This window comes from Streptomyces sp. NBC_00247 (assembly GCF_036188265.1).
Lineage (GTDB): Bacteria > Actinomycetota > Actinomycetes > Streptomycetales > Streptomycetaceae > Streptomyces.
This window is the reverse complement of the sequence record NZ_CP108093.1, coordinates 4,135,294-4,192,361: the sequence shown is the minus strand read 5'-3', so window position 1 is coordinate 4,192,361 and position 57,068 is coordinate 4,135,294. Positions and strand designations below refer to the sequence as shown.

Annotated in this window: 50 protein-coding genes and 1 pseudogene (2 of these 51 only partly in view); 17 read left to right on the top strand and 34 right to left on the bottom strand. The window is 71.3% G+C overall.

Annotation, left to right across the window (positions count from 1 at the left end):
• The 8 genes from OHT52_RS18050 to OHT52_RS18015 form a co-directional block, all read right to left on the bottom strand.
• On the bottom strand, positions 1-420 hold the start of the coding sequence (locus OHT52_RS18050; RefSeq protein WP_328721244.1) for an NADH-quinone oxidoreductase subunit 5 family protein. The gene continues 1,581 nt to the left of window position 1, outside the view; 420 of the gene's 2,001 nt are visible here — the first part of the coding sequence; it begins with the start codon at positions 418-420; the stop codon falls past the left edge of the window.
• On the bottom strand, positions 417-854 hold the full coding sequence (gene nuoK, locus OHT52_RS18045) for an NADH-quinone oxidoreductase subunit NuoK (RefSeq protein WP_328721243.1): 438 nt from the start codon (positions 852-854) through the stop codon (positions 417-419). Before nuoK (OHT52_RS18045) ends, OHT52_RS18050 begins: the two co-directional genes overlap by 4 nt.
• The gene (locus tag OHT52_RS18040; RefSeq protein ID WP_328721242.1) at positions 854-1,627 is read right to left on the bottom strand and encodes an NADH-quinone oxidoreductase subunit J family protein; all 774 of its coding nucleotides are present in this window, start codon (positions 1,625-1,627) and stop codon (positions 854-856) included. The genes nuoK (OHT52_RS18045) and OHT52_RS18040 overlap by 1 nt, the downstream gene beginning before the upstream one ends.
• Positions 1,624-2,232: a NuoI/complex I 23 kDa subunit family protein gene (locus tag OHT52_RS18035; protein WP_328721241.1), complete on the bottom strand. Its 609-nt coding sequence runs from the start codon at positions 2,230-2,232 to the stop codon at positions 1,624-1,626. The genes OHT52_RS18040 and OHT52_RS18035 overlap by 4 nt, the downstream gene beginning before the upstream one ends.
• Positions 2,232-3,200 (bottom strand): complex I subunit 1/NuoH family protein, encoded by a 969-nt coding sequence (locus OHT52_RS18030; protein WP_328721240.1) that lies wholly within the window; start codon positions 3,198-3,200, stop codon positions 2,232-2,234. The genes OHT52_RS18035 and OHT52_RS18030 overlap by 1 nt, the downstream gene beginning before the upstream one ends.
• On the bottom strand, positions 3,197-4,456 hold the full coding sequence (locus OHT52_RS18025; protein WP_328723791.1) for an NADH-quinone oxidoreductase subunit C: 1,260 nt from the start codon (positions 4,454-4,456) through the stop codon (positions 3,197-3,199). Before OHT52_RS18025 ends, OHT52_RS18030 begins: the two co-directional genes overlap by 4 nt.
• An 83-nt stretch (positions 4,457-4,539) precedes the next feature.
• A complete protein-coding gene (locus OHT52_RS18020) occupies positions 4,540-5,196 on the bottom strand; it encodes an NADH-quinone oxidoreductase subunit B (protein WP_328721239.1) in 657 nt (218 codons plus the stop codon).
• Complete coding sequence (locus OHT52_RS18015) at positions 5,187-5,588, bottom strand: NADH-quinone oxidoreductase subunit A (RefSeq protein WP_328723790.1); 402 nt, start codon at positions 5,586-5,588, stop codon at positions 5,187-5,189. Before OHT52_RS18015 ends, OHT52_RS18020 begins: the two co-directional genes overlap by 10 nt.
• Before the next feature lie 224 nt (positions 5,589-5,812).
• Between OHT52_RS18015 and OHT52_RS18010 the strand changes: the two genes are divergently transcribed.
• The 5 genes from OHT52_RS18010 (at position 5,813) to OHT52_RS17990 (ending at position 13,577) form a co-directional block, all read left to right on the top strand.
• Positions 5,813-7,006: a sensor histidine kinase gene (locus tag OHT52_RS18010; RefSeq protein WP_328721238.1), complete on the top strand. Its 1,194-nt coding sequence runs from the start codon at positions 5,813-5,815 to the stop codon at positions 7,004-7,006.
• A gap of 367 nt (positions 7,007-7,373) precedes the next feature.
• The gene (locus OHT52_RS18005) at positions 7,374-8,774 is read left to right on the top strand and encodes a sensor histidine kinase (RefSeq protein ID WP_328721237.1); all 1,401 of its coding nucleotides are present in this window, start codon (positions 7,374-7,376) and stop codon (positions 8,772-8,774) included.
• 718 nt (positions 8,775-9,492) lie between these two features.
• Entirely contained in the window at positions 9,493-10,146 is a 654-nt protein-coding gene (locus OHT52_RS18000) for a response regulator transcription factor (protein ID WP_328723789.1), read from the top strand.
• A 430-nt stretch (positions 10,147-10,576) separates the two neighbouring features.
• Positions 10,577-12,523 carry a 2-oxoacid:acceptor oxidoreductase subunit alpha gene (locus tag OHT52_RS17995; protein ID WP_328721236.1) on the top strand — a complete coding sequence of 649 codons (1,947 nt, stop codon included), beginning with the start codon at positions 10,577-10,579 and terminating at the stop codon, positions 12,521-12,523.
• Positions 12,516-13,577: a 2-oxoacid:ferredoxin oxidoreductase subunit beta gene (locus OHT52_RS17990; protein ID WP_328721235.1), complete on the top strand. Its 1,062-nt coding sequence runs from the start codon at positions 12,516-12,518 to the stop codon at positions 13,575-13,577. The genes OHT52_RS17995 and OHT52_RS17990 overlap by 8 nt, the downstream gene beginning before the upstream one ends.
• Positions 13,578-13,685: 108 nt before the next feature.
• On the opposite strand, the gene OHT52_RS17985 is transcribed toward OHT52_RS17990, so the two are convergent.
• Complete coding sequence (locus tag OHT52_RS17985) at positions 13,686-14,093, bottom strand: winged helix-turn-helix transcriptional regulator (RefSeq protein ID WP_328721234.1); 408 nt, start codon at positions 14,091-14,093, stop codon at positions 13,686-13,688.
• A 135-nt stretch (positions 14,094-14,228) separates the two neighbouring features.
• On the opposite strand from OHT52_RS17985, the gene OHT52_RS17980 reads away from it, so the two are divergent.
• The 5 genes and pseudogenes from OHT52_RS17980 to OHT52_RS17960 all read left to right on the top strand — a co-directional run bounded on the left by OHT52_RS17980 (position 14,229) and on the right by OHT52_RS17960 (position 19,908).
• Positions 14,229-15,089 carry an SDR family oxidoreductase gene (locus tag OHT52_RS17980; RefSeq protein WP_328721233.1) on the top strand — a complete coding sequence of 287 codons (861 nt, stop codon included), beginning with the start codon at positions 14,229-14,231 and terminating at the stop codon, positions 15,087-15,089.
• Positions 15,090-15,261: 172 nt separating this feature from the next.
• A complete protein-coding gene (gene rarD, locus OHT52_RS17975) occupies positions 15,262-16,266 on the top strand; it encodes an EamA family transporter RarD (protein ID WP_328721232.1) in 1,005 nt (334 codons plus the stop codon).
• Positions 16,267-16,334: 68 nt separating this feature from the next.
• Positions 16,335-17,933: an FAD-dependent monooxygenase gene (locus OHT52_RS17970; RefSeq protein ID WP_328721231.1), complete on the top strand. Its 1,599-nt coding sequence runs from the start codon at positions 16,335-16,337 to the stop codon at positions 17,931-17,933.
• 465 nt (positions 17,934-18,398) lie between these two features.
• A complete protein-coding gene (locus OHT52_RS17965) occupies positions 18,399-19,226 on the top strand; it encodes an HAD family hydrolase (RefSeq protein WP_328721230.1) in 828 nt (275 codons plus the stop codon).
• A gap of 101 nt (positions 19,227-19,327) precedes the next feature.
• Positions 19,328-19,908 (top strand): annotated as a pseudogene (locus OHT52_RS17960) (GNAT family N-acetyltransferase).
• 99 nt (positions 19,909-20,007) lie between these two features.
• Here OHT52_RS17960 and OHT52_RS17950 read toward each other — a convergent pair.
• The 3 genes from OHT52_RS17950 to OHT52_RS17940 form a co-directional block, all read right to left on the bottom strand.
• Positions 20,008-20,640: a TetR/AcrR family transcriptional regulator gene (locus OHT52_RS17950; protein WP_328721227.1), complete on the bottom strand. Its 633-nt coding sequence runs from the start codon at positions 20,638-20,640 to the stop codon at positions 20,008-20,010.
• Positions 20,641-20,918: 278 nt separating this feature from the next.
• Positions 20,919-22,181: a LolA family protein gene (locus OHT52_RS17945; protein ID WP_328721226.1), complete on the bottom strand. Its 1,263-nt coding sequence runs from the start codon at positions 22,179-22,181 to the stop codon at positions 20,919-20,921.
• A 235-nt stretch (positions 22,182-22,416) separates the two neighbouring features.
• Positions 22,417-23,427, bottom strand: coding sequence for a polyprenyl synthetase family protein (locus tag OHT52_RS17940; RefSeq protein ID WP_328721225.1), 1,011 nt, complete (start codon positions 23,425-23,427; stop codon positions 22,417-22,419).
• Between the two features lie 219 nt (positions 23,428-23,646).
• Between OHT52_RS17940 and OHT52_RS17935 the strand changes: the two genes are divergently transcribed.
• Complete coding sequence (locus tag OHT52_RS17935; protein ID WP_328721224.1) at positions 23,647-25,641, top strand: CocE/NonD family hydrolase; 1,995 nt, start codon at positions 23,647-23,649, stop codon at positions 25,639-25,641.
• A 148-nt stretch (positions 25,642-25,789) separates the two neighbouring features.
• Entirely contained in the window at positions 25,790-27,031 is a 1,242-nt protein-coding gene (fahA, locus tag OHT52_RS17930; RefSeq protein ID WP_328721223.1) for a fumarylacetoacetase, read from the top strand.
• Between the two features lie 186 nt (positions 27,032-27,217).
• Here the strand turns inward: fahA and recQ are convergent, their stop codons facing one another.
• The 15 genes from recQ to OHT52_RS17855 form a co-directional block, all read right to left on the bottom strand.
• Complete coding sequence (gene recQ / locus OHT52_RS17925; protein ID WP_328721222.1) at positions 27,218-29,266, bottom strand: DNA helicase RecQ; 2,049 nt, start codon at positions 29,264-29,266, stop codon at positions 27,218-27,220.
• 186 nt (positions 29,267-29,452) lie between these two features.
• A complete protein-coding gene (nuoN, locus tag OHT52_RS17920) occupies positions 29,453-31,117 on the bottom strand; it encodes an NADH-quinone oxidoreductase subunit NuoN (protein WP_328721221.1) in 1,665 nt (554 codons plus the stop codon).
• A complete protein-coding gene (locus OHT52_RS17915; protein ID WP_328721220.1) occupies positions 31,114-32,685 on the bottom strand; it encodes an NADH-quinone oxidoreductase subunit M in 1,572 nt (523 codons plus the stop codon). The genes nuoN and OHT52_RS17915 overlap by 4 nt, the downstream gene beginning before the upstream one ends.
• A 4-nt stretch (positions 32,686-32,689) precedes the next feature.
• The gene (gene nuoL / locus OHT52_RS17910) at positions 32,690-34,585 is read right to left on the bottom strand and encodes an NADH-quinone oxidoreductase subunit L (protein ID WP_328721219.1); all 1,896 of its coding nucleotides are present in this window, start codon (positions 34,583-34,585) and stop codon (positions 32,690-32,692) included.
• A gap of 11 nt (positions 34,586-34,596) precedes the next feature.
• Complete coding sequence (gene nuoK, locus OHT52_RS17905; protein ID WP_024493678.1) at positions 34,597-34,896, bottom strand: NADH-quinone oxidoreductase subunit NuoK; 300 nt, start codon at positions 34,894-34,896, stop codon at positions 34,597-34,599.
• Positions 34,893-35,774 carry an NADH-quinone oxidoreductase subunit J gene (locus OHT52_RS17900; protein ID WP_328721218.1) on the bottom strand — a complete coding sequence of 294 codons (882 nt, stop codon included), beginning with the start codon at positions 35,772-35,774 and terminating at the stop codon, positions 34,893-34,895. Before OHT52_RS17900 ends, nuoK (OHT52_RS17905) begins: the two co-directional genes overlap by 4 nt.
• On the bottom strand, positions 35,771-36,397 hold the full coding sequence (nuoI, locus tag OHT52_RS17895) for an NADH-quinone oxidoreductase subunit NuoI (RefSeq protein WP_443046800.1): 627 nt from the start codon (positions 36,395-36,397) through the stop codon (positions 35,771-35,773). Before nuoI ends, OHT52_RS17900 begins: the two co-directional genes overlap by 4 nt.
• Positions 36,398-36,470: 73 nt before the next feature.
• Positions 36,471-37,874, bottom strand: coding sequence for an NADH-quinone oxidoreductase subunit NuoH (nuoH, locus tag OHT52_RS17890; protein ID WP_328721216.1), 1,404 nt, complete (start codon positions 37,872-37,874; stop codon positions 36,471-36,473).
• Positions 37,871-40,378, bottom strand: a complete 2,508-nt coding sequence (locus OHT52_RS17885; protein ID WP_328721215.1) for an NADH-quinone oxidoreductase subunit G — start codon at positions 40,376-40,378, stop codon at positions 37,871-37,873. Before OHT52_RS17885 ends, nuoH begins: the two co-directional genes overlap by 4 nt.
• On the bottom strand, positions 40,375-41,757 hold the full coding sequence (gene nuoF / locus OHT52_RS17880; RefSeq protein ID WP_328721214.1) for an NADH-quinone oxidoreductase subunit NuoF: 1,383 nt from the start codon (positions 41,755-41,757) through the stop codon (positions 40,375-40,377). Before nuoF ends, OHT52_RS17885 begins: the two co-directional genes overlap by 4 nt.
• On the bottom strand, positions 41,757-42,578 hold the full coding sequence (gene nuoE / locus OHT52_RS17875) for an NADH-quinone oxidoreductase subunit NuoE (protein WP_328723788.1): 822 nt from the start codon (positions 42,576-42,578) through the stop codon (positions 41,757-41,759). The genes nuoF and nuoE overlap by 1 nt, the downstream gene beginning before the upstream one ends.
• A gap of 26 nt (positions 42,579-42,604) precedes the next feature.
• On the bottom strand, positions 42,605-43,927 hold the full coding sequence (locus tag OHT52_RS17870) for an NADH-quinone oxidoreductase subunit D (protein ID WP_328721213.1): 1,323 nt from the start codon (positions 43,925-43,927) through the stop codon (positions 42,605-42,607).
• Complete coding sequence (locus OHT52_RS17865; protein ID WP_328723787.1) at positions 43,927-44,643, bottom strand: NADH-quinone oxidoreductase subunit C; 717 nt, start codon at positions 44,641-44,643, stop codon at positions 43,927-43,929. The genes OHT52_RS17870 and OHT52_RS17865 overlap by 1 nt, the downstream gene beginning before the upstream one ends.
• A gap of 68 nt (positions 44,644-44,711) precedes the next feature.
• Entirely contained in the window at positions 44,712-45,266 is a 555-nt protein-coding gene (locus OHT52_RS17860; RefSeq protein WP_014154689.1) for a NuoB/complex I 20 kDa subunit family protein, read from the bottom strand.
• Positions 45,267-45,281: 15 nt separating this feature from the next.
• The gene (locus OHT52_RS17855; RefSeq protein WP_266705409.1) at positions 45,282-45,641 is read right to left on the bottom strand and encodes an NADH-quinone oxidoreductase subunit A; all 360 of its coding nucleotides are present in this window, start codon (positions 45,639-45,641) and stop codon (positions 45,282-45,284) included.
• Positions 45,642-46,657: 1,016 nt separating this feature from the next.
• Here OHT52_RS17855 and OHT52_RS17850 point away from each other — a divergent pair.
• Positions 46,658-47,521, top strand: a complete 864-nt coding sequence (locus OHT52_RS17850; RefSeq protein WP_328721212.1) for a C40 family peptidase — start codon at positions 46,658-46,660, stop codon at positions 47,519-47,521.
• Between the two features lie 230 nt (positions 47,522-47,751).
• Here the strand turns inward: OHT52_RS17850 and OHT52_RS17845 are convergent, their stop codons facing one another.
• The 3 genes from OHT52_RS17845 to OHT52_RS17835 form a co-directional block, all read right to left on the bottom strand.
• Positions 47,752-48,969, bottom strand: coding sequence for a lipase family alpha/beta hydrolase (locus OHT52_RS17845; protein WP_328721211.1), 1,218 nt, complete (start codon positions 48,967-48,969; stop codon positions 47,752-47,754).
• A 296-nt stretch (positions 48,970-49,265) separates the two neighbouring features.
• Complete coding sequence (locus OHT52_RS17840) at positions 49,266-50,198, bottom strand: alpha/beta fold hydrolase (RefSeq protein ID WP_328721210.1); 933 nt, start codon at positions 50,196-50,198, stop codon at positions 49,266-49,268.
• 207 nt (positions 50,199-50,405) lie between these two features.
• Complete coding sequence (locus OHT52_RS17835) at positions 50,406-50,900, bottom strand: ATP-binding protein (RefSeq protein WP_328721209.1); 495 nt, start codon at positions 50,898-50,900, stop codon at positions 50,406-50,408.
• A 252-nt stretch (positions 50,901-51,152) separates the two neighbouring features.
• Between OHT52_RS17835 and OHT52_RS17830 the strand changes: the two genes are divergently transcribed.
• The 3 genes from OHT52_RS17830 to OHT52_RS17820 all read left to right on the top strand — a co-directional run bounded on the left by OHT52_RS17830 (position 51,153) and on the right by OHT52_RS17820 (position 52,940).
• Positions 51,153-52,007 (top strand): helix-turn-helix domain-containing protein, encoded by an 855-nt coding sequence (locus tag OHT52_RS17830; RefSeq protein WP_328721208.1) that lies wholly within the window; start codon positions 51,153-51,155, stop codon positions 52,005-52,007.
• 11 nt (positions 52,008-52,018) lie between these two features.
• Positions 52,019-52,219: a DUF397 domain-containing protein gene (locus tag OHT52_RS17825; protein WP_328721207.1), complete on the top strand. Its 201-nt coding sequence runs from the start codon at positions 52,019-52,021 to the stop codon at positions 52,217-52,219.
• Positions 52,220-52,469: 250 nt separating this feature from the next.
• Entirely contained in the window at positions 52,470-52,940 is a 471-nt protein-coding gene (locus tag OHT52_RS17820; RefSeq protein WP_328721206.1) for a hypothetical protein, read from the top strand.
• Here OHT52_RS17820 and OHT52_RS17815 read toward each other — a convergent pair.
• From OHT52_RS17815 to OHT52_RS17805, 3 genes are all read right to left on the bottom strand, one after another.
• Positions 52,909-53,604, bottom strand: a complete 696-nt coding sequence (locus tag OHT52_RS17815; RefSeq protein WP_328721205.1) for an NUDIX hydrolase — start codon at positions 53,602-53,604, stop codon at positions 52,909-52,911. The two genes, OHT52_RS17820 and OHT52_RS17815, sit on opposite strands and share 32 nt — an antisense overlap.
• 98 nt (positions 53,605-53,702) lie before the next feature.
• A complete protein-coding gene (locus OHT52_RS17810) occupies positions 53,703-54,302 on the bottom strand; it encodes a dihydrofolate reductase family protein (protein WP_328721204.1) in 600 nt (199 codons plus the stop codon).
• Between the two features lie 194 nt (positions 54,303-54,496).
• Complete coding sequence (locus tag OHT52_RS17805) at positions 54,497-55,780, bottom strand: geranylgeranyl reductase family protein (protein ID WP_327176274.1); 1,284 nt, start codon at positions 55,778-55,780, stop codon at positions 54,497-54,499.
• 97 nt (positions 55,781-55,877) lie between these two features.
• On the opposite strand from OHT52_RS17805, the gene OHT52_RS17800 reads away from it, so the two are divergent.
• A complete protein-coding gene (locus OHT52_RS17800) occupies positions 55,878-56,402 on the top strand; it encodes a GNAT family N-acetyltransferase (protein ID WP_328721203.1) in 525 nt (174 codons plus the stop codon).
• 64 nt (positions 56,403-56,466) lie between these two features.
• On the opposite strand, the gene OHT52_RS17795 is transcribed toward OHT52_RS17800, so the two are convergent.
• Positions 56,467-57,068, bottom strand: partial view of a demethylmenaquinone methyltransferase gene (locus OHT52_RS17795; protein ID WP_328721202.1) — the 3' portion only. Its footprint extends 91 nt past the window's final position; the window shows 602 of its 693 coding nt (coding positions 92-693); its start codon lies beyond the right edge, outside the window; its stop codon occupies positions 56,467-56,469.

The window sequence follows — 57,068 nt, the reverse complement described above, 5'->3', positions numbered from 1 at the left end:
GACCAGCAGCACCATCAGGTCGCCGGAGTAGACGACGAGCAGCATCGCGGAGGTGAAGAGGGAGACCAGCGCCGCGTAGGAGGGGTAGCGGGGGTCGTCGCGGAGGTAGGCGAGCGAGTAGACCTGCACGCAGGTCGCGACGAGCCCGACGAGGACGGCGACGAGGGCGGCGAAGCCGTCCAGGTGGAGTGCGAGGTCGATCGGTACCGAACCGGTGGGCGTCAGCCGGGTCGCGGCGTCGATGGCCGGGCCGCCGCCCTGGTCGGCGGCGACGGCCACGGCGAGCACCGCCGCGGCGAGCACCGGGAGGACGGCGAGCGGCCGGACGAACCCGGGCGCGGTGCGGCCGAGCAGCAGTCCCGCAACGGCCCCCAGGAAGGGCAGCAGGGGGACGAGGACGGCGAGGGTCGTGGTGGTCACGCGGTGGCCTCTGTCTTCCGTGCCTTCCCCGCCGGAGCGGCGGCCGGTTCATCGGGGTTACTGCCGGTGCTCCCGTCGGCGGGCCCGCCGTCGCCGGTCCACTCGTCGGGGAGGGTCTCGGCGGCATCGGTCTCGGCGGTGTCGCGGAGGCGGTCGACGTCGGAGGAGCCGCGGTTGCGGTACACGGCGAGCACGATCGCGAGGCCGATGCCGATCTCGGCGGCGGCGATGGCGATCGTGAAGAGGGTGAGGGCCTGGCCGGCGTGGAGCGAGTCGCGGAGCCAGACGTCGAAGGCGACCAGGTTGAGGTTGACGGCGTTGAGCATCAGCTCGACGGACATCAGGACCAGGATCGCGTTGCGGCGGGCGAGCACGCCGTAGACGCCTACGCAGAAGAGGAGGACGGCGAGCACGGCGGGATAGGCGAGGTGCATCAGCTCTTCCCTTCTTCCGGGGTGCCGGGGGCGGGCGGGCCGGGGGTGGTCGCGGGGCCGGACTTGTCGCCGGTCCCGCCGCCGGGCCGGTCACCGGCGCGCGTACGCCCGGGGGCGGTGGCGCGGCGGGCGGTGGTGCGGGTACCGGGACCGCCGAACGTACGGCCGCCGGGTGTACGGCTTCCGGGTGTACGGCGGGTCCCGGGAAGGGCCGCGCGGGTCTCGGGGTCGCGGCGGGACAGCACGATCGCCCCCACCAGGGCGGCGAGCAGCAGCACGGAGAGCGCCTCGAACGGCAGCACCCAGTGGCGGAAGAGGAAGGTGCCGGTGACGGCGGTGGAGCCCTGGACGGGCCCGTCCAGCTCGATCCAGGTGGTCCGGAAGGCGTCCACCACGACCCAGACGAGGGCCGCCGCCGAAGCGACCGCCACACCGAGCGCGGCCCACCGGTTCTCCGAGTCGGCGTCCGGCGACCGGCCGATGGGGGCACGGGTGAGCATCAGGCCGAAGAGAAGGAGGACCACGACCGAACCGACGTAGATCAGTACCTGTACCCAGGCGATGAACTCCGCCGTGAGCAGGAGGTACTCCACCGCGAGGCCGCCGAGGGTGACGACGAGCCAGAGCGCGGCGTGCACCAGCTGACGGGTCGTGACGGTGACGAGGGCCGCGCCGAGGGTCACGAGTCCGACCAGGACGAACGCGATCTCGACGCCGGACGGGGAGAGGAAGCCGGGGTGGGCCGCCACGCTCGCGGCGAGTGCGGGCATCATGCCTGGCCCTTCTCGTCGTGCGGCGGTTCAGCCTGTGTCTGCTCTGCCTGTGCTGCCTGCTCTGCCTGCTCTGCCTGGGCACGCTGGGCTTCGAGTTTCTCCGCCGTCTTGCGGGCGGCGGAGATCTCCTTGGGCTCCTCCGCGCCCGGGTCCAGCGCGGGTGGCTCCGGCACGGTCCACATCCAGTCCCGGAGCTTGTCGCGCTCGTGGGTGAGTTCGTGGATGTCCGTCTCGGCGTACTCGAACTCCGGCGACCAGAAGAGGGCGTCGAAGGGGCAGACCTCGATGCAGATACCGCAGTACATGCAGAGGGAGAAGTCGATGGCGAAGCGGTCGAGGACGTTGCGGGAGCGTTCACGTCCGCCGGGGGCGGCGGGCGGGCTCGTCTCCTTGTGGGAGTCGATGTAGATGCACCAGTCGGGGCACTCGCGGGCGCAGAGCATGCAGACCGTGCAGTTCTCCTCGAACAGCCCGATGACGCCGCGGGAGCGCGGCGGGAGTTCGGGCTGCGCGTCCGGGTACTGCGCGGTGACCGTGCGCCTGGTCATGGTCCGCAGGGTGACGGCGAGGCCCTTGGCCAGGCCGGAGCCGGGGATCGGAGGCACTAGTTGATCGCCACCTTCACGATGCCGGTGAGCGCGATCTGCGCGAGGGCGAGCGGGATGAGTGTGGTCCAGGCGAGCTTCTGGAGCTGGTCCTCGCGCAGGCGCGGGAAGGTCACCCGCAGCCAGATGACGACGAACGCGAGGAGCACCGTCTTCAGCAGGGTCCAGAGCCAACCGAGACCGTCCCCGCCGAACGGGCTGTGCCAGCCGCCGAGGAAGAGCACGGTGGTCAGACCGCACAGGACGACGATTCCGGCGTACTCCGCGAGCAGGAAGAGCGCGAAGCGCAGCCCGGTGTACTCGGTGTACGCGCCGAAGATGATCTCCGAGTCGGCCACCGGCATGTCGAAGGGCGGCCGCTGGAGCTCGGCGAGCCCGGCGACGAAGAAGATCAGGGCGCCGGTGATCTGCCAGGGCAGCCACCACCACTCGAACGCGTCGGCGATCCCGGTCAGCGACACCGTCCCAGCCGCCATCGCCACGGAGGCGGCCGCGAGCAGCATCGGCAGTTCGTACGCCAGGAGCTGGGCGGCGGTACGGAGCCCGCCGAGCAGGGAGAACTTGTTGGCGGACGCCCACCCCGCCATCAGCGAGCCCAGGACGCCGATCCCCATCACGGCGAGCACGAAGAAGATCCCCGCGTCGACGGCCTGGCCGACCGCGCCCTCACCGGGCCCGACCGGGATGGCGAGCACCACCAGGAGGTACGGCAGCAGCGCGACGGCGGGCGCGAGCTGGAAGATGCGGCGGTCGGCGTCGGCCGGGACCACGTCCTCCTTCTGCACGAACTTGACCCCGTCCGCGACGAGCTGCGCCCAGCCGTGGAATCCGCCCGCGTACATGGGGCCGAGGCGGCCCTGCATGTGCGCCATCACCTTGTGCTCGGTCTGGCCGACGACGAGCGGGAAGACCAGGAAGACGACGAAGACGATGAGGAGCCGGAGGGCGACGTCGAGTACGTCGTTCACGCGGTATCGCCTCCGGAGGGACGGTGGTCGGGGTCTTCGGGCACGTCGGGGTCTTCGGGCACGTCGGGGCCTTCGGGCTCTGCGGGCTCTGCGGGTCGCTCGGGTTCGGCGGTTTCCGCGGACCCCTCAGGGGCTGCGGGCCGCTCGGGCTCGGGCGTCACCGGCTGCTCCGGCTCGGGCGTCACCGGCTCGGGCGTCACCGGCTGCGCGGGCTCGGCTTCCGGCTCGGGCTTCGCGGGCTGCTCCGGCTCGCGCTTCGCCTCCGCCGACCCGTCGTCGAACGCCGGGCTGGCGTGGTGCCACGGGGCGTCCGCGCTTCGGGGCGTCCGGGGGGCCGCGGCGCCGGAGTCCGCTGCCGTACCGGTCCGCCCCGAGGCCTCCGGGTCCGTCGCGGGGGTCTGCGTACCGTCCGGGGCACCGCCCTCCGTGCGCTGGCTGGCGGAGCCCGCCGAGACGCTGCGGGACCTCCGGGCGGGACGGGCGGGCGGGGCGCCCTGGCCCGCCCCCGGCGACGGGTCGTCGGGCGCCGGGGGCGCGGTGGCGGGACGCTGTCCCGCCGAGCCCTCGGTGACGCTCCGGGCCCGGCGTACCGGTCGCTCGCCCGCGGCGGCACCGGCAGCGGTACCGGCGGCGCGGGCGCCGCGCGCCGGGCGGGCCGGTGCGGGCGGCAGTTGCCCCTTGAGCGGTCCCCACTCGTTCGGATCGGGTACGCCCGGCGGGAGCATGGCACGCCGCTTGGGCCCGCCGTGGTCGGACTCGCCGGGCTCCTTGGCGCCCGGCCACGCCTTGGCGACCCGGGCGGCGAGGACGAAGTCCTTGCGCAGCGGGTGGCCCTCGAATCCTTCGGGCAGCAGCAGGGGCACCAGGTGCGGGTGGCCCTCGAAGCCGATGCCGAACATCTCGTGGGTCTCGCGCTCGTGCCAGGCGGCACCCGCGTAGACGTCGATCGCGGTGGGCAGCACGGCCGCTCCGTGCGGAACCGTCGTACGGACCAGCAGCCGCCGGACCGTACCCGTGGAGAGGGCGGCCACGTGGGCGCTGACCAGGAAGCCGGTGCCGGGTTCGTCGACGGCGCTCAGCCAGTCGAAGTAGGTGCAGCCGAGCCGGTCGCGCGCGGTCGTGAGCGCGGCGGTCCAGGTGTCGGCGGGTACGTCCACGGTGAGCAGGTCGTACGCGTGGGCGGCGGTCGCCCCCTCGCCGAAGAGCCCGGCGACGGCCTCGGCGACGGCGGCCTCGTCGGCGTCCGCACCGAGCAGCCGGTCGTACAGTTCGGCGGACGTCCCGGCCGTGTTCTCGGCGGAACTCCCGGCCGGCGTCCCGGCCGCGTTCTCGGAGGCGTTCACCGCGACTCCCCCGGCTCGGCGGGCGCGGCGACGAGTCCGCTGCGCAGCGCGGCGGTCGAGGGCCGGGCGGCGGTGCCGGTGGCGTAACGCTCCGCCAGCGACTCGCGGGCGATCCGCTCCTGCAGCTTGAGGATGCCCTGGAGCAGCGCCTCGGGCCGGGGCGGGCAGCCGGGGACGTACACGTCGACGGGGATGATCTGGTCGACCCCCTTGGTGACCGAGTACGAGTCCCAGTACGGCCCACCGCAGTTGGAGCAGGCGCCGAAGGAGATCACGTACTTCGGTTCGGGCATCTGCTCGTACAGCCGCTTCACCGCCGGGGCCATCTTGTCCGTCACCGTGCCGGACACGACCATCAGGTCGGCTTGGCGGGGGCCCGGGGCGAAGGGGATCACACCGAGCCGCATGAAGTCGTGACGGGACATCGAGGCGGCGATGAACTCGATGGCACAGCAGGCGAGTCCGAAGTTGAAGACCCAGAGGCTGTAGCGGCGGCCCCAGTTCAGGACCACCTTCATCGGTTCCGGCGCGAGGCGGGACAGCACGCCGAGCCGTTGGGGCTCGGGCAGCGGGACGGGCCCGGGGCCGTTCACCGCCTCCTGCGTCGCGGCTGCGGGCTGCGGCTCGGGGGTCGAGCGGCTCGTCACGCCCATGTGAGGACGCCCTTCTTCCATGCGTAGAGCAGTCCCACGGCGAGGAAGCCGAGGAAGACGAACATTTCCACCAGGGTGGTCGCGCCGAATCCGGGCGCGGCGAACACGGTCGCCCAGGGGAAGAGGAAGACCGAGTCGACGGCGAAGATCACGTAGAGGAAGGCGTAGACGTAGTAGCGCACCTGCGTGTGCGCCCAGCCCTCCCCCACGGGGTCCACACCGCATTCGTAGGTGAGGAGTTTCTCGGGCGTCGGAGCCACGGGCCTGAGCAGGCGTCCCGCCCCGAAGGCGACGGCGACGAAGAGCACGCCGACGAGGGCGAGCAGTCCGACGACCGAGTAGCTGTGGAAGTAATCCGACGCGAGAGCGGTCGGCTCCGGCAGTTCCGGCACGTCCGCCACGTCCGTTCCTCGCTCCCTCGAACCGCTCGACGATCTGTACGCACGGGAGTCTAGGCCCTGTTAAAGAGACGGTAAGCAGCCGCGTCCCGGGCACGTGCGGGGTGCGGGCGGGTGGGGGCGGGTCGAGAGGTGGGGGTGGGGTGGGGTTATCCCCACTTCCTCGCACCCACGAGCCCCATGGCGTGCGCGGGGGTCGGACCGGCAGGCTTGGACGCATGACGACGAGCCCTCCCGAGAGCCCCTTCGCGCCGGACGACCCCCGGCCGCCCCGACTGCGCCCGGCCCTCGACGTGTGGACGTGGAAGGAGATCGCCCATCTGCTGGCGAACCTGCCGGCCACGATCATCGGCTTCGTCTACGCGGTCGTGCTGGTCAGCGTCGGTGCCGGACTGTCCGTCACGGTGGTCGGACTGCCGCTGCTCGCCCTCGGCATCCAGGGCTCGCGGGGGCTCGGCCGGTTCGAGCGGGCCAGGGCCCGCGTCCTGCTCGGGGTCCACGTCGAGGAGCCCGGTGCGATCGCGCGGACCCGCCGCGAGAAGGGCTTCTTCGCCTGGCTCTGGTCGGGACTCGGCGACCCGGTGGGCTGGCGGGCGTTGCTGTATTCGTTCATCAGACTGCCGTGGGGCGTGGTGACGTTCACCGTGACGCTGGTGGGGTTCTTCACGTTCTGGCCCGTACTCCCCTACGTGGCACGGGCGCTCGCCAACGTGGACCGCGCGATGGTGCGGACGCTGCTGGCGCCCTCGGACGAGCTGGAGCGGCGGATCGCCGAGCTGGAGTCGGACCGGGGTGTGGTCGTGGACACGGCGGCGGCGGACCTGCGCCGGATCGAACGCGATCTGCACGACGGCGCCCAGGCACGGCTGGTGGCGCTCGCCATGGACCTCGGGCTGGCGAAGGAGAAGCTCGGCGCCGATCCGGAGGCGGCCGCCCGCATGGTCGACGAGGCGCACGGCGAGGTGAAGGTCGCCCTCCAGGAGCTCCGCGACCTCGCCCGGGGAATCCATCCGGCCGTCCTCACCGACCGGGGACTGGACGCGGCCCTCTCCTCGATCGCCTCGCGCTGCACCGTGCCCGTGACGGTCGGCGTCGATCTGCCGGGCCGGCCGGCCCAGGCGATCGAGGGCATCGCCTACTTCACCGTCTCCGAGCTGCTCCAGAACGTCAGCAAGCACAGCCGGGCGCGCTCGGCCACCGTGGACGTGTGGCGCGCGGGCGACCGGCTGATGCTCCAGGTGCGCGACGACGGGAAGGGCGGGGCACGGGCGGAGGGCGGCACCGGTCTGGCCGGGCTGTCGGAGCGGCTCGGCGCGGTGGACGGCCTGCTCATCGTGGAGTCGCCCGAGGGCGGCCCCACCTCGGTGACCGCCGAGCTGCCGTGGCGCGACGGCGCGGCCGGACCGGGCTGAGACCGGCGGCGGACCGGACCGGCAGGGATCCGGGGACCCGGAGCAGGGGCACCGGAGCAAGGGGTCGGAAGCGGGGCCGGAAGCAGGGAGGGCCGGGGCGCGTGCGCTCCGGCCCTCCGGCGTGCGCACGGCGCGCACGCCGGGGTGGGGGTAACCCCCCACCGGATACGGAGACCGCCCTCATGGTGCGGAGCACCCGTACGGAAGAGGCTGGAGTCATCGGCCGGCAAGCCGCGCACGGGCCAGGGACGACGTCCCCGGAAACGGCGTGCACGGCCGTCGCGCGCACCGAGCGGCCCGCGACGGGACGGCATACGGAGAACGGCCCACGACGGGCCTCACCGGAGAACGGAAACGGACGGCAGCGATGGCCACGGCATACGGATCGGACGCACGGAACGGGCAGGGCGGCGGCACCGGCTCCTGGGACCGCCCCGACGAGAAGCACTTCTTCCCGGCCGTGCTCCGCGCGCCGGTCGAGGGGCGGACCTGGCGGGAGCTGCTGTACCTCCTGCTGAGCCTGCCGGTCAGCATCGCGCTCTTCACCCTCGTGGTCACCACGGTCTCGCTGAGCGCCGGCCTGATGGTCACCTTCCTCGGCATCCCGGTCCTCGCCGCCGGCCTGGCGGTGTGCCGGGGGTTCGGCGCCCTGGAGCGCCGGCGCGCCCGCGCCCTGCTGGGGCTCGACCTGGCCGATCCGGAGCCCGTGCGGGGCCGGACCGGCGGGGTGTTCTCGTGGGCGGGCGCGGCGCTCCGCAACGGGGCCTCCTGGCGCCACCTGCTCTACGGGTTCCTGCACTTCCCGTGGGCGGTCTTCGCGTTCACCGTCTCGGTGACGGTGGTGACGACCGCGTGGAGCATGTTCACGTACCCGCTGTGGGCCTGGATCTTCCCGGCGTACGTGGGCATCGACGGGCTCCAGCTGTACGGGGACGCCACGCACCGCGTCTATCTGGACTCGGCCTTCGAGCTGACCGCGACCTGTGGTGCGGGTCTGGTCCTCGTGCTCGTGTCGCCGTGGATCGTCCGGGGGCTCGCCTCGGTGGACCGGGTGATGGTCGCCGGGCTGCTCGGCCCCTCCCGGCTGGACTCCCGCGTGGTGGAGCTGGAGTCGGACCGGGGCGTGGTCGTGGACACGGCGGCGGCGGACCTGCGCCGGATCGAACGCGATCTGCACGACGGCGCCCAGGCACGGCTCGCCGCCCTCGCGATGGAGCTCGGGCTGGCGAAGGAGCGGCTCGCCGAGGACCCCGGAGCGGCGGCGCGGCTGATCGACGGGGCGCACGGCGAAGTGAAGGTCACCCTCCAGGAGCTCCGCGACCTCGCCCGGGACATCCACCCCGCCGTCCTCACCGACCGGGGTCTGGACGCCGCCCTCTCCTCCGTGGCCTCCCGCTGCGCGGTCCCGGTCTCCGTGGACGTGGAGCTGCCGGTGCGCCCCGCGCGGGCGATCGAGAACCTCGCGTACGTCACCGTCTCCGAGCTGCTCCGCAACGTCACCCGGCACGCCCGCGCCACCCGGGCGTCGGTCACGGTGCGTCGGACGGCGGACCGGCGGAACCGCTACGACCGCAAGGACGGGCAGCATCGACCCGAGCACCTGGTGATCCGGGTCGACGACGACGGGCGGGGCGGCGCGGACGTGACGGCGGGCGGCCGGCTGGCCGGACTCGCGGAGCGTCTGCGGGCCGTGGACGGCAGCCTCACGGTGGAGTCCCCGGCGGGCGGACCGACGACGGTGACCGCCCGGCTCCCCTGGCGGGACTGACCGGCACGGGCGGCCCCGGGCCCCGCCGACGGCGGAGGCGGGCACCCCGGTGGGCGTCGCACCGCGCGGGCCCCGCACGCCCGAGCCGAGCAGCGGCACCGCACGGGTCCGCAAAAGAGCGGGAAAGGCGGCCTCGGACGCCGGCACGTCCGAGCCCGGTCCGTGGCATCCGGTCCGTGGCATCCGGGTGTTCCGGAAAACGTGAGGGCCGATGTGGCGAACGCGCGTGTGTCGTCGTGGACCCTGCGATTGCGGGTGTGGGCCAGGACGATGATCCGTACCCGACATTCCCGTCTCCGCTCTGCCGGAAAAGGCGGGAACCGGTGCGGAACCGGTGCGGAACCGGTCAATTCCAGGACTGCCGCGGGCGATATGATCATGAACTTCTTCATGGGCGTGTTTCCCCGTTCCCCACCGCCGTTCATATCTTCGCACCGGGGACCGCCCGCAGTCCCCGGTGCATCCCCGCGCGGAATGCACTCCGCCGATTGCGCCCCATACCCTTCTCACCAGCTAATTCCCACGCACAGGTGAATGTTCGCGCCCGACGTTGCCACGCTCTCCCGCGGCGTCCCCCGAAAGCGGGAATCCACCCCGTTCCGCCCGCGGCGCTCCGGGCTGGGATGCTGGGCACGGAAGCGAACCGCCGGGGTGACCGGCGCCGGACGACGACAGCAGTGGGGGAAGCGGCAGCGTGGAGAGCACAGTGCGGGTACGGGTGGTCATCGCCGAGGATTCGGTCCTGTTGCGGGAGGGGCTGACCCGGTTGCTCACCGATCTCGGGCACGAGGTCGTCGCCGGAGTGGGGGACGCGGAGGCGCTGCTCGCCCTCCTGGCGGAGCTGCACGCACGTCAGGAGCTGCCGGACGTGGTGGTCGCGGACGTACGCATGCCGCCGACCCACACCGACGAGGGCGTCCGGGCGGCGGTGCGGCTGCGCAAGGACCACCCGGGCGTCGGGGTGCTGGTGCTGTCGCAGTACGTCGAGGAGCGGTACGCCACCGAGCTGCTGGCCGGCAGCACGCGCGGGGTGGGCTACCTGCTGAAGGACCGGGTCGCCGACGTGCGGGACTTCGTGGACGCCGTGGTCCGGGTGGCCGCGGGCGGGACCGCGCTGGACCCGGAGGTGGTGGCGCAGTTGCTGGGGCGGAGCCGTAAGCAGGACGTGCTGGCGGGGCTCACGCCACGCGAGCGGGAGGTCCTCGGTCTGATGGCGGAGGGGCGGACGAACTCCGCCGTCGCCAGGCAGCTCGTGGTGAGCGACGGCGCGGTGGAGAAGCACGTCAGCAACATCTTCCTCAAGCTCGGTCTCGCGCCCAGCGACGGCGACCACCGGCGGGTGCTCGCGGTGCTGACCTATCTGAACTCGTAGGACCCGCGTCTCCGGGCCGCCCACCCCCGCCCACCTCGGATGCCGCCCCGCGGCCCGGCGGCGGGCCCGGGTTCCCCCGGGCCCGTTTCCCCGGCTTCCGTCCCTTCGGCCTCGTCCCCCCGGGCGCCGTTCCCCTCCGCCCGCGTCTCCGAATTCCGGACGTGGCGCATTCTTGAACGGTTGTCGGCGCGATCAATCCTCACCGGACGGGAAAGGTGCGGCCTACGCCGAAAGGCCGAGACGGCACCGGCCTCCCCTCTGCCACGGAAGGCTGGAAGTCGTGAGGAAAAAGGGAGGGAACCGGCCTCTCTCGCCGACGTTCCCCATATGATCGACGGAGGAAGACGCCCCTTACCGACGTAGTGTGGGCCCCAGGGACCGTCGGCGGGCCGGCTGTTCCGGGGCCGCCGCCCAAGGGAGGTCCAGTTCAGTGACCAGCCAGGTCAGTAGCCAGGCCGATGTGACCGACGAGGCTGTCCTCGGGGAGCAGCGCGCTCCCCGTGCGACGAATGCGGAGGTCGGCGTGAAGGAAATCCGTCGACTGGATCGGGTCATCATTCGATTCGCCGGGGATTCCGGTGACGGTATGCAGTTGACGGGCGACCGTTTCACTTCGGAGACGGCGTCGTTCGGCAATGACCTGTCGACCCTGCCGAACTTCCCGGCCGAGATCCGGGCGCCCGCCGGGACACTGCCGGGTGTCTCGTCCTTCCAGCTGCACTTCGCGGACCACGACATCCTCACGCCCGGTGACGCCCCGAACGTCCTGGTCGCGATGAACCCGGCGGCCCTGCGCGCCAACATCGGGGACGTCCCGCGCGGGGCGGAGCTGATCGTGAACACGGACGAGTTCACGAAGCGCCCGATGGCGAAGGTCGGTTACGACACCTCTCCGCTGGAGGACGGTTCGCTGGAGGCGTTCAACGTCCACCCGGTGCCGTTGACCACGCTGACGATCGAGGCGCTGAAGGAGTTCGGCCTGTCGCGCAAGGAGGCCGAGCGGAGCAAGAACATGTTCGCGCTGGGTCTGCTGTCGTGGATGTACCACCGGCCGACGGAGGGTACGGAGGCGTTCCTGCGGCAGAAGTTCGCGAAGAAGCCGCAGATCGCGGAGGCGAACGTCGCGGCGTTCCGGGCAGGTTGGAACTTCGGTGAGACGACCGAGGACTTCGCGGTGTCCTACGAGGTCGCGCCGGCCTCGAAGGCGTTCCCCACGGGGACGTACCGCAACATCTCCGGGAACCTGGCCCTCTCGTACGGGCTGATCGCCGCGTCCCGGCGGGCGGGGCTGCCGCTCTACCTGGGTTCGTACCCGATCACTCCGGCGTCCGACATCCTGCACGAGCTGTCCCGGCACAAGAACTTCGGTGTGCGGACGTTCCAGGCGGAGGACGAGATCGCGGGGATCGGCGCGGCGCTGGGGGCCGCGTTCGGCGGGTCGCTGGGGGTGACGACGACCTCGGGGCCGGGTGTGGCGCTGAAGTCGGAGACCATCGGCCTGGCCGTCTCGCTCGAACTGCCGCTGCTGATCGTGGACATCCAGCGCGGCGGCCCGTCCACCGGGCTGCCCACCAAGACCGAGCAGGCCGACCTGCTCCAGGCGATGTACGGCCGCAACGGCGAAGCGCCCGTCCCGGTCGTCGCCCCGAAGACCCCGGCGGACTGCTTCGACGCCGCTCTGGAGGCCGCCCGGATCGCCCTCACCTACCGCACCCCGGTCTTCCTGCTCTCCGACGGCTACCTGGCCAACGGCTCCGAGCCCTGGCGCATCCCGGACCCCGAGCAGCTCCCCGACCTCCAGGTCACCTTCACCACCACCCCCAACCACACCCTGGACGACGGCACCGAGGTCTTCTGGCCCTACAAGCGCGACCCCGAGACCCTGGCCCGTCCCTGGGCGGTACCGGGTACGCCGGGCCTGGAGCACCGGATCGGCGGGATCGAGAAGCAGGACGGCACCGGGAACATCTCCTACGACCCGGCCAACCACGACTTCATGGTCCGCACCCGACAGGCGAAGATCGACAACATCGACGTCCCCGACCTGGAGGTCGACGACCCGACCGGCGCCACCACGCTCGTCCTCGGCTGGGGCTCGACCTACGGCCCCATCACCGCCGCCGTACGCCGGCTGCGCGCGGCCGGGGACACCATCGCCCAGGCCCACCTGCGCCACCTGAACCCCTTCCCGCGGAACCTCGGCGAGATCCTGAAGCGGTACGACAAGGTCGTCGTCCCCGAGATGAACCTCGGCCAGCTCGCCACCCTGATCCGCGCGAAGTACCTCGTCGACGCCCACTCCTACAACCAGGTCAACGGCATGCCGTTCAAGGCCGAACAGCTCGCCACCGCCCTGAAGGAGACCATCGATGGCTGACACCGACCACCCGCTCCTCCAGCTCGTCCCCAAGGCCGACGCGCCGCAGTCGATGAAGGACTTCAAGTCCGACCAGGAAGTCCGGTGGTGCCCCGGCTGCGGCGACTACGCCGTCCTGGCGGCCGTCCAGGGCTTCATGCCGGAACTCGGCCTGGCCAAGGAGAACATCGTCTTCGTCTCCGGCATCGGCTGTTCGTCCCGCTTCCCGTACTACATGAACACCTACGGGATGCACTCCATCCACGGCCGTGCCCCCTCGATCGCGACCGGTCTCGCCACCTCCCGCCGCGACCTGTCGGTGTGGGTGGTCACCGGAGACGGCGACGCCCTCTCCATCGGCGGCAACCACCTCATCCACGCCCTGCGCCGGAACGTCAATCTGAAGATCCTGTTGTTCAACAACCGGATCTACGGCCTGACGAAGGGCCAGTACTCCCCGACCTCCGAGGTCGGCAAGATCACCAAGTCGACCCCGATGGGCTCGCTGGACGCGCCCTTCAACCCGGTCTCCCTGGCGCTCGGCGCGGAGGCCTCGTTCGTGGCCCGCACCATCGACTCCGACCGCAAGCACCTCACCGGCGTGCTGCGGGCGGCGGCCGACCACCCCGGCACGGCGCTGGTCGAGATCTACCAGAACTGCAACATCTTCAACGACGGCGCCTTCGAGGCCCTCAAGGACAAGGAACGCGCCCAGGAGGCGGTCATCCGCCTCGAACACGGGCAGCCGATCCTCTTCGGCGCGGACGGCTCGAAGGGCGTCGTCCGCGACCCGTCCACCGGCGACCTCCGGGTCGTCGCCGTCACCGACGAGAACCGCTCCCGCGTCCTGGTCCACGACGCCCACGCCGCCTCACCCACCACCGCGTTCGCCCTCTCCCGCCTCGCCGACCCCGACACCCTCCACCACACCCCCGTCGGAGTCCTGCGCAGCGTCGAACGCCCCGTCTACGACACCCTGATGTCGGAACAGCTCGACACCGCCGTCGAGCAGCGGGGCAAGGGCGATCTGGCCGCACTCCTCGCGGGCCAGGACACCTGGACGGTCGTCGGCTGAGCCCCGGCGCCGGCTTCTGCCTGAAGGAGCCCGGGTCCCACTGCCTCGTCGATACGGCAGCGGGACCCGGGCTCCGGTGTTCCCGGCGGCTCCAGGGGGCTTTCGGTGTCACGCCTCGCGTGCGTCGTACTCCGCCCGCGCGGCGTCGACCGCGTCCACCTGGTGCTCGGACCAGCGGGCCAGCTCCCACACGCGCCGGGCGGCCTCGTGGCCGAGCGGGGTGAGGGAGTAGTCCACCCGGGGCGGGATGACCGGCTGGGCGTCCCGGTGCACGAAGCCGTCGCGTTCGAGCGTGCGCAGGGTCTGGGCCAGCATCTTCTCGCTGACGTTCTCGATGGTGCGGCGCAGTTCGCTGAAGCGGTACGGGCGCTCCAGCAGGGCCGCGAGCACCAGCACGCCCCAGCGGCTGGTGACGTGTTCCAGCACCACCCGGGAGGGACACATCGCGCGGTTCACGTCCGCTTCGCGCGCCGCCGCGGCCACGAGTTGGCCCGGCGTCTCCGTACGTACCGTCATACGACCACCTTACTTCAAAGTGGGTACTTCCTCTGAGTAAGTACCCGCCCTAGGGTGAGTGGAGCAACCAACGCCAAAACGGCTGAAACGGGTCCATCCCCGTAGGGAACAGTGCGAAAAGAAGGAGAACCACCCATGAGCATCGTCGTCACCGGAGCCACCGGACAGCTCGGACGTCTGGTCGTCGAGCAGCTGCTCACCACCGTCCCGGCCGGCGAGATCGCGGCGGTCGTACGCGACGAGGCGAAGGCGGCCCCGCTCGCCGCGCTCGGTGTCGAGCTGCGGGTCGCCGACTACGACCGGCCCGAAACGCTCAAGACGGTCTTCCACCCCGGCGACCGGGTCCTGCTGATCTCCGGCAGTGAGGTCGGCAAGCGCGTGGCGCAGCACACCGCGGTGATCGACGCCGCGAAGGAGGCGGGCGTGGCGCAGCTGGCGTACACGGGGGTCCTGGGCGGACCGGCCGCCGACTTCCTGCTGGCGGAGGAGCACAAGGCGACCGAGCGGCTGATCCTGGACTCCGGGCTGCCGTACACCTTCCTGCGCAACGGCTGGTACACGGAGAACTACACCGCCAACCTGGCGCCGGTCCTGGCGCACGGTGCCGTGGTGGGCAACGCGGGCGAGGGCCGCATCGCCCTGGCGTCCCGGGCCGACTTCGCCGCCGCCGCTGCCGCCGTGCTGACCGGTGAGGGCCACCTGGACACCGCGTACGAGCTGAGCGGCGACACCGCCTGGTCGCTGGCGGAGTACGCGGCCGAGGTTTCCCGGGCGACCGGCCTGGAGATCGCGTACCAGGAGGTGCCCGCCGCCGTGCACCAGGAGATCCTGGTCGGCGCCGGACTGCCCGCGGGCTTCGCCGAGATCCTGGTCGACGTGGACGCGGCGATCGGGCGCGGTCTGCTCGCCGGCACCACCGGCGACCTGGCCCGGCTCATCGGCCGTCCCACCACCCCGGTCGAGGCGACGGTCGCCGAAGCCGTCGCCGCCGCCTGACCGCCCCGCGCGGGGGCCGCCCACGAGGCGCACACGCGCCGCGCACGGGCCGCGCACGTCCGGGAGGCGCTCGCGTCATGACCGTCGCCGCGATACGGCAATGACGCGGGCCCTCTTCCGGAGCTACCTTCATGGCGTCGGCGGCCGCCGGCCCACGCATGAAGGAGGCCCCGTGGAGGGGAAGGACGAGCAGCGGGCAGGGCTGCTCCACGGAATCGGCGCCTATGGGATGTGGGGCCTCGTCCCGCTCTTCTGGCCCTTGCTGAAGCCGTCGGGTGCGGCGGAGATCCTGGCCCACCGGATGGTGTGGTCGCTGGCCGTGGTCGGCGTCATCCTGCTCGTACTGAAGCGCTGGGCCTGGATCGGCGTGCTGGTTCGCCGGCCGCGCAAGCTCGCGCTGATCACCGCCGCGGCGGCGGTGATCACGGTCAACTGGGGCCTGTACATCTGGGCCGTCAACAGCGATCACGTGGTCGAGGCGTCCCTCGGCTACTTCATCAACCCGCTGGTCACCATAGCCATGGGCGTGCTGCTCCTCGGCGAACGCCTGCGGCCCGCCCAGTGGATCGCGGTGGCGACCGGGTTCGCCGCCGTGCTGGTCCTCGCCGTCGGATACGGCCACCCGCCGTGGATCTCCCTGGTGCTGGCCTTCTCCTTCGCGACGTACGGCCTGGCGAAGAAGAAGGTCGACATGGGCGGCCTGGAGTCGCTGGCCGCCGAGACCGCGGTCCTCTTCCTCCCGGCCCTCGGCTTCCTGATCTGGCTCGGCGCGCGCGGCGAGACCACCTTCACCTCCGGCGGGGGCGCCGGACACGGGCTGCTGCTCGCCTCGACCGGTCTGGTGACGGCGATCCCGCTGATCGCCTTCGGGGCGGCGGCGATCCGCGTACCGCTGTCGACCCTGGGCCTCCTGCAGTACCTGGCGCCCGTCTTCCAGTTCGCGCTGGGGGTGGCGTACTTCCACGAGGAGATGCCGCCGGAGCGCTGGGCCGGGTTCGCGCTGGTGTGGGTGGCGCTGACGCTGCTGACCTGGGACGCGCTGCGTACGGCCCGGCACGGCCGGGCAAAGGCGCTCCGGCTCGCGGCCACGGTCGCGACGACCGGGGCGACGGTGCCGCCGGCCGCCGCGCCCGGTACGGGCATCACCACTGCCACCGGGACCCGTTCCAAAAATTAGTTACCCAGTTGTATTTTTACCTCGGTTGCGTTTCTCTTGGTTGCCACCACCGCACCCGAGGAGCAGCCATGACCACCGACGTACTGATCGTGGGCGCCGGCCCCACCGGCCTGGCCCTGGCGTGCGACCTCGCGCGCCGGGGCGTCGGCGTACGGATCATCGACAAGTCCGCCGCCCATCCGCGCAGCTCACGGGCGAAGGGGCCGAACCTGCGGTCGCTGGAGGTCCTGGCGAGCCTCGGGGTGGCCGACGAGGTGCTGGCGTCCGGGTCACTGCCGCTGCCCATGCGCAAGTACCGCGACCACGCCGCGGTCGCCGACTTCGACCCGTACGCCGACCCGGCCCCGGTCCCCGCCTCCGCCTTCGACTGGCCCCGGCTGATCGCCCAGTGGCGCCTGGAGGCGATCCTCCGCGACCGGCTGGCGAAGGACGGCGTCCAGGTCGAACTGGGCACCGAGCTGACCGGCCTCGACCAGCACGCCACGGGCGTGACCGCGACTCTCGCCGACGGCAGGACCGTCGCGGCGCGGTACGTGGTGGGCTGCGACGGGGCGCACAGCCCGGTGCGCAAGCTGCTCGGCATACCCTTCACCGGCGAGACGCAGGCCGACCAGGTGATGGTCTGCGGTGACGTCGAGATCGACGAGGACGCGCTCGACCGGGGCATCTGGCACCAGTGGTTCGATGCCACCGGCGCCGTGATGCTCTGTCCGATCCCGGGCACCCGGACGGGCTGGTGGTTCCAGGCGGGGCCCGAGCGGGACGGGGCGGGAGTACCGCAGCCGCCGACGGAGGAGGGCTTCCGCCGTCTCCTCACCCGGCACACCGGGCTCCCCGGCGAGGTGCTCCGGCACGCGACCCTGCTCTCCACGTACCGCGTCAACGTCCGCATGGCCGACCGCTTCCGGGACGGCCGGGTGCTGCTCGCCGGGGACTCCGCGCACGTCCACTCGATCGCGGGCGGGATGGGCATGAACACCGGCATCCAGGACGCCTTCAACCTCGGCTGGAAGCTCGCCCACGTCCTGACCGGACTCGCGGCACCGGCGCTGCTCGACACCTACGAGGAGGAGCGGCTGCCCGTCGCCGCCTGGACCCTGGACTTCACCTCGGAGCGGCTGGCCGAGACGATGGCCGCCATCCGCCTTCCCGGCGGCGGGCTGGACTCGGCGACGGCCGCCCCGGAGGCGAGCGGGCTGTCCACCGGCTACTGGTGGAGTTCGCTCGCCGCCGGAGCGCCGGAGTCCGGGCCCCGGGCCGGGGACCGGGCGCCGGACGCGCCGTGCCGCTCGGCGGCGACCGGCGCGCCGGCCCGGCTGCACCACCTCTTCGCCGAGCCGCACCCGACCCTCCTCGGCTTCGGCCCGAAGAGCGAGGAGATCCTCGGCGAGGCGGTGCGGACGTACGGCGACGCGGTCCGCGTCCACCGGGTGTACGGCGTCGAGGAGGTCCACGCCCCCGACGGGGTGCCGGGCGCCCGGGCCGGGGTGATCGACCACGAGGGGCTGGTCCGCACCGCGTACGAGCCCGGCGCCGGCGGCACCGTCGTGGTGGTCCGCCCCGACCACCACGTCGGACTCGTCGCCCCGGCGGCGGAGGCGCCCCGGGTACGGGAGTACCTCGCACGGCTGTGCGGAGGCGCGCAGGCGCCCACTCCCCGCGGGTGAGGGGGCCGGGAGTCGGCACAGGGCAGCCGCCGGCTGTTCCGCTGGGCCGAACGGGCGTCGAAGGATCGTTTCAGCAGCCCCCCACCGGTTCGCCCCCGTCGCACCCCGGGCAGACCAAGGGCACCCCCCTCCTCGGCGGTTCCGCCGCATCCTCCCCCTCGGCCCCGGCCCCACCCGACGCACCGCTTCCCCCACGGCGCGCGTGCGGTACCCCCTCCCGACGCACGCCCCTTCGGGCCCCGCCCGCGCCTCGCACAGGCGTCCGACCGGTACCGCGCACAGGAGGCGGGGATTCCGGTCCGCTCCGGTACGCGCTTCCCCCACGGCGCGTACCGGGGCCATTCACCCGAGACCATCACTTTCCGCCGCCCGCCAGGCCGGCCACCTCCCCGCAGCACCGGGAAGCTGACCGTCGCCCCAGGTCAGGGCCGTCCGGCGAAAAGCCGATCTCCCTACGCTGGAACCATGCATTCGTCACCCGCGCCCGCGCACACCCGGGTCGCGCACACCCTCGTCGCCACGGACCTGGACGGCACCCTGCTGCTGCCCGACGACTCCGTGAGCCCCCGCACGCACGCCGCCCTCCGGCGCGCGGCCTCGGCCGGCGCCCGGCACATGATCGTCACCGGCCGGGCGGTCCCGGGGATACGCGCCCTTCTGGCGGAGCTGGACTACCGGGGCCCGGTCGTCTGCGGGCAGGGCACCCAGGTGTACGACCCCGAGTCGGCCCGGATGCTCCGCTCGGTGCCGCTGGACCGGGAGTTGGCCGACATGGCGCTGGGCAAGATCGAGGCGGAGGCGGGCCCGGTCTTCGCCGCCGTCGACCAGGACGGCCCGGCGGGGCTGACCCTGATCGAGCCCGGCTACCGGATGCCGCACCCGACGCTCCCCGCCCAGCGGGTCGGGCGCCGCGACGACCTCTGGGCACAGCCCGTCATCAAGGTGATGGTGCGCCACCCGGAGCTGACCGACGACGAACTCGCCGCTCTCGGCCGGGCAGCCGTCGGCGACCTGGCGACGGTCACCATGGCCGGCCCCGGCACGGTCGAACTCGCCCCCTACGGCGTGCACAAGGGCACCGGGCTCGCGGTGGCGGCGGAACTCCTCGGCCTGGACCCGGCGGACGCCATCGCCTTCGGCGACATGCCCAACGACCTGCCGATGTTCGGGCTGGTCGGGCACGGGGTGGCGATGGGCAACGCCCATCCCGCGCTGAAGTCCGCCGCCGACGAGGTCACCCTGCCGCACACCGAGGACGGCATAGCGGTGGTGCTGGAACGCCTCTTCGGCTGAACGGGCCGCGGCCCTGGGGTACTTCGGCGGTACGCTCTCCGGCCTGCCCGTCGGCGGAAAACACCGCGCCGGCCCGGTCGGCGGCCCGTACCATCCCGCCCATGCCCTCACTCGTCCCTCCCGCGATCACCGCGGGCACCCTCTCCGCCGCCGTCCAGCCGTCGCTCCGGCTCGGCGGCGGGTCGGTGCTGCGGCCGTGGCTGCTCACCGACGCCGAAGCCGTGCGGACCGCGTTCGAGGACCCGGAGATCCAGCGCTGGCACGTGCGTCGCGCCGACTCCGTCGACGAGGCCCGGGGGTGGATCGAGGCGTGGCGGAAGGACTGGGAGCGGGAGACCGCGGGGCACTGGGCCGTCGCCGACGCGGAGGACGACCGGCTGCTGGGCCGGCTCTCGCTGCGCGACTGGGACCTGGAGTACGGCTGTGCCGAGGTGGCCTACTGGACGACCCCGGCCGCCCGGGGCGCGGGGTCTGCACCCGCGCGGTGACCCGGCTGACGGAGTGGGCGTTCACCACGGCCGGGTTCGACCGGCTGGAACTCAGCCACTCCGTCGCCAATCCGGCCTCCTGCCGGGTGGCGTCGAAGGCCGGGTTCGCGGCGGAGGGAGTCCGCAGGGCGGCCGGCCGCCATCTCGACGGCCGCCACGACATGCATCTGCACGGACGCGTCCGGCAGGACTGAGGCGCTGCCGCACCTGCCACACCCCGGGGGAGCCCACGGGCGCTGTCGGGCCCGGCCACACCCCGGGCGGAGCCCACGCGGCCCACGCGGGGTCCGCCCTCAGGCGAGGCCCGCCACCGCCTCCGCCTCCGCACCCGGCTCCCCGCCCGCCACCGCGCCGGGCCCGCGCAGCACCACGGCGACCAGTGCGGCGATCGTCGCCTCGTCCTGGGGCGGTTTGCGCAGGACGTGGCGGTAGTAGACCGGGCCGTAGAGCAGCTCCACCATCAGCCGCGGATCGGCGTCCGCACGGATCTGGCCCCGTTCCTGGGCGCGCGTGAGCAGGGTGACCGCCAGTTCGACCCGTGGGTCGACGACCCGCTCGGCGAGGTCCCGCGCGAGCTCGTCGTCGTGGTGGAGCTCGGAGAGTATGCCCGCGTACGCCGGTCCGTACGGGGGCGATCCGAGGAGCCGTACCGCCAGTCCGATGTGTACGCGCAGATCGGCCTCGATGTCCCCGGTGTCGGCGAACGGGGCGGCGTCGGACAGGACATCGGTGAAGATCTCCATCAGGATGCCGCTCTTCGCCGGCCACCACCGGTAGATCGTCTTCTTGCTGACACCGGCACGGGCGGCGATGGCCTCCACCGTCACGCGCCCGTAGCCCCTCTCCGTGCAGAGCTCCAGGGCCGCCTCCAGGATCGCGCGTCGGGACCGTTCGCTGCGTCGCACAGAACTCGGCAATGCGCTCATTCCGTGAGCATAGGGCGCCTCTCACCGCTCCTTGTTGACAGGTCGTCGCCAAAAGTCGAACATGAGCGAGGCGGAAACGGAACGTACCGTGTCGACTCCGCCGTTCGCACCGTTCGTGCCGTTCGTGCCGCGACGAGCCGATCGGGGGACGGCTCGGCCGGCCGACGGTACGGACGGCCCGGAGCCGGTCACCCCGATCCTGGATCCAGCCCGATCCCGACAACGCGGCGACCGTGCGTGCCGGGCGTCGCCGACAGGCGGGACCTTCGACACACGCCCTAACGGTCGGCGTTCGCCGCCCGTACGAGGGCGTCCCGGGTGACCGCGCCGACGTAGACCTTGCCCTGATCGGTGATGAGGGCGTTCACCAGGCGCGTGCTGAAGACCGTGCCGGAGCCGAACTTCCCCGAGGTCTTGTCGCCGAAGGCGTCGAGCAGGGAAGAGCTGTCCTTCGCCGACGACAGGCCCTCGCCGCCGGGCACTTCGGCCCGCAGGATCGTGGTCCAGCCCTCCCCCACCGTCTTCGTCTTCAGGTTCCCGGCGCTCCCCGCGCTCCCGGCACCGCCGGTGCCCTCCAGCCCGCCGAGGCCGCCCGGCAGCAGGTCCGCGAGGGGCCCGCCGCCCTGACCGGCCGCCTCCTGGTCCGCGGCGTCCCCTGCCTCGGTCACCTTGGCGCCCTTGGGCGGGGTGAAGTCGAAGGACGAGGCGGCGGGCTCGTCGAAGTCCACCTTGGTGAAGCCGACGTTGACGGCCGCCTTCCCGCCGGAACGGGGGCTCAGGGTGAACCGCAGCGGTACGCCGTTGTCCGCGTCCACCGCGATCCGTACGGAGCCGATGGTGGAGCCGGACTGCTTCGGCTTGATGAGCAGTTGGTACGCGTCGCGCCCGGCCACCCGCACGGTGCCGTCGACGGTGACCGACGTGGTGTCGCCGACCGCCTTCAGGGCCTCGTCGGCGAACTGCTGGGGCGTGCCCTCCGCCGCGCCCCGGCTGCGGCTGTCCGTGTGCCCGGCGGCGCCCGTCTGGGCGTGGAAGACCTCGTCGGAGCCACTGTCGTAGGCCCAGACCTGGTCGCCGTTGTGGATCAGGCTGTACTCCGAGGAGTTCTGGAGGATCGTCAGCCGCTGCTTGTCAGGGCCGTCGGCGGCCACCTTCAGGGTGTGCGTGCCCGAGGCGAGCTCGGTCAGCCGGTCCTCGGGTGCGGCGCCGGCTCCCTCCGTGCCCTGGCCGAGTGAGCCGGCGAGGCCGCCGAGCGAGGGGATACCGAGGTCGGTGGTGATCTTCACGGTGCCGGAGATCCGCTGGGTGTCCGAGGCTGCGATCTTCGCGACGAGTTCCCGCGCGGTGATCTTCGGCAGGTCGGGGTCGCCGCTGTCGGCGAGTGCGGGGACGAGTCCGATGGTCGCGGCGGCCACCCCCGCCACCGCGACGGGGACGACGGTGCGTGATGCCTTCCGGCGGAGCCGGTCGGCGCGGGTGGCCGCTCCGGCGGGATTGCCGGTGGTCCCGCCGTGGTTGTCCGAGCTGTCGATGGGTGCCATGTGTGCCCTACCTCCGTGGTCGGCGGCTTCCGTCACTACGGTCGCGCTCGTCCACTCCCTGCCGCGCTTCTCACCCGATGAGGTCAGGAGGAGTGGTTGTTCTCCATCTGACCTCATCGGGCGGACTCACGCGTCAGTCCGCGGAATCAACCCCGCGTACGGCTCGGGTATGACGTCACTCCACCGGAGGTACGCCACCCCGGGGTTTACCCGGAGGGGTGGCGTCGACGGGGCGTCAGCCCGCCCGGTGCACCACGAGGTCGCACAGTTCGGCGAGCGCCGACTTGGCGTAGCAGTCGGGCAGCGGGGTGAGAGCCGCCCTGGCCTCCTCGGCGTACCGGATGGTGTCGCGGCGGGCCTGCTCCAGCGCCGGGTGGACGCGCAGCCGGCGCAGCGCCTCGGCGAGGCGGGCGTCGTCGGCGAGGTCGCCGTCGAGCAGCTCCACCAGCTCCAGGTCGTCCGGCTTGCCGTCCGCGGCGGCCTGGGCGCGCAGCAGCAGGACCGGCAGGGTGGCGATGCCCTCGCGCAGGTCCGTGCCGGGGGTCTTGCCGGACTCGTGGGAGTCGGAGGCGATGTCGAGGACGTCGTCGGCGAGTTGGAAGGCGACCCCGAGCCGCTCGCCGTACTGGGTGAGTACGTCGACGGTCTTCTCGTCGGCGCCGGACATGAGGGCGCCGAACCGTCCGGAGACGGCCATCAGCGAGCCGGTCTTGCCGCTGAGGACGTCCATGTAGTGGTCGACCGGGTCACGGCCGTCGCGCGGGCCGACCGTCTCCAGGATCTGTCCGGTGACCAGCCGTTCGAAAGCCTCGGCCTGGATGCGGACGGCCTCCGGACCGAGGTCGGAGAGGATGTGCGAGGCGCGGGCGAAGAGGAAGTCACCGGTGAGCAGGGCGACGGAGTTGCCCCAGCGGGCGTTGGCGCTGTCCACCCCGCGGCGGACCTCGGCCTCGTCCATCACGTCGTCGTGGTACAGCGTCGCCAGGTGGGTCAGTTCGACCACGACGGCGGAGGGCACGACGCCGGGGGCGTCGGAGTCGCCGAACTGGGACGCCAGCATCACCAGCAGGGGCCGGAACCGTTTGCCTCCGGCCCGCACCAAGTGCTGCGCGGCTTCCGTGATGAAGGGGACGTCACTCTTGGTGGCATCGAGAAGCCCGGCCTCGACAGCGGCCAGGCCGGTCTGGACCTCGGCCTCAAGAGCCTGGTCCCGCACGCGCAGCCCGAACGGCCCGACGACGGTCACGAGAGGGTCTCCTGTCTGCTGACGATCACACGAATGTCGATCTGTCGGCTGTCTTCACTCATGCCAGCGTATCCGGTCCCCTTTGGATCACCGTGGGCGGCTTCCCGCCACCGCCGGTATGTTCGGGATCGGCTCATACGATCACGAGTTGCCGCTTTGTCGCACCGTGCGGAGACCGCCGGTCCCCCGGGCCTCCGGCCCCGTACACCGAGGTACGCCATGCACATCCGGACCGATTTCCCGTACGAGACCGTCCGCGAGGACCTCCGCGTCCCGCTGCCGGACGGCACCGAGCTGTACGCGCGCGTGTGGCGGCCCCTCACCGACGAGCCGGTCCCCGCGCTGCTGGAGTACCTGCCGCACCGGCTCGGCGACGGGACGGCGCCCCGCGACCGGCAGCGGCACCCCTGGTACGCGGGTCACGGCTACGCCTCGGTACGGGTGGACGTGCGGGGCCACGGCAACAGCGGAGGTCTGCCGGGGGACGCGTACGGGGACGCCGGAGTGGCCGACGGGGTGGCGGTCATCCACTGGCTGGCGCAGCGGGAGTGGTGCTCGGGCCGGGTCGGGATGTTCGGCATCTCCTGGGGCGGCTCCGCCTCGCTCCGGCTCGCCGCGGTGGCCCCGGACGCGCTGCGGGCGGTCGTCGCGGTGTGCTCCACGGACGACGGGTACGACAACGGCGGCGCGTACTGGGGCGGCTCGGTCCTCGCCTCGGACCTGCACGCCCGGGCCGCCGGCCTGCTCGCCGCCGCCTCCGAGCCGCCGGACCCCGAGATCGTCGGGGATGGCTGGAAAGAGATGTGGCTCGGCCGGCTGGAGTCCCTCGACCCCGTCGTCCACACCTGGCTGGCCCATCAGACCCGGGACGGCTACTGGGCGCGCGGCAGCGTCCGCGAGGAGTACGGGGCGATCCGGGCGGCGGTCCTCGCGGTGGGCGGCTGGCACGATCCGTACCGGGACACCGTGCTGCGGCTCGTCGAGCACCTGGACCCGTCCCGGGTGCGCGGGCTGATCGGGCCGTGGCCGCACCAGTACCCGGACCGGGGCCGGGCGCCCGGCCCGGCCATCGGTTTCCTCCAGGAGACGCTGCGCTGGTGGGACCAGCATCTGAAGGAGAAGGAGACGGGGGTGATGAGCGAGCCTCTGCTGCGGTCCTGGATCAGCGGCTCCCACCCGCCCGCCACCCGGTACGAGACGCTGCCCGGCCGCTGGGTCGGGGACGGTACCTGGCCCTCGGAGAGCATCACCCCGGTGGCGTACGCCCTGCGGGGCGGTGGCCGGATCGTCCGCTCGCCGCAGCAGACCGGGCTGGACGCGGGCCGGTTCTCGCCGTGCGGGAACGACGCCGACCTGCCGCCCGACCAGCGCGACGAGGACGCCAAGTCGGTCGCCTTCGAGTTTCCGGTGGAGGGGGCGCCCGTCGAGATCCTGGGCCGTCCCCGGGTGCGGTTGCGGCTGACCCTGGCCGTGCCGCGCGGCCAGGTCGTGGCCCGGCTCTGCGACGTGGCGCCGGACGGCTCCTCCGCCCTCGTCACCCGGGGTGCCCTCAATCTGGCCGGCCGCCACGGCCGCGACCGGGCCGAGGACTGGCCGCCCGGGACGACCGAGGACGTCACCTTCGAACTCGGGGGCATCGGGCACGCGTTCGCGCCCGGCCACCGCATCCGGCTGGCCGTCTCCTCCTCGTACTGGCCCTGGGTCTGGCCGCAGGCCGACTCGGCGGGGTTCACGCTCCAGGCGGACGGCAGCCTGGTGGAGCTCCCGGTCCGCCGGCCCACCGCGGACCCCGCCCCCGTCTTCGGGGAGCCCGAACAGGCCGAGCCGCTCGGCGAGGCCGTACCGGCCACCCTGGACGGGGAGCGCCCGGAGCGGCGCATCGTCCGGGACCTCGCCCGGGGCGAGTGGCGGCTGGAGGCCGACCCGAGTCCGGGCGGGACGCGGTTCCACCCGGACGGGCTGGAGATCACCGAGGACGCCCTCGACACCTTCACGATCCAGCAGGACGACCCGCTGTCGGCGCGGGCCCGGTCGGAGCGGACGGTCCTGTTGCACCGGCCGGAGACGGCCTGGCGGACGGAGATCACGACCCGCTCCCGGACCGGTGCGGACGCGACGCACTTCCTCACCTCCAACGAGGTGATCTGCAAGGACGGCGACGAGATCGTCTTCCACCGCACCTGGGAGAAGCGCGTCCCGCGCACGGCGGGCTGACGGGCAGTCCGCGCACCCCGCGGAGCGCCGGAGTGCGGGCGAACACCCGGGGTACGAGGCCCGCTTGCGGACACGACCGCGCCACACGGACGTAACGTGGTCCTGAGCGACGTGTCTCCGACGCGACTGGAAAGCGAGGCAGCACCCCATGCCCGAGCAGAGCAGCCCGCTCGACACCGACGAGGGCGACCCCTTCGGCCCGCACAACCTCCCGTACGGCGTGTTCTCGCTCCCCGCCGGCCCGTCCGGCGACCCCGCCCGGCGGCGGGTCGGTGTCCGGATCGGCTCGCACGTGCTGGACGCCGGGGCGGCGGCCCACGCCCTCGGCTCCCCGTACGCCGGGCTGCTGGACCGGCCCAGCCTGATGCCGCTCCTCGCGGCCGGGCGCACCGCGTGGCGGGACGTGCGGCGGGCGCTCACCGGCTGGCTGACCGTCCCCTCGCACCGCGTCGAACTGGAGCCGCTGCTCCACCCGGTCGACGCGGTGACGCTCCATCTGCCGTACGAGGTCGCCGACTACGTCGACTTCTACGCCAGCGAGCACCACGCCACCAACGTGGGCCGGATCTTCCGCCCGGACGGTGCCGCGCTGACGCCCAACTGGAAGCACCTGCCGATCGGTTATCACGGCCGGGCCGGCACGGTCGTGGTCTCCGGTACGGACGTGGTGCGCCCGTCGGGGCAGCGCAAGGCGCCCACCGACGCGGCGCCCGTCTTCGGGCCCTCGGTGAAACTGGACATCGAGGCCGAGGTCGGCTTCGTGGTGGGGGTGCCGTCCGCGCAGGGCACGGCGGTGCCACTGGCCGACTTCCGCGAGCACGTCTTCGGTGTCCAGCTGCTCAACGACTGGTCGGCACGCGACATCCAGGCCTGGGAGTACGTCCCGCTCGGCCCGTTCCTCGGCAAGTCCTTCGCCACCTCCGTCTCCGCGTGGGTGACCCCGCTGGAGGCGCTGGACGCGGCCCGGACCGCCCCGCCCGCCCGGGACGCCGCACTCCTGCCGTACCTCGACGACGCGGACGAGGAGGAGCCGGGCGGCATCGACCTGCGGATCTCCGTCGCGATCAACGGGAAGCCGGTCGCCGAACCGCCGTTCTCCACCATGTACTGGACGGCGGCCCAGCAGCTGGCGCAGATGACGGTGAACGGCGCCTCGCTGCGCACCGGCGACCTCTACGGCTCCGGCACGGTGAGCGGGCCCGAGCCGCACCAGCGCGGTTCCCTGCTGGAGCTGACCTGGAACGGCCGCGACCCGCTCGACCTGCCCGGGGGGGCCCGGACCTTCCTGGAGGACGGCGACACGGTGACCCTCACCGCGTGGGCGCCGGGCCCCCACGGCACCCGGGTGGGGCTCGGCGAGGTGACGGGGACGGTCGTGGCGGCGGGGTGAGACGGGGTGAGACGGGGTGAGGCGGCCGGCCGCGGCCCGGGCGGTGGCGCGGCCCTCGATCTTCCACGACCGGCTGAAGGTCTCCGTGCCCTTCCGATCGACCCGGATCTCACGGCGATCCTGCCGCCGCGCAGGCCGGTGGAGCCGGAGTAGCTCCGGGTCCGCCGTCCCCTCGCCCGCCCCGGCTCACTCGTACTCCGGGGGCTCCTCCTCGTCCCAGCGGAAGTCCGATTCGGCGTACGGCTCGACCGGGCCCGCCGTGCGGGCGGGGGCCGGTGCGGGCTCCGGGGCCGTCCTGGCGGGCGTCCGTACCGGGGTCTCGGCGGCGGGGCGTTCCGCAGGCGTTTCGCCGGGTGCTCCCAGCCCCGCCAGGACCTCCAGTACGCCCTCGCCGTAGGTCGCCAGCTTCTTCTCGCCGAGGCCGCTGACCCCGCCCAGCTCGGCCAGGGACGAGGGGTGCAGGGTGGCGATCTCGCGCAGGGTCGCGTCGTGGAAGATGACGTACGCCGGGACGCCCTGTTCCTTCGCCGTCGCCCCGCGCCAGGCGCGCAGTGCCTCGAAGACGGGCACGGCGGACGCGGGCAGATCCGCGGCAGCGGCAGCCGACTTGGCGCGGCGCTCGCCCTTGGCCGCCGTCCGCTCGGTGGCTCGCTTGGGCTCCTTGCGCAGCAGCACCTCGCGCTCCCGGCCGAGGACCGTGGCGCTGGCGTCGGTCAGTACGAGGGTGCCGTACTCCCCTTCCACGGCGAGCAGGCCCTGAGCGAGCAACTGGCGGACGACTCCACGCCACTCGGCCTCGGCCAGTTCCTCGCCGATGCCGAAGACGGAGAGCTGGTCGTGGTCGAACTGGATCACCTTCGCGGTCTTGCGGCCCAGCAGGATGTCGATGATCTGCCCGGCGCCGAACTTCTGGTTCCGCTCCCGCTTCAGGCGGACCACGGTGGAGAGCATCTTCTGTGCGACGACCGTGCCGTCCCAGGTCTCCGGGGCGACCAGGCAGGTGTCGCAGTTGCCGCAGGAGGCGGCGGTGGGTTCCTGGCCGAAGTAGGTGAGGAGCTGGGCGCGGCGGCACTGGACGGTCTCGCAGAGCGCCAGCATCGAGTCCAGGTGCGCGGAGGCTCGGCGGCGGTGTGCCTCGTCGCCGTCGCCGCCCTGGATGAGCTTGCGCTGCTGGACGACGTCTTGGAGGCCGTACGCCATCCACGCGGTGGAGGGGCCGCCGTCACGTCCGGCGCGGCCGGTCTCCTGGTAGTACCCCTCGACGGACTTGGGGAGGTCGAGGTGGGCGACGAAGCGGACGTCCGGCTTGTCGATGCCCATGCCGAAGGCGATCGTCGCGACGACGACGAGCCCCTCCTCGCGCAGGAAGCGGGACTGGTGGGTGGCGCGGGTCCCTGCGTCGAGACCCGCGTGGTACGGCACGGCCTCGATGCCGTTGCGGCAGAGGTACTCGGCCGTCTTCTCCGTGGAATTGCGGGAGAGGCAGTAGACGATGCCCGCGTCCCCGGTGTGCTCCTCCTTGAGGAAGGTGAGCAGCTGCTTCTTGGGGTCGGACTTCGGGACGATGCGGTACTGGATGTTGGGCCGGTCGAAGCTGGCCACGAAGTGCTTCGCGTCCGGCATGCCCAGGCGGCGGGTGATCTCCTGGTGCGTGGCGTTCGTCGCGGTCGCCGTGAGGGCGATGCGCGGGACGTCCGGCCAGCGTTCGCCGAGGACGGAGAGGGCGAGGTAGTCGGGGCGGAAGTCGTGGCCCCACTGGGCGACGCAGTGCGCCTCGTCGATCGCGAAGACGGAGACGGTGCCCCGGGAGAGCAGCGAGAGCGTGGAGTCCAGGCGGAGCCGCTCGGGCGCGAGGTAGAGGATGTCCAGCTCTCCGGCGACGTACTGCGCCTCCATGGAGCGGCGCTCGTCGAAGTCCTGGGTGGAGTTGATGAAGCCGGCCCGGACGCCCAGCGCGCGCAGGGCGTCGACCTGGTCCTGCATGAGGGCGATCAGCGGGGAGACGACGATACCGGTGCCGGGGCGGACCAGGGCGGGGATCTGGTAGCAGAGGGACTTGCCGCCGCCGGTGGGCATCAGCACGACGGCGTCGCCGCCCGCGACCACGTGTTCGATGATCGCGCCCTGCTCGCCCCGGAACGACTCGTACCCGAAGACCCGGTGCAGGGTCCGCCGTGCCTCGCTGTCGCCGGTGGCCTCGGTCACGTCCTCGGTCACGTCCTCGGTCACGTCCATGGTGTCGCCCGTCCTGCTCGTCGCTCTGTTCGCCGTCGTCGCATCGTGCTGCCGTCGTCGCTCGTGTGGTCGTCGTCCGGCCGTCCTCCTTCACCATAGGCGGCCCGTACGACAACGCCGGACGGGCTTGACTCCAGCCCGTCCGGCGTTGGGGGAACGGCGTGTGCACCACACCGCCACGCACCGCTACCGCACGAAGATCCCCGCCTGGCTCGCCAGGTCCAGGAAGTACTGCGGGGCGAGGCCGAGCACCAGGGTGACCGCGACGCCGATGCCGATGGTGGTCATCGTCAGCGGGGACGGGACGGCGACCGTGGGGCCGTCCGCCTTCGGCTCCTGGAAGAACATCAGGACGATGACCCGGATGTAGAAGAACGCGGCGATCGCCGAGGAGATCACACCGACCACGACGAGTCCGCCCGCGCCGCCGTCCGCCGCCGCCTTGAACACGGCGAACTTGCCGGAGAAGCCGGAGGTGAGCGGGATACCGGCGAAGGCCAGCAGGAACACCGCGAAGACGGCGGCGGTCAGCGGGGAGCGCCGGCCGAGCCCGGCCCACTTCGACAGGTGGGTCGCCTCGCCGCCCGCGTCGCGCACCAGGGTGACGACGGCGAAGGCGCCGACCGTCACGAAGGAGTAGGCGACGAGGTAGAAGAGGACCGAGGAGATGCCCTCCGCAGTGGTCGCGATGACACCGGCGAGGATGAACCCGGCGTGCGCGATCGAGGAGTAGGCGAGCAGCCGCTTGATGTCGGTCTGGGTGATCGCGACGATCGCACCGCCCAGCATGGTGACGATGGACACGCCCCACATGACCGGCCGCCAGTCCCAGGCGAGGCCGGGGAGCACGACGTACAGCAGCCGGAGCAGCGCGCCGAACGCGGCGACCTTGGTGGCGGCGGCCATGAAACCGGTGACCGGGGTCGGTGCGCCCTGGTAGACGTCCGGGGTCCACATGTGGAACGGCACCGCGCCGACCTTGAAGAGCAGCCCCATCAGGATCATCGCGCCACCGATGAGGAGCAGCGCGTCGTTGCCCATGGTGGAGGCGAGGGCGGGGTCGATCTCGGTGACCGAGCCGTCGACGACGCTCGCGATGGTGGCGTACGAGACGGAGCCCGCGTAGCCGTAGAGGAGGGCGATCCCGAAGAGGAGGAACGCCGAGGAGAACGCGCCGAGCAGGAAGTACTTCACCGCGGCCTCCTGCGACATCAGCCGCTTGCGGCGGGCGAGGGCGCAGAGGAGGTAGAGCGGCAGGGAGAAGACTTCGAGCGCGACGAAGAGGGTCAGCAGGTCGTTGGCGGCCGGGAAGACCAGCATGCCCGCGACGGCGAAGAGGAGGAGGGGGAACACCTCGGTGGTGGTGAACCCGGCGCGGACCGCCTGTTTCTCGCTGTCGCTGCCCGGGACGGACCCGGCCTGTGCGACGAAGGAGTCGACCCGGTTGCCCTGCGGGGCGGGGTCGAGCCGCCGCTCGGCGAAGGTGAAGACCGCGACGATCGAGGCCAGCAGGATGGTGCCCTGCAGGAAGAGCGCCGGGCCGTCCACCGCGACGGCGCCCATCGCGGCGATGTGGGCCTTGGTCGTGCCGTACCCGCCGGCGGCGAGCCCGACGACCGCGGCGAACGCGGCGGCCAGGGCGACGACGGTGAGGAGGACCTGCGTGAGGTACCGGCCCCGGCGGGGCACGAAGGCTTCCGCCAGGACGCCGAGCACCGCCGCGCCGACCACGATCAGGACGGGGGTGAGTTGGGCGTACTCGATGGTGGGGGCCGTGAACTTCACGTCCGGTGCGGCCGTCGTCACCCCGCCCGCCACGGTCCACAGGCTGTGGACAGCTGTTGCGCTCACTTGGCGGCCTCCACCTCGGGCTGGGGGTCCTGCTTCTGTACGTCGGACATGGTGTGCTCCACCGCCGGGTCGACGATCTCGGTGAGCGGCTTCGGGAAGACGCCCAGGAAGATCAGCAGCGCGATCAGCGGTACGACCACGGCCAGTTCGCGGACCCGCAGGTCCGGCATGCCCTGGACGGTGGCCTTCACCGGGCCGGTCATGGTGCGCTGGTAGAGCACCAGGACGTAGAGCGCGGCGAGGACGATGCCGGTGGTGGCGATGATCCCGACCACCGGGTAGGCGCTGAACACCCCGACCAGGACGAGGAACTCGCTGACGAACGGGGCGAGTCCGGGCAGCGAGAGGGTGGCGAGGCCGCCGATGAGGAAGGTGCCCGCGAGGATCGGGGCGACCTTCTGCACTCCGCCGTAGTCGGCGATGAGACGGGAGCCGCGCCGGGTGATGAGGAAGCCGGCGACCAGCATCAGCGCGGCCGTCGAGATGCCGTGGTTGACCATGTAGAGCGTGGCGCCCGACTGGCCCTGGCTGGTCATCGCGAAGATGCCCAGGATGATGAAGCCGAAGTGGGAGATCGACGCGTAGGCGATCAGCCGCTTGATGTCGCGCTGGCCGACCGCGAGGAGCGCGCCGTACACGATGGAGACCAGCGCGAGGACGAGGATCACCGGGGTGGCCCACTTGCTGGCCTCGGGGAAGAGCTGGAGGCAGAAGCGGAGCATCGCGAAGGTGCCGACCTTGTCGACGATCGCGGTGATCAGCACGGCGACGGGTGCGGTCGCCTCGCCCATGGCGTTGGGCAGCCAGGTGTGCAGCGGCCAGAGCGGGGCCTTCACCGCGAAGGCGAAGAAGAACCCGAGGAAGAGCCACCGCTCGGTACTGGTCGCCATCTCCAGCGAGCCGTTCGCGCGGGCCTCGGCGATCTCCGAGAGCGAGAAGCTTCCGGCGACGGCGTACAGCCCGATGACGGCGGCCAGCATGATGAGGCCGCCGACGAGGTTGTAGAGGAGGAACTTCACGGCGGCGTACGAGCGCTGGGCCGAGGCGTTCTCGTCGGTGCCCGCGTGGGCCCGGTCCCCGAAGCCGCCGATGAGGAAGTACATCGGGATGAGCATGGCTTCGAAGAGGATGTAGAAGAGGAAGACGTCGGTGGCCTCGAAGGAGAGGATCACCATCGCCTCCACCATCAGGATCAGGGCGAAGAATCCCTGGGTGGGGCGCCACCGGGAGGACTGGGTCTCCAGGGGGTCGGCGTCGTGCCAGCCGGCCAGGATCACGAACGGGATGAGCAGCGCGGTGAGCGCGAGGAGCGCCACCCCGATGCCGTCCACGCCGAGTTCGTACCGGACGCCGAAGTCGGCGATCCAGGCGTGCGACTCGGTGAGCTGGTAGCGGTCGCCGCCGGGCTCGAAGCGGACGAACACGATCGCCGCGAGCACCAGGGTGGCCAGCGAGACGAGCAGCGCCAGCCATTTCGCGGCGGTGCGCCGCTGGGCCGGGACGGCGGCGGTGGCGATGGCGCCGATCGCGGGGAGTGCCGCCGCCGCTGTCAGGAGGGGAAAGGACATGTGATCAGACCGCCCTCATCAGCAGGGTCGCGGCGATGAGGACCGCCGTACCGCCGAACATCGAGACCGCGTAGGAGCGGGCGTAGCCGTTCTGCAGGGTGCGCAGCCGGCCGGAGAGCCCGCCGACCGAGGCGGCCGTGCCGTTGACGACGCCGTCGACCAGCGTGTGGTCGACGTAGACCAGGGAGCGGGTGAGGTGCTCGCCGCCGCGGACCAGGACCACGTGGTTGAAGTCGTCCTGGAGGAGGTCGCGGCGGGCGGCCCGGGTGAGCAGCGAGCCGCGCGGGGCGAGGGCGGGCACCGGCCTGCGGCCGTACATCGCCCAGGCGATGGCGACACCGATGACGAGCACCACCATGGTGGCACCGGTGACGGTGCTCGCGCCGACCGGGGAGTCCCCGTGGTCGTGGCCGGTAACCGGCTCCAGCCAGTGCAGGAACCGGTCGCCGATGGAGAAGAAGCCGCCCGCGAAGACCGAGCCGAAGGCGAGCACGATCATCGGGATCGTCATCGACTTCGGGGACTCGTGCGGATGCGGTTCACGCCCCTCGGCGTCCGGCTGCCAGCGCTTCTCGCCGAAGAAGGTCATCAGCATCACGCGGGTCATGTAGAACGCGGTGATCGCGGCGCCCAGCAGGGTCACGGCGCCGAGGATCCAGCCCTCGGTGCCGCCCTTGGCGAAGGCCGCCTCGATGATCTTGTCCTTGGAGAAGAATCCGGAGAGGCCGGGGAAGCCGATGATGGCGAGGTAGCCGAGGCCGAAGGTGATGAAGGTGACCGGCATGTACTTCCGCAGGCCGCCGAACTTCCTCATGTCGACCTCGTCGTTCATGCCGTGCATGACCGAGCCGGCGCCGAGGAAGAGTCCGGCCTTGAAGAAGCCGTGCGTCACCAGGTGCATGATCGCGAAGACGTAGCCGATGGGGCCGAGGCCCGCGGCGAGGATCATGTAGCCGATCTGCGACATCGTCGAGCCGGCCAGCGCCTTCTTGATGTCGTCCTTGGCGCAACCGACGATCGCACCGAAGAGGAGCGTGACCGCTCCGACGACGGTGACGACGAGCTGTGCGTCCGGGGCGGCGTTGAAGATCGCGCCGGAACGGACGATGAGGTACACACCGGCGGTGACCATGGTCGCGGCGTGGATGAGGGCGGAGACCGGGGTCGGGCCCTCCATCGCGTCGCCGAGCCAGGACTGGAGGGGCACCTGCGCGGACTTGCCGCAGGCGGCCAGCAGCAGCATCAGGCCGATCGCGGTGAGCTTGCCCTCGCTGGTGTCGCCGGTCGCCCCGAGCACCGGCCCGAAGGCGAAGGTGCCGAAGGTGGTGAACATCAGCATGATCGCGATGGAGAGGCCCATGTCGCCGACCCGGTTGACCAGGAAGGCCTTCTTGGCGGCGGTCGCCGCGCTGGGCTTGTGCTGCCAGAAGCCGATGAGGAGGTACGAGGCGAGGCCGACGCCCTCCCATCCGACGTACAGCAGAAGGTAGTTGTCGGCGAGGACCAGGATGAGCATCGCCGCGACGAAGAGGTTGAGATAGCCGAAGAAGCGGCGACGGCGTTCGTCGTGCTCCATGTAGCCGATCGAATAGATGTGGATCAGGGTGCCCACACTGGTGATCAGCAGGACGAACGTCATCGACAGCTGGTCGAGCTGGAAGGCGACGTCGGCCTGGAAGCCCTCCACCGGAATCCAGCTGAACAGCTTCTGGTGCAGCAGGCGTTCTTCGGCGCCCTTGCCGAGCATGTCGGCGAAGAGCGCCACCGCCAGGACGAACGACACCCCGGCGAGCAGGGTGCCGAGCCAGTGTCCGGCCCGGTCGAGCCGGCGGCCCCCGCACAGCAGGACGGCCGCTCCGAGCAGGGGCGCCGCGATGAGCAGCGCGATCAGGTTCTCCACGATTCAGCCCCTCACAGCTTCATCAGGCTGGCGTCGTCGACCGAGGCCGAATGGCGGGAGCGGAACAGCGACACGATGATCGCCAGCCCGACGACGACTTCCGCGGCGGCGACGACCATCGTGAAGAACGCGATGATCTGGCCGTCGAGGTTGCCGTGCATGCGGGAGAAGGTGACGAAGGCGAGGTTGCAGGCGTTGAGCATCAGCTCCACGCACATGAACACCACGATCGCGTTCCGCCGGATCAGCACCCCACTGGCGCCGATGGTGAACAGCAGGGCTGCCAGGTAGAGGTAGTTGACGGGATTCACTGGGTGTCCTCCGCATTCCCTGCACGGTCGCCCTGCCGCCTCGACGGCGCTCCCGCGCCGCGGGCGGTGAGGGCGGTGGAGCGGCCGAGCCGCTCACCGGACCGCTGTTCCAGTGCCTTGAGATCGGCGAGCGCCTCCTCGGAGACGTCGCGGATCTGTCCGCGGTCGCGCAGGGTGCGCATCACGGTCAGCTCGGCCGGGGTGCCGTCGGGGAGCAGGCCGGCGATGTCCACGGCGTTGTGCCGGGCGTAGACACCGGGGGCGGGCAGCGGCGGCAGGTGGTTCGAGCGGACCCGGGCCTCGGACATCTCCCGCTGGTTGAGCGCGCGTTCGGTGCGCTCCTTGTGGGTGAGCACCATCGCTCCGACCGTGGCGGTGATGAGGAGGGCGCCGGTGATCTCGAAGGCGAAGACGTACTTGGTGAAGATGAGGTTGGCGAGTCCTTCGACGTTGCCCCCGTGCACGGCGTTGGCGGTGCCCAGGCCGTTGAAGCTGTTCAGGGAGGCGTTGCCGATGCCGGCGACGAGCAGCACCCCGAAGCCGAGACCGCATCCGGCGGCCAGCCAGCGCTGGCCCTTGAGGGTCTCCTTCAGCGAGTCCGCGGCGGTGACGCCGACGAGCATCACGACGAAGAGGAAGAGCATCATGATCGCGCCGGTGTACACGACGACCTGCACGATGCCGAGGAAGTAGGCGCCGTTGGCGAGGTAGAAGACCGCCAGCACGATCATGGTCCCGGCGAGGGAGAGCGCGCTGTGCACGGCCCGCCTCATCAGGACGGTGGAGAGGGCGCCGAGCACGGCGACCGTGGCGAGGATCCAGAACTGCACGGCCTCGCCGGTCGAGGTGGTGGAGGCCGCCGCTGCCAGCGCGCTCATGCGCCCGCCTCCCTCTGCCCGTGCGAACCGTGGGTGGGTGAGCCGTGGCCGTGCTCGTGGGACGCGGCCGAAGCGGCGGCGGAGGCCGGCACCACGGCGTCCTCGTCGTCGCCGGACTCCGGCTTCTCGCCCTTGGACACCGCGCGCTGGCGCTCGGTGCCGGGAGCGGCCTCGGTCACCAGGCCCCGGTAGTAGTCCTGTTCGTCCATGCCGGGGAAGATCGCGTGCGGGCTGTCGACCATGCCCTCCTCCAATCCCGCGAGCAGCTCGTCCTTGGTGTAGATGAGGCTGGCGCGGGTGGTGTTGGCGAGCTCGAACTCGTTGGTCATCGTGAGCGCCCGGGTGGGACACGCCTCGATGCAGAGACCGCAGAGAATGCAGCGCGCGTAGTTGATCTGGTAGACGCGGCCGTACCGTTCGCCCGGGGAGTAGCGCTCCTCGTCGGTGTTGTCCGCGCCTTCGACGTAGATGGCGTCGGCGGGACAGGCCCAGGCGCACAGCTCGCAGCCGACGCACTTCTCCAGGCCGTCCGGGTGCCGGTTGAGCTGGTGACGGCCGTGGAAGCGCGGCGCGGTCACCTTCGACGTCTCCGGGTACTGCTCCGTGAGCCGCTTCTTGAACATGGCCTTGAAGGTCACGCCGAACCCGGCCACGGGGTTCTGGAACTTCTCCCCCGAGGAGTTCGGGGGTTGTGGCTCAGACACGGTCGGCCTCCTTTCCGTCACTCACGTTCTCGTCACTCTGAGTATCGGGTCCACCACTGACAACGAGCTCCCGAGCGCGGCGCGGGGTGCGCCGGGGCACGGGCGGCAGGGTCTGTCCGGGCAGCGGCGGTACGGGGAATCCGCCCGCCATCGGGTCGAACTCGGGCGGCGGACCCGCCTTCGCCTCCTCCTCGCGGCCCTTGCGGTCGCGGACGGTGTCGGCGACGAAGGAGATCAGCAGCACGGCGATCACGGCGCCCGCGACGTACAGCACGGTCCTGGAGAAGTCGTAGCCCTCGTTGTTCAGGGCGCGCACGGTGGCGACCAGCATCAGCCAGACCACCGAGACCGGGATGAGGACCTTCCAGCCGAGCTTCATCAGCTGGTCGTAGCGGACGCGGGGCAGCGAGCCGCGCAGCCAGATGAAGAAGAAGAGGAGTACCTGCACCTTGACGACGAACCAGAGCATCGGCCACCAGCCGTGGTTCGCGCCCTCCCAGAAGGTGCTGATCGGGTACGGGGCCCGCCAGCCGCCCAGGAAGAGGGTCGCGGAGACCGCGGAGACCGTCACCATGTTCACGTACTCGGCGAGCATGAACATCGCGAACTTGATGGAGGAGTACTCGGTGTTGAAGCCGCCGACGAGGTCGCCCTCGGACTCCGGCATGTCGAACGGGGCGCGGTTCGTCTCGCCGACCATGGTGACGATGTAGATGATGAACGAGACCGGCAGCAGGATGACGAACCAGCGGTCCTGTTGCGCCTCCACGATCTTCGAGGTCGACATCGACCCGGAGTAGAGGAAGACCGAGGCGAACGCGGCGCCCATCGCGATCTCGTAGCTGATCATCTGGGCGCAGGACCGGAGCCCGCCGAGGAGCGGGTAGGTCGAGCCGGAGGACCAGCCGGCGAGGACGATGCCGTAGATGCCGACCGAGGCGACCGCGAGGATGTAGAGCATCGCGATCGGCAGGTCGGTGAGCTGCATCGTCGTGCGGTGGCCGAAGATCGACACCTCGTTGCCGGACGGGCCGAACGGGATCACGGCGATCGCCATGAACGCCGGGATGGCCGCGACGATCGGCGCGAGGATGTAGACGACCCGGTCGGCGCGCTTGACGATCAGGTCTTCCTTCAGCATCAGCTTGACGCCGTCGGCGAGCGACTGGAGCAGCCCCCAAGGGCCGTTCCTGTTGGGGCCGATGCGCAGCTGCATCCAGGCGACGACCTTGCGCTCCCAGACGATCGCGAAGAGCACGGTCACCATGAGGAACGCGAAGCAGAAGACCGCCTTGACGACGACCAGCCACCAGGGGTCGGTGCCGAACATCGAGAGGTCCTCGGCGGCCAGCGGGGCGTTGCCGGGCGCCGTGGCCAGGTGAGCGAGGCTGTTCACGCTCGCACCTCCGGTGAGTCTGCGGGGGCTGCGGTGGTGGCGGCGCCGATCCGGACCAGGCCGCCGGGGCGGGCGCCCGTCTGCGCCGGGACGCCGCGTCCGGTGGAGTTGAGCGGTACCCAGACCACCCGGTCCGGCATCTCGGTGATCCGCAGCGGGAGTTCGACGCTGCCGGCCGGTCCGCTGACGGCGAGCAGGTCGCCGTCCTTCACCCCGGTCTCGGCGGCGGTGTGCGCCGAGAGCCGGGCGACGGCGGCGTGCCGGGTACCGGCCAGTGCCTCGTCGCCCTCCTGGAGGCGGCCCAGGTCGAGCAGCATGCGGTGGCCGGCGAGGATCGCCTCGCCGTCGCCGGCCCGGGGCAGCGGGCGGCCGATCTCCCTCGGCGTGCTCGCGTACCCGCCCGTCCAGCCGCCGAGCCGGTCGAGTTCGCGGCGGGCGGCGGCGAGATCGGGCAGTCCGAGGTGGACGTCGAGCGCGTCGGCCAGCATGTGCAGCACCCGGCCGTCGGTCGGGGCGAGGGTACGGGTCATCTGCTCGGGCTTCAGCGCCGCCTGGAACATCCGGGCGCGGCCTTCCCAGTTGAGGAAGGTGCCGGACTTCTCGGCGACGGCGGCCACCGGCAGCACCACGTCGGCGCGGTCGGTGACCTCGCTGGGCCGCAGTTCCAGCGAGACGAGGAAGCCGACCTCGTCCAGTGCGGCCAGTGCGGCGGCCGGGTCCGGCAGGTCGCGGGGTTCGACGCCGGCGACGAGCAGGGCGCCGAGTTCGCCGGTGGCGGCGGCGCCGAGGATCTGGCTCGTGTCACGGCCGTGGCGGGCGGGGAGGTCGGCGAGGCCCCAGAGGGCGGCGACCTCCTGGCGGGCGCGCGGGTCGGTGGCCGGGCGGCCACCGGGCAGCAGGGTCGGCAGGGCCCCGGCCTCCAGTGCCCCGCGCTCCCCGGCCCGGCGCGGGATCCACACCAGGTCGGCGCCGGTGGCGGTGGCGGTGCGCAGGACGGCGGTCAGCGCGCCGGGGACCCCGGCGAGCCGTTCGCCGACGACGATGACGGAGTTCTCGCCGCGCAGCGCTTCGGCGGCGGCGGCTCCGGCCTCGTCGAGCCCGACGCCTCCGGCGAGCGCGTCCAGCCACTCGGTCTCGGTGCCGGGGGCGGCGGGCAGCAGGGTGCCGCCCGCCTTCTCCAGTCCGCGGGTGGCGTGCGAGGCGAGGGCCCAGGTCCGCAGGGCGTGCTTGCGGTGGGCCTTGCGGAGCCGGAGGAAGACGCCGGGCGCCTCCTCCTCGGACTCGAATCCGGCGAGCAGGACCGCCGACGCGTTCTCCAGCGAGGTGTAGGTGGTTCCCTCGCCGTCCAGGTCGTGGCCGCGTCCGGCGACGCGGGCGGCCAGGAAGTCGGCCTCCTCGCCGCTGTGCACCCGGGCCCGGAAGTCGATGTCGTTGGTGCCCAGGGCGACCCGCGCGAACTTGCTGTACGCGTAGGCGTCCTCGACGGTCAGCCGGCCTCCGGTCAGCACCCCGGCGCGGCCGCGCGCGGCGCCGAGTCCCGCGGCGGCGGCGGCGAGCGCCTCCGGCCAGGAGGCGGGTTCGAGGACGCCTTCGGCGTTGCGGACCAGCGGGGTGGTGAGCCGGTCGCGCTGCTGGGCGTACCGGAAGCCGAAGCGGCCCTTGTCGCACAGCCACTCTTCGTTGACCTCGGGGTCGTTGTCCGCGAGGCGGCGCATGACCTTGCCGCGCCGGTGGTCGGTGCGGGTGGCGCAGCCGCCCGCGCAGTGTTCGCAGACCGAGGGCGAGGAGACCAGGTCGAAGGGGCGCGAGCGGAAGCGGTACGCCGCCGAGGTGAGCGCTCCGACCGGGCAGATCTGGATGGTGTTGCCGGAGAAGTACGACTCGAAGGGGTCGCCCTCGCCGATGCCGACCTGCTGGAGCGCGCCGCGCTCGATCAGCTCGATCATCGGGTCGCCGGCCACCTGGTTGGAGAACCGGGTGCAGCGTGCGCAGAGTACGCAGCGTTCGCGGTCCAGCAGCACCTGGGTGGAGATCGGGACGGGCTTCTCGTACGTCCGCTTGCGGCCCTCGAACCGGGATTCCGCCTCGCCGTGCGACATCGCCTGGTTCTGGAGCGGGCACTCGCCGCCCTTGTCGCAGACCGGGCAGTCCAGCGGGTGGTTGATGAGCAGCAGCTCCATCACACCCTTCTGGGCCTTCTCGGCGACGGGTGAGGTGAGCTGCGACTTGACGACCATGCCGTCGGTGCAGGTGATGGTGCAGGAGGCCATCGGCTTGCGCTGGCCCTCCACCTCGACGATGCACTGGCGGCAGGCGCCCGCGGGGTCGAGGAGCGGGTGGTCGCAGAAGCGCGGGATCTCGATGCCGAGTTCCTCGGCGGCACGGATGACCAGGGTCCCCTTGGGGACGCTGGTCTCGATGCCGTCGATGGTCAGCGTGACGAGGTCCTCCGGCGGTACGGCCGCCTGTCCGCCCCCGGAGGGCGCACTCGTGGTGACTGTCATGCGTTCACCCCCCGGTGAGCGTCTCGGTCGTCCTGGTCGTCGGCGTCGTCGGCCCAGAGGGTCGACTTCGCGGGGTCGAAGGGGCAGCCCTTGCCGGTGATGTGCTGCTCGTACTCGTCGCGGAAATACTTCAGCGAGGAGAAGATCGGCGAGGCGGCGCCGTCGCCCAGCGCGCAGAAGGACTTGCCGTTGATGTTGTCGGCGATGTCGTTGAGCTTGTCGAGGTCGCCGGGGCGGCCCTTGCCCGCTTCGATGTCGCGGAGCAACTGGACGAGCCAGTAGGTGCCTTCGCGGCAGGGCGTGCACTTGCCGCAGGACTCGTGGGCGTAGAACTCGGTCCACCGGGTGACGGCCCGCACCACGCAGGTCGTCTCGTCGAAGCACTGGAGCGCCTTGGTGCCGAGCATGGAGCCGGCGGCGCCGACGCCCTCGTAGTCGAGGGGCACGTCGAGGTGTTCGTCGGTGAACATGGGGGTGGACGAGCCGCCCGGGGTCCAGAACTTGAGGCGGTGCCCGGCGCGGATGCCGCCGCTCATGTCGAGCAGTTGGCGGAGCGTGATGCCGAGCGGGGCCTCGTACTGGCCGGGGCCGGTGACGTGGCCGCTGAGCGAGTAGAGCGTGAAGCCCGGGGACTTCTCGCTGCCCATCGACTTGAACCAGTCCTTGCCGCGCTGGAGGATCGCGGGAACCGAGGCGATGGACTCCACGTTGTTCACCACGGTGGGGCAGGCGTACAGACCGGCGACCGCGGGGAAGGGGGGCCGCAGCCGGGGCTGGCCGCGCCGTCCTTCGAGGGAGTCCAGCAGGGCGGTCTCCTCGCCGCAGATGTACGCCCCGGCGCCCGCGTGCACGGTCAGTTCGAGGTCGAGCCCCGGGCCGAGCGCGTCCTTGCCGAGGTATCCGGCCGCGTACGCCTCGCGGACGGCTTCGTGCAGCCGTCGCAGGACGGGGACGACCTCGCCGCGCAGGTAGATGAAGGCGTGCGAGGAGCGGATCGCGTAGCAGGCGATCACGATGCCCTCGATGAGGCTGTGCGGGTTGGCGAAGAGGAGCGGGATGTCCTTGCAGGTGCCGGGCTCCGACTCGTCGGCGTTGACGACGAGGTAGTGCGGCTTGCCGTCGCCCTGCGGGATGAACTGCCACTTCATCCCGGTGGGAAAGCCGGCGCCGCCGCGTCCGCGCAGACCGGAGTCCTTGACGTACGCGATGAGGTCGTCCGGCGACATGGCGAGTGCCTTGCGCAGGCCCTCGTACCCGTCGTGGCGGCGGTAGCTCTCCAGCGTCCACGGTTCCGCTTCGTCCCAGTGGGCGGAGAGAACCGGGGCGAGGAGCTTCTCGGGGCTGGTCCCGTTCCTGTCGATCTCGGCGGCCAAGGTCATCACTCCCCCTCCTCGGCTGCGGGTCCGGCCGGGTGGTCCGGGTCGGAGGCCGATGTCTGCTGCGGTGCGTCGTGCGAGCTGAGGTGCTCGGACGGCGAGGGATCGTGCGGCCGGCCCGCGGGTACGTCCCTGCGCTGGGAGACGACCCGGCGGCCCGGGGCGGCTTCGCCCTTGGCGAGGCGGAGCCCGGCCAGCGAGGCGTGTCCGGCGCCGCCGCTCGCGGCGACCGCGCCGGGGCGCTCGTCGGGGAACCCGGCGAGGATGCGGGCGGTCTCCTTGTACGAGCAGATCGGGGCGCCCCGGGTGGGTTCGACGGTCCGCCCGGCGATGAGGTCGTCGACGAGCTTCGTCGCGCTCTCGGGGGTCTGGTTGTCGAAGAACTCCCAGTTCACCATCACGACGGGTGCGAAGTCGCAGGCCGCGTTGCACTCGATGTGTTCGAGCGTGACCTTGCCGTCCTCGGTGGTCTCGTCGTTGCCGACACCCAGGTGCGTCTTGAGCCGGTCGAAGATGGCGTCGCCGCCCATGACCGCGCAGAGGGTGTTGGTGCAGACGCCCACCTGGTAGTCGCCGCTCGGCTTGCGCCGGTACATCGTGTAGAAGGTCGCGACCGCCGTGACCTCCGCCGTGGTGAGCCCGAGGAGTTCGGCGCAGAGGGCCATGCCCGTACGGGAGACGTACCCCTCCTCGGACTGGACGAGGTGGAGCAGCGGCAGCAGCGCGGAGCGGCTGTCGGGGTAGCGGGCGATCACCTCCCGCGCGTCGGTTTCGAGCCTGGCCCGTACGTCGTCGGGGTAGGCGGGGGCGGGGAGCTGCGGCATCCCCAGACTGACCTCTTGGTTCGCGGTCACCGGTCGACGCCTCCCATCACGGGGTCGATGGACGCGACGGCGACGATGACGTCGGCGACCTGGCCGCCCTCGCACATCGCCGCCATGGCCTGGAGGTTGGTGAAGGACGGGTCCCGGAAGTGGACCCGGTAGGGGCGGGTGCCGCCGTCGGAGACGACGTGCACGCCGAGTTCGCCCTTGGGCGATTCGACGGCGACGTACGCCTGTCCGGCGGGGACCCGGAACCCCTCGGTCACCAGCTTGAAGTGGTGGATCAGGGCCTCCATGGAGGTGCCCATGATCTTCTTGATGTGTTCGAGCGAGTTGCCGAGTCCGTCCGGTCCGAGCGCGAGCTGCGCGGGCCAGGCGATCTTCTTGTCGGCGACCATGACCGGTCCGGGTGCCAGCCGGTCCAGGCACTGCTCGACGATCCGCAGCGACTGGCGCATCTCTTCCAGGCGGATGAGGAAGCGGCCGTAGGAGTCGCAGGTGTCGGCCGTCGGTACGTCGAAGTCGTACGTCTCGTAGCCGCAGTACGGGTCGGTCTTGCGCAGGTCGTGCGGGAGGCCGGCGGACCGGAGCACCGGACCGGTGGCGCCGAGTGCGACGCAGCCGGTGAGGTCGAGGTAGCCGACGTCCTCCATGCGCGCCTTGAAGATCGGGTTACCGGTGGCGAGCTTGTCGTACTCCGGCAGGTTCCGCTTCATGGTGGTGACGAAGGAGCGGATCTGGTCGATCGCACCGGGCGGCAGGTCCTGGGCGAGGCCGCCGGGGCGGACGAACGCGTGGTTCATCCGGAGTCCGGTGATCAGCTCGAAGAGGTCCAGGATCAGCTCACGGTCGCGGAAGCCGTAGATCATGATCGTGGTGGAGCCGAGCTCCATGCCGCCGGTGGCGATGCACACGAGGTGCGAGGAGATCCGGTTCAGCTCCATCAGCAGGACCCGGAGCACGGTCGCACGGTCGGGGATCTGGTCCTCGATGCCGAGGAGCTTCTCGACGGCGAGGCAGTACGCCGTCTCGTTGAAGAACGGCGTCAGGTAGTCCATGCGCGTGACGAACGTGGTGCCCTGGGTCCAGTTCCGGAATTCGAGGTTCTTCTCGATGCCGGTGTGGAGGTAGCCGATGCCGCAGCGGGCTTCGGTGACGGTCTCGCCGTCGATCTCCAGGATCAGCCGCAGCACGCCGTGCGTGGACGGGTGCTGGGGCCCCATGTTGACGATGATGCGTTCGTCGTCGGACTTCACGGCCGCCTCGACGACCTCGTCCCAGTCGCCGCCGGTGACTGTATATACAGTCCCCTCGGTCGTGTCGCGGGGCGTTGCGTGGGAAGTGGTCATCAGGAGTACGACCTCCGCTGGTCCGGAGCCGGGATCTGGGCGCCCTTGTACTCGACGGCGATGCCGCCGAGCGGATAGTCCTTGCGCTGCGGGAAGCCCTGCCAGTCGTCCGGCATCATGATCCGGGTGAGCGCGGGGTGCCCGTCGAAGACGAGCCCGAAGAAGTCGTACGCCTCGCGCTCGTGCCAGTCGTTGGTCGGGTAGACCGCGACCAGCGACGGGACGTGGGGGTCGCTGTCGGGCGCGGACACCTCCAGCCGGATCAGCCGGCCGTGGGTGAGGGACCGCAGGTGGTACACGGCGTGCAGCTCGCGGCCCTTGTCGTCGAGGAAGTGGACCCCGCTGACGCCGGTGCAGAGCTCGAAGCGGAGCGCCGGGTCGTCGCGCAGGGTGCGGGCCACGGTCACCAGGTGCTCGCGCGCGATGTGGAAGGTCAGCTCGCCCCGGTCGACCACGGTCCGCTCGATGGCGTTCTCGGGGACGAGCCCCTGCTCGTCCAGAGCGCCTTCGAGCTCGTCGGCCACCTCGTCGAACCAGCCGCCGTACGGGCGGGGGCTCGCGTGCGGCAGCCGCACCGTCCGGACGAGCCCGCCGTAACCGGAGGTGTCGCCGCCGTTGTCGGCGCCGAACATCCCCTTCCGCACCCGGATGACCTCGCCGCCGTCACTGCGGGGGGCGGGGAGCGCGCTGCCGTCAGCGTTGCTCTGGCCGCTCACGCCGTTCTGGCCGTTGGCGCCGTTCTTGCCGTCGGCGGCGGCGCCGTTGCCGCCGCTGGGGTTGTCGCTCACCGGAGGAGCCCCTTCATCTCGATCAGGGGGAGCGCCTTGAGCGCCGCCTCCTCCGCCTCGCGGGCGGCTTCCTCCGCGTTGACCCCGAGCTTGGAGCCCTGGATCTTCTGGTGGAGTTTGAGGATGGCGTCGATCAGCATCTCGGGACGCGGCGGGCACCCCGGCAAATAGATATCGACGGGGACAATGTGGTCAACACCCTGAACAATGGCGTAATTGTTGAACATACCGCCCGACGATGCACAAACCCCCATGGAAATGACCCACTTGGGGCTCGGCATCTGGTCGTAGACCTGCCGCAGCACGGGCGCCATCTTCTGACTGACCCGCCCGGCGACGATCATCAGGTCCGCCTGGCGCGGCGATCCGCGGAAGACCTCCATCCCGAAGCGGGCGAGGTCGTACCGCCCGGCTCCGGTCGTCATCATCTCGATGGCGCAACAGGCGAGGCCGAAGGTGGCGGGGAAGACCGAAGACTTCCGTACCCATCCGGCGGCCTGCTCGACAGTGGTCAGTACGAAGCCACTTGGCAGTTTCTCTTCGAGTCCCATGTGCCCCTCAGCCCCTCAGTCCCATTCCAGGCCGCCGCGCCGCCACACGTACGCGTAGGCGACGAAGACGGTGAGCACGAAGAGCAGCATCTCCACGAGCCCGAACATCCCCAGGGCGTCGAAGGTGACGGCCCAGGGATAGAGGAAGACGATCTCGATGTCGAAGACGATGAAGAGCATCGCCGTCAGGTAGTACTTGATGGGGAAGCGACCGCCTCCGGCGGGAGTCGGAGTGGGTTCGATACCGCACTCGTACGCTTCGAGCTTTGCCCGGTTGTAGCGCTTGGGGCCGATAAGCGTGGCCATGACCACGGAGAAGATCGCAAACCCTGCCCCGAGGGCGCCGAGCACGAGGATGGGCGCGTAGGCATTCACGCTCCTCGCTCCTTCCAGTCGTCCTTGACCGTTGGACCGCATCGGGCGACCGGCTCCCCGCCTCACCAAGATCGTGCACATGTGAGGCAGTTCACAAGCCCGACTGCCCCGCATACTATGCCCGCCATCCTGTGATCTGCGACACGGGGTACACCAACGCCTTTGTGATCTCCACCACCTGACGAACGATCATGAAGTCGGATGAGCGGAGATGTTCGCACGAGAAGGGGCCAAGTGATCACGAGTGGTGACATTCGAAGGCGTTACCGCTGGTCAACGCCCTGGCGCACTATCAACCGATGACCCCTGCGCGCAAATTGGAGATGGACGGACAGGGGTGATATAGGGATTCGCCGGATTCGATGCCACCCGGACGAGCGATTGCGCGGAACGATGTGGACATCGCGGCGGAATGGCGAACTTCCGGGCACACGGGGCACGGAGAGACGTCGGGCAGGGCGGCCGACGACCGCCCGGACTACCGGCCGCGCGAGGGGTCGGGCGACTCTGTGAACGGAGGCACGAGCCCCGGGGTGACCGTCGGGCCGTCCGCGCGGCACCTCCGGAGGGCGTACGGAGAGGAGCGGCCGGACGCTTGGCGGATGCCCGGCCGGGCGCCCGACCGGATGCACGACCCGCCGGTCGAAGGGCGCGCGACACCCGCCGGCCGAAGAGTGCGCGCCAGGCACCGGGCGCGCGTCGGACGGGCGGGGCGCCTACGCAGCCCGCCCGCGCGCGGTTGCCCTTCACAGGCGGCGCACACGGTGACCTGCGTCACCTCGAACCCGATGAGAATCAAGTGGGCTTGGCCATCGACGTGAACGGATGGTAAGTGACGGGCAATTCGGGCGTATTGCCGAAACCCCGTGATCACGGCGTTATGAACCCATGTCCATTTCGTCCGTTACGTCGTCAATGAAGGTTCCACAGAAGCGGATTCTCATATTCCGGACGTAACTGTGTCGCAACACACGTTTCTTGATGGGACCCCTACGGCCCTGATAGCGCTAGTACCCATGTCCCACACCGTTCACATACCCAGCCACCGGAAGCCCCGTCAGCGTTCGTCCAGGACGACGCTGCGGGCCGGAGTTGCCGGTGGCGTGCTCAGCACCATCGCGGTCGCAGGCGCAGCCGGCCCCGCGCAGGCCGAGCCGGTGACCCAGACCATCGAGATGCCCACCCTCACGGCCGGGCTCTCCACCACCGTCGCCGCCTCCGTGCAGGCCACGCAGCAGGTCGCCCTCGACCTCGAAACGCGTGCGTCCGAGGACGCGGCGGCCGAGAGCGCCTCGAAGGCCGCCGCCAAGGCCAAGGCCGAGGCCGTCCGCAAGGCCGAAGCCGAGAAGAAGGCCGAAGCAGCCGCGAAGGCGGAGGCCAAGGAGAAGGCGGAGGCCGCCGAGCGCGCCTCCCGCAGCTCCGCGCGCACCACGCTCAGCGCTTACTCCGGCTCCTCCGCCACCGCGACGACCACCGCCGCCACCTCGTCGTCATCCTCGTCCTCGTCGTCCTCGTCGAGCGTCTCCGGCTCCGCCGCCGCGGTGGTCGCCTTCGCCAAGGCGCAGATCGGCGACGCGTACGTCTCCGGCGGCACCGGCCCGAACTCGTGGGACTGCTCGGGCCTCGTCCAGGCCGCGTACGCCTCGGTCGGCGTCAGCCTGCCGCGCGTCTCGCAGGACCAGTCGGTGGCCGGTACGCAGGTCTCGCTGAGCAACCTCCAGCCCGGCGACATCCTCTACTGGGGCGGCGCGGGCAGCGCGTACCACGTGGCGATCTACGTGGGCGACGGCCAGTTCGTCGGCGCGCAGAACTCCAGCACCGGCACGGTCCAGCGTGACCTCTCCTACGACCAGCCGACGGGCGCGGTCCGGGTTCTCTGATCCCGGCACACCTGATCCGCTGCACACCTGATCCGCTGCACACCCGGTCTGCCGGCGCGCACGCGGACAGCTCCGGGCGGGCGCCTTCACGGGCCGGCCGCACCGAGTGCGTTCACTGATTCACAAGCTCACGGTTCCCCGTGGCGCGCGGCCGAGGGCCGCCCCTCCCCGCTCGGGAGGGGCGGCCCTCGGTGCGTGCGGGGGGGGGTGGGCCCGACCGGGGGGCGGGATCAGTCCGGCAGCCGCTCCAGGAGCCAGCCTCCGAGCTCCCCGGTGATCCGGGTGTGCCCGGTGGTCTCGGACGAGCAGAGGAACTCGTCGAGGTCGCTCTCCTCCGGCGGCAGCCCGTGGACGTTGGCGTAGAGGTCGTCCGGCTGGTCGACGTCGCGGATGGCGACGGCGCTCACGGTCGGGACGAAGCAGATGTCGGCGTGGTTCAGTTCGATCTCGGCGCCGGACTTCTCCAGCATCTCCGCGAGGATGCCGTACGAGTCGAGCGTGCCGCCGGGCGCACCGTCGAGCTCCGGGAAGCCACTGGTGGTGATGGTCTTCTCGGCGGCGGGGAAGAGCCGCTTCAGTTCGGCGACGACGACCTCGTGGCCCTCGGACTGGGTGTAGAAGACGGTGCCGGGATAGATCAGCTCGCCGATGCTGGCGAGTGCGACCTGACCGGGGTTGACGGCCGGCCCGCGGCCGTCGCCGCGCCCGTTGGCCACCGCGATCAGGCGGGGGCGCTGCGGCCAGAATCCGACCGAGCGGAGCTCGGCGAGGAACTTCTCGCGCTCGGGGGCGACGCCGACGGTCTCCGTCTCACGGTCGTAGTGGCGCCACAGCATCTCGCGGGCGGCCGGGCTGTCCATCTGCCGGGCGAACTTGTTGGCCAGGGGGATGAAGTAGGAGAAGGCCTGGAGGCCGATGGGGATGACGGCGCCCCGGTGCGGAGTGTCGTACGAGAGGTACAGCGCCGTCTGGTGGTCGATGCCCTGGCCCTCCAGCTTGGCGAGGACGTACCGGGCGATGATCCCGCCCATGCTGAAGCCGCCCACGGTCAGGGGGGCGTTCCCCTGCCGCTCCGCGATGGTGCGCTGGATGGCTGCGGTGACGGTCTTGGCGTTGTCCAGGATCGAGGCGCTGCGCTCGTCGTAGCCGATGAGGACGACGTCCCGGCCGGACCGGCGGATCTCCGTGAGGAGGGCGTAGTCGCCGCCGTCGTCCAGGCCCTGGAAGAGCTTCTCCAGGTCGGACGGGCCGAGGTTGAAGCCGTCGGCCAGCAGGACCGGCCTACGGATGCCGTCGTGGTTCTCGCCGTAGAAGACGTGGGCGAAGCCGTTCGGGAGTTCCCACTCCTCGTCGGGCCGGGGCGCCGGGTTCGCGCTCGTCGCCTTGGCGTGGGCCGTCCCGCCGACCGCGAACTCGCCGACGCCCTGCTCAGCCTGCTGACCGGACAATGTGATGCTCCTCCGTCTGCGCACGCCCCAGCGACCCGCCGGAACAGCGGGCACGGGAACTGAGGGACGTCACCGAGACAGGGCTCATCATGAGCAGGCCCGGAACACCTGGGCGAGAGGATGCGTCCCGGTTCATCCCTATAGGGGAAGCGGGACGTCCAGGTTTACCGGCCCGCGCGGGCCCTCCGGCCGGCCCGGGCGCACCCCCGGGGGAAGCCCGTACCTGTACCCGTATCCGTAGCCGCCGCCGTGCCGCCGGGCCCGCTCCGTACGTCCAGCAACCGGCGGCGTCGCGGTCAGCCGCGCGCGGACACCGTCTTCTCGATCTGCTCCACCACGAAGTCGGGCCGGTCCTTCGGTACGTCGTGCGAACTGCCGGTCGCGGTGACGAGCGTCCGGTTCGGCGCCTGCCGGACGAACGAGGCGGCGGCGTCGCGCCAGCGCTGGGCGTCCTCGGGCGATCCGTCGAAGGGGGTCTTCTCCGAGACGATGACGTCCACGGGGACGCTGTCCGGCCAGGACATCTTGTTGTACGCCTGGTGGGCCGGGGTGAAGTTCTCGGCGGTCGCGATCAGTTGACGGTTCGCGGGGGCGCTGGGGTCCTTCTTCGCCGCGTCCAGTTCCGGCTGGGTCGCGGCCACGAGCCGGGCGATCTCCTGGTCCGTGAAGAACGGCGGCAGATTGGCGTCCACGAGCACGGAGGCGGAGACCTCCTTCGGGTTCTCCTCGGCGAAGTAGGTCGCGACCTCGCCGGCCTGGGAGTGGGACACCAGGATCACGTCCTTGGTGACACCCAGCGCGGTGAGCCCCGTCCTGAGGTCGCTGACGGCGGCCTCCACGTCCCAGGCCCCCGGTACCGCCTCGCTCTGACCGAGACCGGCCCGGTCGTACGTGATGACCGTCGCACCGGTGTCCGCGTGGAGCCGGGGGACGATGTCGTTCCAGTACGAGGAGTCCTCCCCGCCTCCCGCGTCCAGGACGATGGTGGGGCCGTGGCCGGTGGTGACGTGGAACGCGACCTGGTGACCGTCGCTGTCGATCATGTGCAGCTTCGACGCCCCCGCCGGAGCCGATGCCGATGCCGATGCCGAAGACTTCGGCGGGGCCGCCTTCGGGGCGGCGGAATCCTCCTCTCCGCAGGCGGTGACGATCCCGCCGGTGACTGCCAGCAGAGCGACTGCGGACAGCGCACGGCGGGTACGTCGGGAGAGCGGGAGCATGCGTGACATGGGTGATCCTCGGGTGCCTGGAAACGGAGCACGATCGAAGCCGATCGGTCACGTTCCATCCTCCGAGCGCGCCCGCCCCGGGACCATCCGGTTGGCACGCCGATCGGCGGTGCCGCTGGGGCCAGTGAGCGGGGTGGGGATATCCCCAGGGCGGGCAGGCCGGGCGGGCCGGGCAGGCGGCGGGCGATCGCTTCGTCGCGGCCTCGACTACAGCTCTCGCTCGCCCCGTCGAGGTGATGCCTGGAGTTCCGGTTCCGGCCCCACCAGCACGAACCAGACCGTCTTCGTCTGCCGTCTCCCCCGTCCCTGCACGGTGGCCCCCCAGCGCAGGGACAGTCGGTCCACGATCAGCAGTCCACGGCCGCTCTCCGCGCCGGGCCCCGGAACGGTGAGGGGCAGCGGCTCCGGCTGGTCGTCCGTCACGTGGACGGTGACCCGTTGGGGGGCGATCGCCACGTCCACCCGGATCAGCCTCGACCGCGTGTGGCAGTACACGTTGCCCACCACCTCGCTCACGCACAACCGGGCGTCGTCAACCAGTCCTGGGTGCCCGGTCACCCGTAGGAGTGTGGCCACGAAGTCCCGCGCCAGCTTCGCGGCGTGGGCGTTGTTGGGCGCCACCACCCGGTAGCGGTCGCCGCGTCGGGGCAGCGGCGACCCCTCGGGCGGGGCGGACGGGGGCGGGGTTGCTACGACGGTCATGACGAGTTCTCCCTACGCGATCCGGTCTCCAGTGCGCACGCCCCGGCTCCGACCGCTTCAGCCGAACCATGGTGCGGCTGACCGGTTTGCAGGCGAGACAGCTCAGGCCTCGACGACGCTCGACTGGCACATGCGGAGGACCATAGGGTGCAACTAGGCACCGGAACAAGGTTGCCCCCCGTCTTTCACACGGTCGGGTGGACCATCACGCCACGACCGCGCCAGACTGTGGGGCAGAACAGGGAAGGTGACATGCCACCGAGAGACAACCCGACCGCCCGCCAGGCCCGCCTGGGTGCGGAGTTGAGAAAGTTGCGCGAGAGCGCGGGAAAGACCGCCCGCGAAGCTGCCGGACTGATCTCCACCGACCAAGCTCGCATCAGCCACATCGAAGCGGGTCGCAGCGGCATCGGCGAGGCACGAATCCGACGTCTCGCCATCTTCTACGGCTGCGACGACCGGGCGTTGATCGATGCCCTCTGCGCCATTTCACTGGAGCACCGCGGACAATTCTGGTGGGACGAATACCGCGGCGTACTCGCGCCAGGCTTCCTGGACGTCTCCGAACTGGAGCACCACGCGCGCCACATGCGGTGTCTCCAGTCGGTCACCCTGCCAGGTCTTCTCCAAACCCCGGAGTACGCGCGCGCCCTCTTCGACGGAGTGCTGCCGAAGCTACCCGCCGAAGAGGTGGAGGCGCGCGTGGAGCATCGCATGCGCAGACAGTCGGTCCTCCATCGCGAGAGTCCTCCGCGATTCGAGGCCATCGTCCACGAGGCCAGCCTCCGCATGCGCGTGGGCGGCCGGACGGTAGCGCGCGAGCAACTGGAGCACCTGCTCAAATCGGCCGAGTTGGACGCCGTGACGATACGGGTGATCCCTTTCGCCAGCGACCGGTTCGTGGAGGTCACCCAGACCGTTCTGTACGTCGGCGGCATCGTGCCCGAGCTGGACACCGTGCACGTCGACGCCCCTTTCGGCGGCGTCCATCTGGATGCTGCGGCAGACCTGCGCAGATACCGGATGCAGCTCGACTTCGCGCGAGAAGTAAGCCTGCCGCCGGAGGAGTCGCGAAGCTTCATTCACCACATCGCCCGGGACATGTGAGAATCCGAAGCATGAACACTGAGATCGAGTGGCAGAAGTCGTCCTTCTCCGGAGGCGGCGGCGAACAGTGCGTCGAGATCGCTGAAGAGGCCGGCCAGATCCTGATGCGCGAGAGCGACGATCCGAGCATCGTGACAGTGACGACCCCCGCGAAGTTCGCCGCGTTCATCAAGGGCGTCAAGGCAGGCGAGTTCGACCACTTCGCCCTGTAGGACACTTTCTGCCCCAGTACCGCGCGAGAGCCCCCAGCCGTCCGGCAGGGGGCTCTCGCGCGTGTCTACGACAACAGTGCTCCGGAACACCCTTGCACCGCATTCGGGAGTCAGGCTACCGTCACCCTAAGTCGTTGAGGTCGGTCGGCCACACCGCTCGACCGCACCCCGAACCGGCGTGACGCGCCCTGTCCGCAGCCATGCGGACACATGGGCGCCCCTGCCCCACACTGCGATCGGACGGTCCACCATGCCCAACTCACTCCGGACGACACCCGAGCCCGCCGAGGCACGACGGCGGAGCGGCTTACGGTTCGAGGTGCTCCGCTACGGGCCCGCGAACGGTTTCGTACCCGAACCCCTGGACCTCCGCATCCTGCCCACCCCGCACGACGCCGTCCGCGTCATCCGCAGCCAGCTCCGCGCGAGCCACTTCCTCGGTCTGCCTCCGCACGAAGCCGTGAAGGCCCGCCGCTGGGCGGATCACGGCAGCTGGATTCCCGTCCTCGGCGCGCTGTACCGGGGCGATCCCTGCGGGTTCGTGCTCCGGCTCCGCAAGGGCCGCCACCTGGAGTGGAACGTGCGCCCCCTGACGTACGTACTGCTGTCGCACGCGGAGTGCGGCGCGCACGGCGGCCCCGGAGGCTCCCAGGTCTCCGGACCCGCCGCCGAGCCTCGGCACGCCGTGCCTACCACGTGCAGGGTTTCCCCAAATCCTTGACGCTGTCAGCGAGTTCGATCGGCGATGCGGGCCACCCGACATGCTGCCAGTGGGCGATGCGCCAACTCAGACGCCTCGGCCAGAGCGCCGTGCCGGGCAGTCCGGCCACCGGCATCCACACGGGCCGGCCCCCGTAGTTGTCGAGTTGGTCCTCGGCGCCGGTCTCGCCCTCGGCGTGTACGAGGAAGTAGTGCTGCCGGGTCTCCTCCTTCCACACCCGGGCCACCTCCCGGTCGACGCTCCCGGCGAGCGCGGTCTCCTCCCGCAACTCCCGCAGCACCGCCTCGTGCAGGGTCTCCCCCGCCTCCACGCCGCCGCCGGGGATCTCGTACCAGGTGTAACGGCGGTCGGACTGTTGGATGAGCAGGATCTGTCCGTCGCGGATGACTATCGCACCGGCCCGTACGCGCTTGGGCACGGAGGTCGTCGGGTCCTTCCACCGGGCCGCGCCGCTCTTCGGGCCGCTGACCGCCCAGTCGCGGAGCACCTGCTCCGCCGTGCCGACCGGCCGGATGCGCGCATGCAGCGCCTCCGCGAAGGTGAGGGCCCGGCGGCGGCTCTCGTCCGTCGGTTCTCCGGCACGGGGCAGGTGGTAGAGGCCGACCTCCGTCGGATCGCTCGTGAGCACCAGGGCATCGTCGTCGTACCGCACGTCCGCTCTCATGGACCCGATGGTGTTCGGGGTTCGGAGAGCGCGCAAGGCATTACCCGGCCGAGGGTTCCGCGCTCGCCCAGAAGTTCGCCCGGACACCGCCGGGTCGATCAGGCTTTCGCATCGGCCGGCCGGTAGGTGCACACGTTCACCCCGGCTGCGCTGGTAACCGTCGACACCAGCTCCAGGGTGCGCAGGCCACCGTCCGTCGGGAAGATCGTCTTACCGCCACCGAGCAGTACCGGCATCACCATCAACCGCAACTCGTCGGCCAGGCCCTCCCTCAGGAGGGTCCGCGCAAGGGTGGGGCTGCCCATGACCGCCAGGTCGCCGCCCTCGGTCCCGCGCAGGGCGCGGATGCGGTCGGTGGCCTCGCCGCCGGGGATCAGCGTGGTGTTGGCCCACGACAGGTCCTGGTCGACCAGCGTCTTCGAGACGACGTACTTCGGGATGGCGTTCATCCGGTCGGCGAACGGGTCCCCCGCCCGGTCCGGCCACGCCCCGGCCATCGTCTGCCAGGTACGGCGCCCGAACAGCAGCGCCTCCGCCTTGGCGAGTACCTCGTCGAAGGTCCCGCCCACGACCTCCGGGTCGAAGAACGGGTGCGACCAGCCGCCGTGCGCGAACCCGCCGTCCCTGTCCTCCTCCGGGCCGCCCGGTGCCTGCACGACGCCGTCGAGGCTCATGAACTCACTGATGACGATGCGCACGGGCTCGCTCCCTGGTCTTCCGTCGTCCCACTCGTTGTGTACGTAAGGAAGACAGCCGGCCCGGCGAAAACTCATCGCGGCACGCCGGACGCGGCGGCGAATCCGGAACTTCGGCGACGTCCGGTCGCGCGGCGCCGGAGGCACCGAACCGGAGGTACGGGACCGGGCACGCATCCGCGCCCGGTCCCCCCGCCTCAGGCCTTCGGGGCCACCTTCGACAGTCCGTTGATGATGCGGTCCATCGCGTCGCCGCCGGTCGGGTCGGTGAGGTTGGCCAGCATCTTCAGGGTGAACTTCATCAGGAGCGGGTGGGTGAGGCCGCGCTGGGTGGCGATCTTCATGATCTTCGGGTTGCCGATGATCTTCACGAACGCACGGCCCAGCGTGTAGTAGCCGCCGTAGGTGTCCTTGAGGATCTTCGGGTAGTTGTGCAGGGCCAGTTCGCGCTGGGCCGGGGTCGCGCGGGCGGTGGCCTGCACGATGACGTCGGCGGCGATCTGGCCGGACTCCATGGCGTAGGCGATGCCCTCGCCGTTGAACGGGTTGACGAGGCCGCCCGCGTCGCCGACGAGCAGCAGGCCCTTGGTGTAGTGCGGCTGGCGGTTGAAGGCCATCGGGAGGGCGGCGCCGCGGATGGGCGTCGTCATGTTCTCCGGGGTGTAGCCCCAGTCCGCCGGCATCGAGGCGCACCAGGCCTTGAGGACCTCGCGCCAGTCCAGCTCGCGGAAGGCGGAGGAGGAGTTGAGGATGCCGAGGCCGACGTTGGACGTACCGTCGCCCATGCCGAAGATCCAGCCGTACCCGGGCAGCAGGCGGTCCTGCGGGCCGCGCCGGTCCCAGAGTTCGAGCCAGGACTCCAGGTAGTCGTCGTCGTGGCGGGGCGAGGTGAAGTACGTACGGACCGCGACGCCCATCGGGCGGTCCTCGCGGCGGTGCAGGCCCATGGCGAGGGAGAGCCGGGTGGAGTTGCCGTCGGCGGCGACGACGAGCGGGGCGTGGAAGGTGACCGGGGTCTTCTCCTCGCCGAGCTTGGCGTTGACGCCGGTGATGCGGCCGGTGCGCTCGTCGATGATCGGGGCGCCGACGTTGGCGCGCTCGTACAGCCGCGCGCCCGCCTTCTGGGCCTGCCGGGCGAGCTGCTCGTCGAAGTCGTCGCGCTTGCGGACGAGGCCGTAGTCCGGGTACGAGGCGAGGTCGGGCCAGTCGAGCTGGAGGCGGACGCCGCCGCCGATGATGCGGAGGCCCTTGTTCCGGGACCAGCCGGCCTCTTCGGAGATGTCGATGCCCATGGAGACCAGCTGCTTGGTCGCGCGGGGGGTGAGACCGTCGCCGCAGACCTTCTCCCGGGGGAACGCCGTCTTCTCCAGCAGCAGGACGTCGAGCCCGGCCTTGGCGAGGTAGTACGCGGTCGTGGAGCCGGCTGGGCCCGCTCCGACGACGATCACGTCCGCGCTGTGTTCGGAGAGGGGCTCGGTCACGGTCGGATCTCCCGAAGACTCGAAATCGCGTGCCGCGGGGCACCGGTCCCATGCAGTCTATGGGGACCGGCAGATCAACTTACCGAAGGGCTCCCCGATGACGATCGCGCCTTCCCCCCACCCGACGGTACGTCTGCGGGTTCCCACCGACGAGGACGCCCTGAGCTGGTACCGGACCTTCGACGACCCGGAGGTGATGGAGTTCTTCGGCGGTCGGAGCGCGGAGTTCTCGGTGTACGAGGAGTTGACCGCGCGCCAGCGCCGGCACGACGCCGAACTCGGCTTCTGTCTCTGGACGCTGACCGACGAGGCGGGCGCGGTGCTGGGCTTCACGGGCGCGCAGCCGTGGCCGCACGCCACGTTCGGGCCGGTCGGAGAGATCGAGATCGGCTGGCGGCTGGGACGCGCCGCCTGGGGTCACGGGTACGCCACCGCCGCCGCCCGCACCACTCTGGAACGGGTACGGGCCGCGGGCGTCGGCGAGGTCGTGGCGGTGATCGACTCGCGCAACCGGCGGTCGGCCGCGGTGGCCGAGCGGCTGGGGATGCGCCTCGCCGAGTCGTACGAGATCACCACCGGAATCCCGCGCACGGCGCTCTGCTACCGACTGGAGCTGGGCTGACGGCAGGCGTCTCTGCCCCCGACCGGATTTCGGGGGCAGAGGTGCGCGGCTGCGGATCCGGCGGTCAGGCGCGTACGCCCCGGTGCAGCGCGACCACACCGCCGGTGAGGTTGCGCCAGGCGACGCCCGACCAGCCGGCCTTCTGGAGCAGGGTCGCGAGTCCGGCCTGGTCCGGCCAGGCGCGGATGGACTCCGCGAGGTAGACGTAGGCGTCCGGGTTGCTGCTCACCGCGATGGCGAGGGGCGGCAGCGCCTTCATCAGGTATTCCAGGTACACCGTGCGGAACGGCGTCCAGGTGGGCTGCGAGAACTCGCAGATCACGACCCGGCCTCCGGGCTTGGTGACCCGGTACAGCTCGCTCAGCGCGGCATCGGTGTCCTGGATGTTGCGGAGCCCGAAGGAGATGGTGACGGCGTCGAAGGTCTCGTCCTTGAAGGGGAGCTTCGTCCCGTCGCCCGCCGTGAACGGCATCCAGGGGTGCCGCTCCTTGCCCACCTTCAGCATGCCGATCGAGAAGTCGCAGGGCACGACGTAGGCGCCGGCCTGCGCGAAGGGCTGCGAGGAGGTGGCCGTACCGGCGGCCAGGTCCAGGATCTTCTGACCCGGGCGCGCGTCGACCGCCTTGGCGACCTCCTTGCGCCAGAGCCGGGCCTGTCCGAGGGAGA

Excerpts from the sequence above, each read along its gene's own strand:
- nuoK (WP_328721243.1), bottom strand. The coding sequence starts at position 854 with ATGCACCTCGCCTATCCCGCCGTGCTCGCCGTCCTCCTCTTCTGCGTA.
- OHT52_RS18040 (WP_328721242.1), bottom strand. The coding sequence starts at position 1,627 with ATGATGCCCGCACTCGCCGCGAGCGTGGCGGCCCACCCCGGCTTCCTC.
- OHT52_RS18020 (WP_328721239.1), bottom strand. The coding sequence starts at position 5,196 with ATGGGCGTGACGAGCCGCTCGACCCCCGAGCCGCAGCCCGCAGCCGCG.
- OHT52_RS18010 (WP_328721238.1), top strand. The coding sequence starts at position 5,813 with ATGACGACGAGCCCTCCCGAGAGCCCCTTCGCGCCGGACGACCCCCGG.
- OHT52_RS18005 (WP_328721237.1), top strand. The coding sequence starts at position 7,374 with ATGGCCACGGCATACGGATCGGACGCACGGAACGGGCAGGGCGGCGGC.
- OHT52_RS17990 (WP_328721235.1), top strand. The coding sequence starts at position 12,516 with ATGGCTGACACCGACCACCCGCTCCTCCAGCTCGTCCCCAAGGCCGAC.
- OHT52_RS17985 (WP_328721234.1), bottom strand. The coding sequence starts at position 14,093 with ATGACGGTACGTACGGAGACGCCGGGCCAACTCGTGGCCGCGGCGGCG.
- OHT52_RS17980 (WP_328721233.1), top strand. The coding sequence starts at position 14,229 with ATGAGCATCGTCGTCACCGGAGCCACCGGACAGCTCGGACGTCTGGTC.
- OHT52_RS17970 (WP_328721231.1), top strand. The coding sequence starts at position 16,335 with ATGACCACCGACGTACTGATCGTGGGCGCCGGCCCCACCGGCCTGGCC.
- OHT52_RS17965 (WP_328721230.1), top strand. The coding sequence starts at position 18,399 with ATGCATTCGTCACCCGCGCCCGCGCACACCCGGGTCGCGCACACCCTC.
- OHT52_RS17950 (WP_328721227.1), bottom strand. The coding sequence starts at position 20,640 with ATGAGCGCATTGCCGAGTTCTGTGCGACGCAGCGAACGGTCCCGACGC.
- OHT52_RS17945 (WP_328721226.1), bottom strand. The coding sequence starts at position 22,181 with ATGGCACCCATCGACAGCTCGGACAACCACGGCGGGACCACCGGCAAT.
- OHT52_RS17935 (WP_328721224.1), top strand. The coding sequence starts at position 23,647 with ATGCACATCCGGACCGATTTCCCGTACGAGACCGTCCGCGAGGACCTC.
- fahA (WP_328721223.1), top strand. The coding sequence starts at position 25,790 with ATGCCCGAGCAGAGCAGCCCGCTCGACACCGACGAGGGCGACCCCTTC.
- recQ (WP_328721222.1), bottom strand. The coding sequence starts at position 29,266 with ATGGACGTGACCGAGGACGTGACCGAGGACGTGACCGAGGCCACCGGC.
- OHT52_RS17915 (WP_328721220.1), bottom strand. The coding sequence starts at position 32,685 with ATGTCCTTTCCCCTCCTGACAGCGGCGGCGGCACTCCCCGCGATCGGC.
- OHT52_RS17900 (WP_328721218.1), bottom strand. The coding sequence starts at position 35,774 with ATGAGCGCGCTGGCAGCGGCGGCCTCCACCACCTCGACCGGCGAGGCC.
- nuoI (WP_443046800.1), bottom strand. The coding sequence starts at position 36,397 with ATGTTCAAGAAGCGGCTCACGGAGCAGTACCCGGAGACGTCGAAGGTG.
- OHT52_RS17885 (WP_328721215.1), bottom strand. The coding sequence starts at position 40,378 with ATGACAGTCACCACGAGTGCGCCCTCCGGGGGCGGACAGGCGGCCGTA.
- nuoF (WP_328721214.1), bottom strand. The coding sequence starts at position 41,757 with ATGACCTTGGCCGCCGAGATCGACAGGAACGGGACCAGCCCCGAGAAG.
- nuoE (WP_328723788.1), bottom strand. The coding sequence starts at position 42,578 with ATGCCGCAGCTCCCCGCCCCCGCCTACCCCGACGACGTACGGGCCAGG.
- OHT52_RS17870 (WP_328721213.1), bottom strand. The coding sequence starts at position 43,927 with ATGACCACTTCCCACGCAACGCCCCGCGACACGACCGAGGGGACTGTA.
- OHT52_RS17860 (WP_014154689.1), bottom strand. The coding sequence starts at position 45,266 with ATGGGACTCGAAGAGAAACTGCCAAGTGGCTTCGTACTGACCACTGTC.
- OHT52_RS17850 (WP_328721212.1), top strand. The coding sequence starts at position 46,658 with ATGTCCCACACCGTTCACATACCCAGCCACCGGAAGCCCCGTCAGCGT.
- OHT52_RS17840 (WP_328721210.1), bottom strand. The coding sequence starts at position 50,198 with ATGTCACGCATGCTCCCGCTCTCCCGACGTACCCGCCGTGCGCTGTCC.
- OHT52_RS17835 (WP_328721209.1), bottom strand. The coding sequence starts at position 50,900 with ATGACCGTCGTAGCAACCCCGCCCCCGTCCGCCCCGCCCGAGGGGTCG.
- OHT52_RS17830 (WP_328721208.1), top strand. The coding sequence starts at position 51,153 with ATGCCACCGAGAGACAACCCGACCGCCCGCCAGGCCCGCCTGGGTGCG.
- OHT52_RS17825 (WP_328721207.1), top strand. The coding sequence starts at position 52,019 with ATGAACACTGAGATCGAGTGGCAGAAGTCGTCCTTCTCCGGAGGCGGC.
- OHT52_RS17820 (WP_328721206.1), top strand. The coding sequence starts at position 52,470 with ATGCCCAACTCACTCCGGACGACACCCGAGCCCGCCGAGGCACGACGG.
- OHT52_RS17815 (WP_328721205.1), bottom strand. The coding sequence starts at position 53,604 with ATGAGAGCGGACGTGCGGTACGACGACGATGCCCTGGTGCTCACGAGC.
- OHT52_RS17800 (WP_328721203.1), top strand. The coding sequence starts at position 55,878 with ATGACGATCGCGCCTTCCCCCCACCCGACGGTACGTCTGCGGGTTCCC.